Origin of the sequence: Shewanella marina JCM 15074 (assembly GCF_000614975.1) — a bacterium.
Taxonomy (GTDB): domain Bacteria; phylum Pseudomonadota; class Gammaproteobacteria; order Enterobacterales; family Shewanellaceae; genus Shewanella; species Shewanella marina.
Genome location: NZ_BALM01000007.1, coordinates 115343 through 160262 on the forward strand (window position 1 = coordinate 115343; position 44920 = coordinate 160262).

Consider the following 44920-nt stretch of genomic DNA (forward strand, 5'->3'; position numbering starts at 1 on the left):
AATACTCTTTCAAGTTATATGTCTAAATCTTACTTTATCCTCATCGCGTGTTTGCTATTAACAAGTTGTACTCAAACACCTATTTATTCTAATTTTGGTGATAGTCATACCTCATCAAATCAATTACCGCCTGATTACCAAGGATTTGAGAAACTCATTCAACATTTTGCTCATCAAGTGAAGCAAGAGTGGGGCGATGACAATTATCTTGAAGCGGGTAAGCATCGTTACGTCAAGTATATTGACGGTTATCGGACTCGGGCACATATCGATTTTGATCAAGGCAAAATTTATGTCAGCACTGTGGCTAAGTACCAAGTGAAACAAAAATTGACCCAAGCTATTGTTGAAACCTTGTTGATGCCAGCTGATCCGAGTCAAGTCGATCTATTCAGTGATAAAGATATTCCATTAAAGGGCAAACCCTTTTTACTTGGGCAAGTTAAAGATCAGGATGGTCGTACCATAGAATGGCAATGGCGTGCGAACCGTTTTGCCGAATACTTAGTCGATAATAAATTGAAATTACAAAAGCGTGATTACGCCAATGTCCATTATGTTGTAATTAATATGGTGAAAGATCATTTGGCGCAACGTGAATATCAATATGCCCAGTTAATTCGCAACGCAGCTAAGCGTTATGATATTGATGAAGATTTGATTTATGCCATCATTAAAACCGAAAGCAGTTTTAATCCATATGCGGTCAGTCATGCTGGCGCTTATGGTTTAATGCAGGTTATTCCTAAAACGGCCGGTGCAGATGTATTTAAGTTGGTTAAAAATCGTAATGATATTCCAACTAAAAATTATCTGTTTAATCCGGCCAATAATATTGATACGGGCGCGGCGTATTTTCATATCTTAAAAAACCGTTATCTGCGTGAAGTGAAAAGTCCAACCACACTGCATTACAGCATGATTTCTGCTTATAACGGTGGCACGGGTGGGGTATTAGCAACCTTTGATAATGATCGTAAACGGGCAATGCGAGATTTAAATAGCCTTAAGCCCAATCAAGTCTATTGGGCTTTAACCAATAAGCATCCCAAGGCTGAAGCAAGGCGCTATTTACAAAAGGTGCTGCATTTCCAGCAAGAATTTAATAAAGGTAATTTATAATATTAACGTATAACTACTGACAGTAAGCTGTCAGTAGTGCTCCTTTATGCTTAGTACAAAGTAAATGCTGATAGGTCTAGCGGTATTCGTTGACCACATTTACGAGTAGGAGAAATAGTATGTTGGATCATGCACCTTTAGTTTGGGGCGAAATTGCGGTTGTCGATATGGAAAGGGCTATCGCTTTTTATCAGCAGCATTTCGGTGTTTCATTTAAACGTGAAGTCGTCGCAGATATCGAAATGGCCATTATTGAAACTGTCGATAAGCAAGCGGCCAGTATAGCCTTAGTTAAATGTCAAATGATGAAGCCTAGTATGGATGGTAGTGTTGTTTATTTACATGTTACTGATAAATTATCAGAGCTCGTGGCAAAGTTAGTCCAAGCTGGTGTGACTATCTTATTTGAGCCAATAGCAATTCATGATGGTGAATTCGGTTATTGCAGTTTATTTGTTGACTGTGAGGGGAACAAAGTCGGTTTATGGAGTCCGCAGTTATAAATTGGCAGAACTTTTTGCGATTCTAATCTCACTAGCCAAGTCTGAACACTTGGTTAGTTATTTTGGGGGGATTATGCGACGTGCAGATAGATTGTTTCAAATAGTACAAATATTACGGCATCGGCGTTTAACGACTGCTATGCAACTTGCTGAGCGGTTAGAGGTTTCAACTCGTACTATCTACCGAGACATTCAAGATTTATGTTTAAGTGGTATTCCCATTGAAGGAGAAGCTGGGGTCGGCTACTTATTACGACAAGAAGTTAATGTGCCACCTTTAATGTTTACCGAAGCAGAGTTAGAGGCGATTCAAGTGGGGATGCGGATGGTGCAAACTTGGGGAGGCAAAGAACTCTCTAGTGCCGCTAAACAGGCGATGATTAAGGTTGAAGCGGTTCTACCTGCACGTCTACAGCAGTATCAATCTTTGATGTTTGTGCATGATTATTATATTGATAATCGTGACTTTAAATTTCTAGACCTGTTACGCATTGCCGCAAGAGAGCGTGAATATTTGCTAATGCAATATCAAGACGTAAAACAACAACTGAGCCAAAGAAAGGTAAGACCGCTAAGCATCTATTTTTGGACGGGCACGTGGACGCTGCTTGCTTGGTGCGAGTTACGTCATGGCTTTCGAAATTTTAGAGTTGATAGGATTGACGAGTTAAAGCCGTTAGGACAGTTTTTTGAAATAACAGCAGGGCAAGAGATGCAGGATTATTTAGAGATGATAGCAGCTGATGATTGTGCTAATTAACTGGAACTAATCAGGTGACAATAAATGTAAGTTGTCACCCGTATGTCGTTAAGCCTATCCTCATTTGCAGATTAATGTGGCTGTAAAATATCAATCCCTTCATTTAATAGCATTTGCTGTAGCCTTATTAAAGGCAAGCCAATAAGGCTATTTGGGTCTTTACCTTCTAAACGTTCAAATAATGCAATACCTAACCCTTCACTTTTAAAGCTGCCGGCGCAATATAATGGCTGCTCAGTATCAACGTAATACTCTATTTGCGCTAATGTCAGCTGCTTAAAATGTACTGTAAACGGTTCAATATCGACTTGTACTTGCCGTGTTTGACTATTGACTAAGGCTATTCCCGTATAAAAAGTAATGGCCTGACCGCTAGCACTTTGTAGTTGGGCAATCGCATTTTCTCTGGTTAATGGTTTTCCAATAATATGACCATTAATGACAGCAACTTGATCACTGCCAATAATCAGTGCAGTTTCTGATGATTGTTGGGTAAGATAGGCTTGTGCTTTTAAAATCGCCAAACGGCTCACTAATTGTTGTGGTGTTTCATCGGCAAGCGGACTCTCATCTACCTCTGGTGCGAAGCAAGTAAATGGAATTGCGAGCTTTTCGAGAAGTGCTCGGCGAAAAGTTGAGGTGGATGCAAGAACAATATGCTTCATAAGAGAACCGTTAATAAAAAGTAAAGATTGATCATCAATTGCATTATTTTGCCAGAAATGCCAAGTTAGTTTTAGTTTTATAGCTAAACTTAAATGCGATCGCTATTTTTTTGAGCGTATCATGCTTGTACATAAGCTAACGCTTGGGTAAAATTTCGCATCTGTCAATTTCAGCGTTGGAGATGGCTTTGAGCCTAGTCGTAAATTCTTGCGATTATGGTAAATTTCCTTTGACTCTAGCGTTTTCAAACTATAATATGCGCGCCTTATGCAAACAGTAAAGATTCCAGTTTCAATTGATCCTTCTCGTGCAGCTACGAGTGGCCTTTCTTATAAAGGCATTATTCCTGGCCCGCAGCTTAAGCGATTAAGAGAGTTATGTGCTGGCGACTGTTCCGATGTGACTGTGTCATTGGAATGTGGCGTCGATTTACAGGGGATAGTCTACCTGAAAGGGAAGGCTGTGACGGAGCTCACTCTGATATGTCAACGTTGCATGACACAATATAACACTGAGGTTACGGTCGAGTTTTGCTTTAGTCCTTGTAAGACTGAAGCGGAAATCGATGAGCTCCCGGATGCGTATGACCCTATTGAGTGTAATGAAATTGGCGAAGTGCGTCTGCATCAATTGATCGAAGATGAATTGATAGTGGCTACACCAACGATCCCTAAACATGAAAACGTAGTTGAATGTTCTATGGGTTCGCAGGATGTGTCCGTAGGCGAGATTGAAGCCGCTCAAGAGGAGCGTCCAAATCCGTTTGCAGTGTTACAAAAACTGAAGAGCAAGTAATCTAGGAGACAGGCAATGGCTGTACAACAGAATAAAAAATCACGTTCAAAGCGTGGTATGCGCCGTTCACATGATGCATTGAGCACTGCTCAATTATCAGTTGACGCGACAAGTGGTGAACTTCATCTACGTCACAACGTGACTGCTGATGGTTTTTACCGCGGTAAAAGGTAATCAACAAGTAATTTGTTGAATTAGCTTATGAAAAATCTGACGCTTGCGTTAGATGCGATGGGTGGCGATTATGGCACCCACGTCACAGTGCCTGCATCTTTGCAGGCACTTGGGCTTTATCCCCACCTAAATATCACATTAGTCGGTGACCAAGTCAGCATCGAATCGCATTTAAGAAATGCATCCTCTTCAATACGTTCTCGCATTAAGATCATACATACGACTGAAACAGTGAGTATGGCCGAGCGACCTATTCACGCCTTAAGAAATCGTAAAAAAAGTTCAATGCGTCTCGCATTACAACAAGTGCGTGATGGCGAAGCTCAAGCATGTTTAAGCGCTGGCAACACTGGTGCACTAATGGCGATGGCTAAAGTATTATTACGTACTTTGCCGGGTATCGATCGTCCAGCATTAGTTTCTTGTTTGCCTACCATTAATCATCGGCCTGTGTATCTACTCGATTTAGGCGCAAATGTTTCCTGTGATTCAGAAACCCTATTTCAATTTGCGGTGATGGGTTCAGTCTTATGTGAAGTTGTTGGTAAAGTAAATTCACCTGAAGTTGCTTTACTTAATGTTGGAACTGAAGAGATAAAAGGTAACGACCTTGTTCAACAAACAGGTCAACTACTGCAAATGACACCACAAATAAACTATAAAGGGTTTATTGAAGGTGATGAAATTTATAACGGCAAAGTCGATGTCATTGTATGTGATGGCTTTGTTGGTAATATTACCCTAAAAACGTCCGAAGGGATTGCGCGACTGCTGGTTCATCAATTAAAGAAAGGATTGAATCAAGGTTTCTTTGTTCGCTTATTGAGCAAATTGATTGGCCCGAGTATACAAACTGTACTGAGTCAGATGAACCCCGACCACTATAATGGTGCAAGTCTGATAGGATTGCGCGGTGTAGTAGTGAAAAGCCACGGAAATGCTGATGAGTCAGCATACTTACAAGCTATTAGTTTAGCGGTAACCGAGGCTCAACGTCGGCTCCCTGAAATGATTAAAGATCGTTTAGAGTCGATCCTTTTAGACACTAACAACTGATTTCTCCTTATGCATACTAAAATTCTAGGCACTGGAAGTTATCTTCCAGCGCAGGTACTGTCCAACAAAGATCTTGAAGCAATGGTGGAAACCACTGACCAATGGATCGTTGAACGTACTGGTATATCTGAACGCCGCATAGCAAGCGAAACTGAGTCTGTATCAACAATGGGTTATCAAGCTGCGTTAAAAGCACTTGAAATGGCTCAAATTGAGGCTTCTGACCTTGATATGATTATTGTTGGCACTACAAGTGCTAGTAATGCATTCCCTGCTGCAGCATGTGAAATTCAAGGCATGCTACAAGCGGGCAATATCCCTGCGTTTGATCTTTCTGCTGCTTGCTCGGGCTTTATCTATGCATTAAGTGTTGCAGACCAATTTGTAAAAACAGGCGCAGCTAAGAAAGTGCTTGTCATTGGTGCTGATGCATTATCACGTATGTGTCATCCTGAAGATCGCTCAACCATCATTTTATTTGGTGACGGTGCGGGTGCAGTTGTTGTTGGCGCAAGTGAGCAGCCAAGTATTTTATCTACCCATATTTATGCTGATGGCCGTTTTGGTGATCTACTTAAATGTACTAAAGATAAAACCGTAGAGGGTGAAGGCTACATTACTATGAAAGGTAATGATGTATTCAAAGTTGCGGTAACGCAACTATCTCACTTGGTGAATGAAACACTCAAGCTAAATAATATTGATAAGAGTGAACTTGATTGGTTAGTTCCACATCAAGCCAACTTACGTATTATTAATGCAACAGCTAAAAAACTAAGCATGAATTTAGATAAAGTCGTTGTTACCCTTAATAAACAGGGGAACACCTCTGCTGCAACTGTGCCTGTAGCGCTTGATATTGCGGTTCGAGATGGCCGAATTCAACGTGGTCAGTTGTTGTTACTTGAAGCATTTGGTGCTGGATTTACTTGGGGAAGCGCCTTAATTCGCTTCTAAATTATTTAACTTGGTTCAGTTGAAGGGTATAAAAATGGAACAAGTCGCATTTATTTTTCCAGGACAAGGTTCACAAGCTGTTGGCATGTTAGCTGAGTTAGCAGAACATAATGACATTGTTGCGCAAACATTTGCAGAAGCAAGCGAAGTTCTGGGTTATGACTTATGGCAATTAGTTCAACAGGGACCAGCAGAGTCTTTAAATCAGACCGATAAAACACAGCCAGCTTTATTGGCTGCTAGTGTTGCTATTTTCCGCGTTTATCAAGCTTCTGGTAAAGCGATGCCTAAATTAATGGCTGGTCATAGTTTAGGTGAGTACTCAGCACTTGTATGTGCTGGTGTTATTGATTTTAAAGATGCCATCAAATTGGTTGAATTACGTGGACAGCTAATGCAACAGGCCGTTCCAGCGGGCACGGGAGCGATGTTTGCCATTATTGGTTTAGACAACGATGCTATTGCTAAAGCTTGTGAAGACAGTGCTGAAGGTCAAGTTGTGAGCCCTGTTAACTTCAATAGTCCAGGTCAAGTGGTTATTGCTGGTGAAAAAGCTGCTGTAGAACGTGCTGCTGCCGCTTGTAAGGCTGCTGGTGCAAAAATGGCTGTAGCTTTACCAGTAAGCGTTCCGTCTCACTGTGCGTTAATGAAGGGGGCTGCTGAGCAATTAGCTGTTGCTTTGCAACAAATTACCTTTAATGCGCCAAAAGTTGACGTGATTAATAACGTTGATGTGCGTATTGAACATGATCAAGCGGCAATTAAAGACGCACTTGTTCGTCAACTATTTTGCCCAGTACGCTGGACTGAAACCATAGAGTTAATGGCTGAGCAGGGAATGACTCAGTTATACGAAATGGGTCCAGGTAAAGTACTAACTGGTTTAACTAAACGCATTAATAAATCATTAGCAAGTAAAGTGGCTAATGATTCTGCATCACTTGCAGCATTAACTGAATAAGGGATTTTAATGAGTATTAGCATTGATTTAACGGGTAAAGTTGCGCTTGTTACTGGCGCAAGTCGTGGTATTGGTAAAGCGATTGCTGAAACCTTAGTTGCTGCAGGCGCTACAGTAGTGGGTACAGCAACAAGTGCATCAGGTGCTGCGGCCATCCAAACTTATTTAGGTGATAAAGGCTTAGGTCTTGAGTTAAATGTCACTGATAGTCAATCAGTTAGTGATTTATTTAGCAATATTAAAGAAAAAGTGGGTGATGTTGACATCTTAGTTAACAATGCTGGCATCACTCGTGATAATCTATTAATGCGAATGAAAGATGATGAGTGGCAAGATATTATTGACACTAACCTGACTTCATTGTTTAGATTATCTAAGGCGGTAATGCGTCCTATGATGAAAAAACGTCATGGCCGTATTATTAACATTGGCTCAGTTGTTGGTTCAATGGGCAATGCAGGACAAGTTAATTATTCTGCAGCAAAAGCGGGTTTGATCGGTTTCACTAAATCTCTTGCAAAAGAGGTTGCATCTCGTCAAATTACCGTTAATGCAATTGCTCCAGGGTTTATTCAGACAGATATGACGAATGAACTTAACGAAGAGCAACAACGTGCTATTATGTCGCAAGTTCCAATGGAAAGACTTGGGCAGCCGCAAGAAATTGCAAATGCTGTTGTCTTTTTAGCCTCAGATGCTGCTGCTTACATTAGCGGGGAAACCTTGCATGTAAACGGTGGGATGTATATGGTTTAGGTAGATAGCGGGGTCTCGTCGCTATTTAAGGGAATTTAGTTGCGCAATTGTTGTACAAACCGTGGTTTGACCACAAAAACTGTGCTTGCATTGTCAGCTAAATTGAATAAACTACTGTCAATCTTGCGCAAGTGCGTAATTTGAATAGGAAAGAAAACTAATGAGCAACATCGAAGAACGTGTAAAGAAAATCATCGTAGAGCAACTAGGTGTTAAAGAAGACGAAGTTAAGTCTGCTGCTTCTTTTGTTGACGATTTAGGTGCAGATTCTCTGGACACTGTTGAATTGGTAATGGCTCTAGAAGAAGAGTTTGATACCGAGATCCCTGACGAAGAAGCTGAAAAGATCACTACTGTTCAAGCAGCGATCGATTACGTTTCTAAGAATCAGTAATCCAGATTTCTCCGAAACAGGCGGCATTAATGCCGCCTGTTTTTGTTTCTAGCATTAGCAAATTAACGCAATAATTTGCTAATGCTGTTAAATACAAGACAAAGGTGATAATTGTGGCTAAACGTCGTGTTGTTATTACTGGTCTAGGTCTTATTACTCCTGTGGGTAATGATGTAGACACAACTTGGCAAGCACTGCTTGCAGGGCAAAGTGGTATTGAACCTATCACTAAATTTGATACTGAAGGTTTTGGTACTCGTTTTAGTGGCTCGGTCAAAGATTTTGACGTTGAGCAGTATTTGCCTAAAAAAGATGCACGTAAAATGGATCTGTTTATTCAGTATGGTATGGCTGCAGGTATTCAAGCCATGACAGATTCAGGCATCGACATGGAACAAATGGATCCAAGCCGAATCGGTACCGCAATTGGTGCAGGTATGGGTGGCATGTGGTTAATTGAACAAAACCACAGTGCACTACTTAAAGGTGGTCCTCGCAAAATTTCTCCATTTTTTGTCCCAAGTACCATCATTAATATGATTGCCGGTCATCTGTCGATCAAATATGGTATGACTGGTCCTAACTTTGCAGTAACTACCGCTTGTACGACTGGCGTGCATAACATTGGTTTTGCAGCCCGTACAATTGCTTATGGCGATGCAGATGTGATGGTTGCTGGCGGTGCTGAAGATGTAACGTCTCCATTAGGTGTCGGTGGTTTTGGTGCTGCTAAAGCATTATCTACACGTAATGATGAGCGCAAAAGGCAAGTCGCCCTTGGGATAAAGACCGTGATGGTTTTGTTATCGGTGATGGCGCTGGTGCTATGGTACTTGAAGAGTATGAGCACGCAGTAGCACGTGGTGCAACCATTTATGGTGAGTTAGTAGGCTTTGGTATGAGCGGTGACGCCTTCCATATGACTTCGCCACCAAGTGATGGTGCTGGTGCAGCGCTTGCGATGGAAAATGCCATTAAAGATGCAGGTATTGCTAAAACGCAAATTGGTTATATCAATGCTCATGGCACATCAACTCCAGCTGGTGATAAAGCTGAAGCTGCTGCAGTTAAGCAAGTGTTTGACGCTCATGCTTACGATCTATTGGTGAGTTCAACTAAATCAATGACAGGCCATCTATTAGGTGCTGCTGGTGCGGTTGAGTCAGTGTTCACTTTGTTAGCATTACGCGACCAAATTGTACCGCCAACAATCAATCTGGATAATCCAGATGAAGGTTGTGATTTAGATTTCGTGCCACATACTGCACGTAAATTTAACTTTGAATACGCCTTATGTAATTCATTTGGTTTTGGTGGCACTAACGGTTCACTATTATTCAAAAAGATCTAAATACAGTTGATTGAAAAAAGTGCCTTTATGGGCACTTTTTTTTGGCCAAAATCCGCTGACAGTCAAGGTTTCACTATGGATGTTATGTTAGCGATTATGACTTAAATTAAGTTGTGATTAACCTTTGTTAATCTTGCTTGGTAAGCGATGAAACTCGGGTGATAATCACGATAACTCAACAAATGTATCAACGGATGCCCTTATGTTATCACCAATGCTACTTCCTATTATGCCAATCATTGGCGCTGTTACTGCCAATATTAACGAATTGATCCGTGATGAAGCTAAACAATATAATCCAAGCTTAAAAGTGAGTATTGCGACATATTCATTTGCCATTGCCGCTTTTGTTTTAGTGTGGTTTGCGTTATTAACTGCAGGTATTTATATAACGAGTGAAACCAACGTTGCTACTGGCGTTGAGTTTATGCTGTTATTTTTAGGCGGATTAATGGTTTATACTTTTGCCAAGCTTGGCCGCTTTATCGGCAACGGTTTGCAATTGTGGATATACCGTTTATCATTACCTCTAGTTTTAGTCGGTTGTTATGTAATAACCAAGTTAGCTTAATTTTATATTTGAAAAGGAATTCATATGGACAACAGATCAAGACAGACCACATTACGATTTCTTGCTGAGCCCAGTGATGTCAATTTTGGTGGCAAAGTTCACGGCGGTGCGGTAATGAAGTGGATTGACCTTGCAGCTTATGCGTGTGCTGCAGGTTGGAGCGGTAAATACTGTATTACAGCTTATGTTGGTGGTATTCGATTTATTCGTCCTGTGCATGTTGGTAACCTTGTCGAAGTCAGGGCAAAAGTTGTTTATACCGGCAGAACCTCAATGCATTTATCTGTAGATGTATTTGCAGGTGATCCGAAGAATAACGAGCAACATGTTACGAGTCACTGCATGATGGTGATGGTTGCTGTTGACGATACCGGGCAACCTAGCGCTGTTCCAGAGTGGGTGCCAACTGAAGAAGCTGATATCTTATTCCGAAATTCTGCAATAAAATTAGTTGAATTACGAAAACAGATTAGAGAAGAGATGGATACTCATCGAGTATTTTAATCCTATCAATTTTAAAGAGACGCTTAGGCGTCTTTTTTTATGGCCAGAATTTGATTTACCTATTCGATTAATACTCAGTATGTTATACAGATAACATAAATGGAAATTGCGGTATGGAGAATTAATCGTGGCGAATGTGGCATTTTTAGGGTTAGGGGTAATGGGCTATCCAATGGCAGCTCATTTAGTTAAACATGGTCATAATGTGACGGTTTATAATCGTACTCATGAGAAGGCAAAAAGTTGGGCGATGCAACATCATGGTCGAATAGCATCGAGTCCTAAAAATGCGGCCTTAGGGCAAGATGTTGTCTTTATTTGTGTTGGTAATGATGATGATTTACGCCAAGTCGTAACAGGCGAAGAAGGTGTTATTCATGGGCTTTCTCCTAACGCGATAGTGGTTGACCATACCACTGCATCAGCTGATGTTGCACGAGAACTCGCTTGTCTTTTAAAAGCCAATGGTAATGAGTTTATTGATGCGCCAGTATCAGGTGGCCAAGCAGGGGCTGAAAATGGCGTGTTAACTGTGATGGCCGGCGGCAGTAGTACGGCATTTGCCCAAGTTAAACCCATTATCGCGAGCTATGCAAAATGTGCAGAGTTAATGGGCGAGGTTGGGGCTGGACAGCTAACTAAAATGGTCAATCAAATCTGTATTGCAGGCGTGGTACAAGGGTTGGCTGAAGGGCTACATTTTGCTAAATCAGCAGGGCTTGATGGTATTAAAGTGGTTGAAGTAATTAGCCAAGGGGCTGCGCAGTCATGGCAGATGGATAACCGCTACCAAACCATGTGGCAAGGTAAATATGATTTCGGGTTTGCCATAGATTGGATGCGTAAAGATTTAAGTATTGCTTTAGCAGAAGCAAGAGCCAATGGTAGCCAATTACCCTTAACTGCGTTAGTTGATCAATTTTATGCTGAATTACAATTAATGGGTCACCAACGCTCAGACACATCCTCATTGTTAGCCCGATTAGAGAAATTTAGAGCTAGCTAACCTTATCAAATGTAGCGTGACGCTGTTCACGAATAAGTTTCACGCTATGCTTCTCAGATACTGAATTAATCCCATTAATTCAGTAATCAAGCTCTGTCTTACTGGCTTTAGGTTACATAGAATGCCGCTATGGAACTAAAAGGTATTTAAGTAGGATGTTAAAAACACAACAGTTAATTTTTTCGTTTATCGTTTTAGTGCTGACATGCTTTTTATGCATAGGCTCGTACGTGTCTGTCTATGTGCAAACAGAAGAGATGGAAAAGTTTGAACGACAAGCACAAAAGCGATTAAGCTCATTAGCTGATGGTGTGAACCTATTTTTTACTGCAATTGATGATAACGTTAAGTTTTAGCAAAATCACCATTAATACAAGACAGTTCGTTACAGCTACCCATTTATATGGATAAGGCGACACCAACCAAGCTTAATCCGCTAGGTGATACCGAGTTTGAACAACAAGTATTACACTGGTTTAGTGCGATTGGAGAACAACATCAAGGGTATGCTTATATCTATATGGGAACAGAGCAAGGTGGCTATACGCAATGGCCAACCTCTGAGGTAGAAGCACATTACGATCCGCGTCAGCGTTACTGGTATAGCCATGCTTTAGCTGTGGCGACAAAAACACATAAGATTAGTCCTAAATACTACCGTGAAGATGACATTGTAACCTTGGCAACAGCGCACAAGTTCACTAACAGTCTAGGTGAGCGAGGGGTGGTGGCAATTGACGTTTCGCTTAATTTCTTAACTGATCTCATTGCTGATATTCGAATTGGTGAGACGGGTTACTTAATGCTAGTTGACCGCGAGGGTGTGGTGTTGGCCGATCCCTATTTTCCATCAAATAATTTTAAAAATATTGATAGTTTGCAAATGGGTGCAGAGCAATTTAGTGAGTTGAATGATGGGATGCATCAAGTCATTCTCAATAATAGTCAGCGCTATGTATTGATTAATACTTGTAATGACTTTGGTTGGAAATATATTGCAATTATTGATCATGATGAAGTGCATGAATCAGCTAATGCGATTTTAAATCTACTGTTTTTTGTGAGTGCGTTAGCGATTGCATTACTATTAGGACTAATGATGTGGTTTAGTAAAATCCTAATGGTGAATAAACCTAATATAGAGGTTTAAGCGCCTTATTAATAATAAAACAGCCTGCATAGAGCAGGCTGTTTTTGTGAATCAAATTGCTATTACTCCACTGCAATATATTCAAGCATCACGCTTGATACCGCAAGAAGAGCATCCATTGATGCTTCTACAAGTGAAATTTTACCCACAGATTCAACTAAAATAGCACGGTTGATTTCAGTATATTCTTGGTTATTACGCAGTAAATTAGCGAGTGCCATCTGCATTGGTTGCATTGATGGATTGAACGCGGCATTTTCAGCATAACGTCCCACAAATACATCGCCAGACTTAGTTTGTAGTACCACTGCAGCATAGGTATTTGAGTAAGGCGCATAACTCAAATTAGCTTGTTCAACCGCTTCATTCACCAATGGGTCATCACTTAAAATGGTTAAATTTTGCTTTTGTAAGCTAAGTAATGGCGTGGTGATATTGAGATCGCTTGGACCAAAGGCATAAGGTAGATAATGACTTAATGCTTTAGGTGTTTGTTCAGGTAAGTGAATGGTGATTTGCTGACCATTCACTAATTCATTAATAAATTGGCGGCAATGACCGCAAGGACTAAAGTTAACGACGATATCAGTGATTTCAGTTTCGCCTGCAAGCCAAGCGTGACTAATAGCGTGCTGCTCAGCATGAACGCTGTGGAATAAGGCTTGCTGATTGATTTCAATATTAGCGCCCATATAGATATTGCCGCTTTTCGCTTTGGCGATAGCACCAACATAAAACTCACTGATCGGTGGGTTAGCCATTGCACTGGCTATCGGCAATAAGGCCAATAACAGTTCAGGTTCAGTTAACTCAGACTCAACACATAACTGTGCTAATTGTTGCGCGCTGATCATGCCAGAGAATGACTCATTTAATAAAGGCTTAACGGCAGTTGCGACTTGAATTGGTAATTGTTTGATGCTTTCTAAAAAACGATTTTGCATAGCATCAGTTCCTTCTTATGATATTTGTGGTTTATTGTTGCAGTATAAGACAGCGAAAAATGTGGTTTATTCGACATTTTTCGTGTGTTAACACTCTATTCTGCAATTAAAGTGAGCGTAAATAGTTGACCAATGCCGTCAATAATTTCTGTTTATGCTCATCACCCTCAGTTGTGGTTAATAACTGTTCTAATTTTAAAATATAGTCGGGGTCATTAAGACGTGATTGGCAGAACTCACGCCAACGCATGGCTTCACTATCATCAAGTGTACTTGGGTAGTTACGCGCTCGATATCTAAATAGCATGGTTTTAATGCGTGGATCTTCAAATTGCAAATCCAGTGCTGCTAAATGTTGTGGTGCGGTATGGCGAATAATATCCATTTTGGCCTTATCAGCATGGCTAAAGAAGCCGCCTGTATAAAGCATAAGATCAGGATCTTGCGTTTGCGCTTTGTCGTCATAATCATCAGTAAAAACTTGCACTAGTTTTTCACGTAACTCAGGATGCTGACGTAACAGTTTATATTGTTCACGAGCAAACATTTTATCTACATTTAATCTTGCCGCATTTTCATCAGTTAAGGTTTTTGCTGGTGAAATAAACGGGCATTTATTGATGTGGATTTGCTTAAGTGGAATAGGCAATTCATCATCAGCAAGTTCAGCTCTTGGGGTATAAAGACGCGTTTTAATTTGTTCAACATCAAGCTCAATTAATGGGCTAATATCCATCGCCAAATTGATGCAAATTACCGCATTTTTATTACTAAAATGATACGCCACAGGCGCAATAATACTGGTGCAACCATTTAAGGCTGAAAACATTGAACTGATATGCACAAGTGGTTGCATATTAAGTACATCGATATGTTTAGAGACTTCCTGTTTGCGGCGCAGCGAGAAATAGTAACTGAATAGTTTGGGCTGTTTTTCTTTAATTAATTTAGCGACAGCGATAGTGGCATAAACATCAGACATCGCATCATGCGCTTTTTCATGGCTAAGGCCGTTGGCAACGGTTAAATGCTCTAATTTAAAGCTTGGGCTACCATCCTCTTTTAATGGCCAATTAATACCTTCAGGACGCAAAGCATAGCAAGCACGGACTAAATCGATAATGTCCCAACGCGAGTTACCTTGCTGCCATTCACGAGCATAAGGGTCAATAAAGTTACGGTAAAAACCATAACGACTGACTTCATCATCAAAACGCAACGAGTTATAGCCAGCAACACAAGTATTTGGCTGACTAAAAATCTCATTAATCTTACCCATAAACTCGGTTTCAGGAATACCAAATTTATTGGCATGCTGCGGCGTAATACCTGTAATCAGGATAGCTTCTGGCGCGGGTAAGTAGTCAGGTGCGAGTTGACAATAAAAGGTGTCAGGTTCGCCAATAATATTAAGATCTAGGTCAGTTCTAATGCCTGCAAACTGGCTTGGACGATCTTTAGCTGGAACTGCGCCAAATGTTTCATAATCGTGCCAGTAAATAGTGTGCTGTATTGTAGTATTTTTCATCATTTCATTCTGTATGTTTTTCGTGTTTAACACCCTGATTTATAAAGATTATACTGTTGTTTAATGTTTTCTAATATTTTACTGCTATTCTTAGTGTTAAAAAATATTTGTGCATCTAAATGTGCATCAAGTTAATAGCAAGTGTGCCCAAACGAAGATCTCTTTCAACATTAGACACTTATGAACAGTATTCAATCCTGAGCATCAATTATTGATGGTCACAGTAATAAATCAAGGTGCAACTATGTCACTCACGGATAGCAAATTAAGAAACATCAAGTCACCATATTCCGGTCCTTTGGAAGTCTCAGACCGTGATGGGCTAACCGTTAGAATATCTACAAATGCTGTGATTTCTTTCAATTATCGCTTTCGATGGAGAGGTAAGCAACAAAGAATTAAAATCGGCCGATATCCTGAAACAAGCCTTGCCGAAGCGAGGCAAACCGCTGGCGAATATCGAAAGGCGCTGCAAAGTGGATTAGATCCACGTTACTTTGCTATCAATCAAGCTAATGGCCGTGTTCTTGGCGATATTTGTAATGACTTTATCACGTTATATGCAAGCAAAGAGCTTTCTACGAAAACAAATGAGCTATATCGTTCGTTCAGTAATAAATACATTACTCCCAATTACAACATAGACGTAGAGCGATATAGCTATACCGCTTGGATTGCGCTATTTGACAAGATTAGGCAAGAGACCAGTGCTGCTAATGCTGGCAGCATTCTAAAACGTTATAAAACGATTATCCGTTGGTCTAAATCACGAGGTGAAATCAAACACTCTGATTGTTTAGATATTCCTGTTAAAGCAATTGGGACATATCAGGCTCGGCGTGAACGGGTATTGGAATGGCGTGAGATAGTTGGACTGTGGCGAGCCATTGAAGCGAGTAGGGCATCGATTAAAGTTAAGGTGTGTACTCAGCTGCTTATTCTTACTGGGGCGCGTAATAGTGAAATTAGACAAGCACAACGTTCTGAATTCAACCTAGAGGACGCTGTTTGGTTATTGCCAAAGGAACGTTCTAAAACGGGTAAGCCTATAAGACGGCCACTGAGCGAGCAAAGTATAAGACTGATTGAGTCGCTTGATTTCATCTTTGGCGTTAACCGGAAGTACCTTATTGAAGGGCTATCTTCGAATAAATGCATCACGATTCATAGCATTGACCGCTTCATACAACGTTTGAATGAAAAGCTGCTGTATGAGCATTTTGTGCCTCATGACTTTAGGCGCACAATTTCTACCAGATTAAGTGAGAAAGGAATTATGCCCCATGTTACCGAGAAGATGCTTGGCCATGAACTTGGCGGCATCATGGCTATTTATAACAAGCATGATTGGCTTGATGAGCAAAGGGTTGCGTATCAGCTGTATTGGGATGAGATAAAAGGCTGTTAATTAAAATATCATAAATTAGCCTTATGTAATGCGTGGTTAATTATTGGTTATATGCAATTAAATTCGTTAACAATGTGCAGTTTTCACTGCTCTAAATAGGGTGAATATACACGAATAAAATGTTAGCTTTCAATCAAAGTATTATTATATACATAGGATTTAAATGAACACTTGGAAGTTTACAATTAAGCCCGCTAGTGAAAAGGGTTTTAATGCTTTTAAATTTTGTAAAGAAAATTCATATATAGGTTTAGGCTGGTCAAGAGCTTACGCAGAAGAAAAACCTGCTAATTATGATAGTGTAAGAGCTCTTCTTGTGAAAAAATATAAGAAAGTTCCTTACCAAGTTATACATTTTATTGATTCAGTCAAAGAAAATGATCATTTATGGATACATAAAAATGGAAAGTACTATTTGTGTATTGCAGGCAAGGATGTTCTGTATGGCGAAGATATATCGTGTGATTTTTTAAAATATGACTTAGGACACATAAGAAAAGTTACTTGGTTAGAAGTGCCTGAAATATTTGTATCAGGAGCAATTCAAAGAGGTGTAATTGCTCAAAGAATGATCCAAAAAATTAAAATATCGGCGATAGAACAAGAATATTCTAGTTTACTCGTAAAAGAGTTATCTAAGGATATAGAATGGAAACCTGTAATCGATGATGAAAAACTAAAGGAAAATTTAAAGTTAATCGATATTCATCAATTATTCTCTATGATGTCTCCTGATGATTTAGAGGATATTGTCTCCTTTTATCTACAATCAAAAGGTTGGCGGTTAACTAAATCAACATGCTTTCGGAGCAAGCCTTTCTTTGAATTTTCAATGCTGAATATCAAAAATGAAACTTGTTATGTTCAAGTGAAATCAGGGAATAATCCTAATAAATTGCCTCCTTTAGATTATAAAAAACACGTAACTGATGATTCTTTTATATATCTATTCTCAACTAACAGAGATGCTTACTGTGGGGAAACTGTTGAAAGAGTAATTCCAATTTATCATGAACAGTTAGTTCAGTGGCTATTAAATAATATTTGGGCACTTACTTTACCATTAAAAACTCGATTATGGTTGTTAACAAATGAAACCTAATAATAAACAAGGAAAATCACGGCTGATTTTCACTCATTTGTTGCTTAACGAATGGCTAGATTAACTATGCTATTTCATTAACGAGGCGTAGTAGTTCATTCCTGAACTACTACGATAGCTCCAATACTCCATCCTCCCATATCATGCAACTTGTTGCTTCCTATCCATATACGCAATAACGTCAGAATGGCGGTATTGTTTAAGCGTGTTGTGGCCTAACGTTAGCGGTTTAACGATTTCCTGAAAGTCAGGATCTCGAACTATCTTGGTGTAAAACTTAGCACGACTCACTGCGAGTAACTTCATTGTTTCAGTTGCCGTGATGAGTTGTTTGCTTAGTGGTAATTCAGTATAAGTTGTCATAATTCATTCCTTAAGCCTGAGCTCGACTAGCTTGTTGTAGGGTTTTAATATCAAGGTTGAGATACAGCTGCAGGGCATGGCTTGCACTATCTCGTTCGAGTTTGGTTTCAGCTAAATAAATGCGCCTAATACTGCTCACCACATCTTCACTGGGCTGCGTGATGACTTGGTCTAATTTAGCTGAGAAGGGCTGAGTAATTGTTTTCATCATCACTTCCTTATTCGTCCAAAACGGCTTCTAAATCAGCCAGCTTATTTTTATAAGCCTTACGTGCTTTGGCTTGGTCTGCTTTAGGTAATTCGGTCGCTAGAATGACAACCTTTTTGAGTTGTTCTTCATTTTCAGCCCAATTGATTTGGTCGAGTGGTGCAAGCCTGAAATGGGCCTGTTTGGCTTACCTGACGAGCGTGTTGCTTACCTCGAAGCCTGCACTCACGGCCGATTTGCCTCAGAGCATGATTGGTCCCATGAGGCGGTTTACGCTGCAGGACAAGCCACTGGATTTTTTGAGTTATCCAATCGCCCCGAAACTGAGACATATCCGCTGTTCAAGCGAAATTACGACATCGTTTGCCGCCGTGTGATGAACGGCGAAACTCTGGATGTCACCATCCCCAAAGCCTTGCCGACAAGCGCCACCACCCAACCCACAAGCTGCGAGTCAGCCAAGTCAAAAATTGCCGACATACGTGCCAAGTTTGGTTTGAAAAAGAGGTCATGATATGGGCTATCCAGCGTACCACTACGAGAACATCCGCGATAATCGAGTCAGTGACCTAGAAGCCTTGTTCACGCAGCAGCTGAAGGCATTGAAGTTACCAGTTGCAGAGCGTGAATTTCGGTTTCATCCAAGACGCAGATGGCGGTTTGATTTTGCGTGGCCTGAGCTCAAGTTAGCCGTGGAGGTGGAGGGCGGTATCGAGTCTCATGGCAAGCCGAGAACCATCAACGGCAAGCAAGTTCAGCTCAAGAGCCGTCACCTGACCGCCAAAGGGTTTCAGGAGGATTGCGTGAAGTACAACGCTGCTGCCGTGATGGGCTGGAAGGTACTGCGGTTTTCAGGAGCGATGGTTCGTCGTGGCGAGGCCATTGAGCAAATCGAGTCTGCATTGCGAGCGTTGGGGTGAACGATGAAAAGTACCATGCAAAAACTGTCACCGACAGGGGAGTTACTGGTCAACGGCATTGCGATTCATGCTGAGCATATCGCCAAGCAAGATAACTTGAACGTGAACCAGGTACTCAATGAGCTGACCAAGGCGAGTGTGGTGATACTCGAAGGCGGGTGTGTCGATAACGCCGTGAGAGACTCCCTGCTGGCTGCTTGTGGTTATCTGAGGTCAAGAGTCATTCGAGATGAAAAAGTCTCTGAAAATACCGATTAGGAGGGTTTAAGCATGCATCCAATTAGACTGTTGGCTAAATTATCACCTAAAACCATTAATCTGAATGGCACAGGTCATTATCGCAGTGTCGATGCGCTCGATTGGCAAGATGCTGCGCATGCGCTGGTTGGATTGTCTCCTGAAGCTTCAGCGTGGGCATTTTACCGTTTTGCAGGCCAAGATGCGCAGCTGTGCGCAGTGAAAAATGCGCTAATGGCGTATGCGGTATTATTCGTGAAAGTGGGGCGATATCGAATGAAATATTCCACCATTGAGGGCTTAGTTAATGCTTCAATTATTGAGTTTACTCAGCCACTTTGTGGGGCATGTAAAGGGTCTGGTGTTAATGAGTTTAAATCGGTTGAATGTCCCGTGTGTCAAGGGCATGGGCGAATGTTAATGTCGCTCAGGAAGCGCTGCAAAATCATTGGTATTGACCATCGCAGTTTTAGTGCAAGGCATGATGCTGTGTGCAAGGAATTGCTCAGATTAATCGCACAGTGGGAAGCTGAAATTATGGCGAATGTTTATCAGAAAATGGATTGTGCGCAGGAAAACTGCGCATGATGTTGGTTTTGGGCTGCGCATGAGCAGAATATTAAAATTAGACGTTACTAATAAGATATTTCTGAAGATGCTGTAAGAGATGGATTACATATTTCGTGGCAGCCCTTTATTATCGTTGAAATAATAATCTAATTATATTTCAGTTATATTTTATTGGTTTTTTAGATGCCGCATAGATTTATTTATTGATAGGTTTTTATATTCATAAAAATAATAAGGATGAATATGAAAATACCTATTTTATTCTTCTGTGGATTAATACCAATCTTGGCTTTTTATGCTGGTGCAGAAGACATATATGAATCACGACCATCTAAACCGCCATCTTTTAAAGAAGGTGAGTCTTGGCAATATATAAAGCGAAATGGAGCAGCAGGTTATACTGAGACTTTAAACGAATGTATAGAGACTGGATTTTTAATTAGCGAGGAGTTCTGGTTAAAACTTGGAGGGTTTACTATTTCAAATAACTGTAATATTCGTTCTGATTTTCATGAATATTTTCGTCAATGTGATATCCTTAGAAGTGATGGTTCAGTTCGTTACAGAATGGAGATTATCGTTAGCTGTGTAAGGATTCCCTATCCAGCTCCTCTTGTTGCCTATTGTCCTCCCGAAGAATATCCCTTCTATACCGTTCCTCACGATGAAAATAACGACGGCAAAATTGATGCTTGCTACCTTCCTTTTGTTGAAGACCCTATCTGTGATGATTTAGGCGATAGCCTAACTGAAATGGACTCTCAAACCAGAGCTAAACTTGCTAACTTACTTAATGATGTGAGAAATGAAGTCTCTAGTCATAGTGTTGCTTTAAATGGTGGTGGCAATAAGTGTGGTCTTAAAAGCTTAAGAAAGCGACTCGGTTTTAAGTCGATTAAGAATAAGAATTTTAAGAAATTTGTGTCTCAATTGAAGAATAAAGTGAATACGATAGAAGGTAAGTTAAGCGGAAACATTGATGATTTCTCTGGTGCAGAAATTGGTGTACCAAGGATTTTGGCTGCAGACTTATCGAGAAAGGGCGTTGAGGGGAGGCTTTGTACCATTACAGGTGAGAATGCGCCATTTAGCCGTGAAGATTTGGTTTTAGACAAAAATCAAATAAACAAGTATGGTGATTATTTCGTCTCTGATAAAGAGTTAAGGGATACAGCATTGCATGAGTATGGACATTCTGCAGGCGGGGTGCATATCAAGGGAGAAGGTGAAAATATAATGGAAGGTGAAATTTCATCATTCAATGACAAAATGAGAAATTTTAGTAAACTGCCTAATTTTGAAAAAATAGATATTATTGAAACATCTGTTAATAACCCTTATGTTTTTAATTCACTGATTGGAGATTTAGGATGCGATTAATTATTAGGCTATTGATATCAATTGCTCTCATTTCACTATTTAGCTGTCGAGTATCAACCGCTGCCGAAAGTGAGTTAATTATTGACTATAATGAAAAATATCTATCGCTTGATTTGAAGTGGGTTTGTACTAAGCAGGGACAAGTTAAATTTACCTTAACTAATGTTTCTGGTGAAACTTTAACGATCAGTAATAATTATTTAAACGATGATGGATTTGATACAACAGATACTAGTATTAAACTTTATGATCTAAAAACAGGGAAGAGACCTTCATTTATTAAGATGCACGGAAACTCTCATTATAATAGAGATGGACACTTCACTGTGATGCCTGATGAGGTTATTGAGTATTTACCTATAGATTTTAGAAAGATTACTAGAAACTTAGATGTAAAGCGTAAATACCGAATGGGAGTTTCATTTCTTATTCCTGTAATTACCTCTAGTGGAGTTGAAATGCTTGTTAATATAGATTCAATAATTATGGATAGAAAAGGTAGATATATTAAATTTGGCCCTAAATGTTTCAAGTAACATGAGGCTTTGGCCCAGTAGGGACTGCTGGGTCGTTTAGGCTTGCTATTTTACGAAGACGTCATTACGTCAATATTTCACTAAATATGTAAGGGTGTCGAATGAGTATTAAAAGATTTTTTCATTTTATTATTAAGCCTCTTGAATATCATTGTTATTTTTTGGCTGTCGCTATGATTGCTTTGCTTTATCTGCAAATTGTTATCTCTCCTGCTGGAATTTTGTCATTGATAGCCGCTTCTAGTTTTTTCTTTCTTTCATTTGAGATTGCTCGTTATGTTGTTGGACTAGCGTGCCTTGTTGGTTTGATTATTGGTGTTATATGGGCAGAAAAGATACGTAAAACAATAGGCGTGTTGACGTTTCATGCTTATTTGCTTTCCACTCCAGAAATTGATGGTTGGAGGGAGCATGGAGTTCGAGTGGTAAAACGATAATAGGCTGGATATTCCTATTATCAATTAAGGCTCCTTTTGGAGTTGTAACCCTCCCATAAAATCAGAATTTATTGAATAGAGTTTTCCATTTACACTGAAACAAATGGAGAATCACAATGAAAAATACACGTTTTACTGAAAGCCAAATCATCAATATCCTCAAAGAAGGCGAGTCTGCCGTATATACAGTCCCTGAGCTATGTCGTAAACATAATGTCGGTCAAAGTACTTATTACAAATGGAAGTCAAAGTATGGTGGGATGCAAGCCTCTGATTTAATTCGTATGCGTGAATTAGAAGCTGAAAACGCCAAACTGAAAAAGATGTTTGCTGATGTGAGTTTGCAAAACATGGCACTAAAGGACATTGTTGAAAAAAAGATATAAAGCCAGCAGAGCGAAATAAATTAGCGCACTATGCCATTAGTGAATTTGGTTTAGGCGTTGTGTTGGCTTGCCATGCACTAAACATCAGTCGCTGCACTTTCTATTATCAACAAGCGTGCTGATGATAATGTGCTCATTGATGCTGTCTCAGCGATTGCCCAGAAACGCAGAGCTTATGGCTTTAGGAAAATATTCAAACGATTACGCCTTTTAGGCCATAAGTGGAATCATAAGCGAGTTTATCGTATTTATTGTGGCTTGAAGCTTAATTTACGATGTAAAAGGAAAAAACGTTTACCCTCTCGAGAACCCGAGCCGCTATCCGTTCCCGCAACAGTGAACGAATGTTGGTCAATGGATTTTATGAGCGATAATTTATTCTGTGGTAAGTCATTTAGAACATTTAATGTCATTGATGACTATCACCGTGAAGCATTAGCCATCGAAGTTGACTCAAGTTTACCAACTCAGCGAGTGATACGTGTACTTGATAGGATAGCTGCTTATCGCGGTTACCCAAAACGTTTAAGGCAAGATAATGGGCCTGAATTTATTTCACATGCACTTGAAATATGGGCTGAACAACACGGCATCAAATTGGACTTTATTAAGCCTGGTAAACCGACCCAAAATGCTTTTATTGAGCGGTTTAATCGAACTTACCGAAATGAAATCTTAGATAGTTATTTATTCAATAGCTTGACTGAAGTGAGAGAAATCACTGATAGTTGGATTGAAGAATATAATTATGATCGGCCACATGAATCACTGAATGATTTACCGCCTAAATTGTATGAACGATTAAATAGGGAAAACTCTCTTAATAAATGATCGATATAGGGGATGGTTACAGAGTCTTAATTGATCAGGTATGTGGATAGTAGGATGATAGTTTAGATGTTGTTTTCAAGCAATTAGAGTTTTTTGTGGGAATTATTTTATGTAGAACCAAGAAACGACTACAATGCCGATTAAAGTTAACTGCTTGAACTCTCGAAATATCCCACCATTTACATATATATGAGCTTTACGTTTAGAATCGATTTGACTTAATATTTTTAGTTTTTCAGGGGAGATAATTATTTTATATCTTGAATAATATTCATCTATAGCAATTAAAGTTAAACAAAGAAAAATAAGCAGTGAAAACGTTAGGCTTTGGATGACAACGAAATAACTGAAACAGGCCCCCAAAATTGCACCTAATAAAGCAAATTTTTTTATGCGGTTCATCGACGGTTTCAGCTTTTTAACTAATATAGCTCCTTCAGTCATATCTACTCCTCTAGTAGTCTATTAGCGGGAAAGCTTCAATCCAAATAGGCTTAAATAACGCTACATGCTTTTGTAACAACCTAGCAACAACTGAGCTGTGTGGCAAGACCAATAACCAGCTTAACCATAGAATCAGATTAAGCTGGATTGGTGGACAATGTTAAAGATGGCTGGCGAGGTAGGTGAGGCCTCTTGGGGTGACTCTAACTGGATTAGGCCACAGCAGCGTGTGGTCTATTCTTATTCGTTAGGTATACTTTTATACCGAACTTAATTTACTTTTTAACATTTTACCTTTTTTGATAGCTGCTTTAGATAATAAGAAAAGTAAAATTATCATGAAAATACGGCCAATAATAAAGCCCCAACTATAAGCACCTGATGAATTTAGTTCGATAAACTGAGGGATTGAGGTTAATAAACTTAATAGTGAAATAGCACCTAGAATGATACCGATGACAATTAACGTATACCCACCAATTTTTGAAGTTTTCAAATTTACCTCCGTGTATACCCAACAGTATATTAGGCTGAATTCAGAGTAAGAACATTCAGCTTGTTCTTTAGTTATTAACTATAAACTACTTTATTACCAAGTTTAGTGCAAAGTACCGCACGTTCAGACTAGTACAGTCAAGGAAAAAACGAGACTCACAGATTTAGGGGGGGGGAGGTTGGATTGTCTGATTGAAGGCTCCGAGGAGCCTTTTGGACTGGAGGCTCGGCGCCTATGGTTATCTGTATTAGCCCTTACTAGGTGTTAGCCTCCCATGATAGTTTGCATAACAGTATTTAAATCTATTGAACCGACACCTCCAATAATACCACCAAGCCAAGATCCTACCGTTGCGACATTTGCCACCGTAGATAGCTTTTGACCTAAGTTAGATTTTTTAATTAGTTCCTGTCGTTTTTTGGTATCAGGCTCATCAACAATATTTGATAACTCATTAGCATAATTGAAGCGTTCTGTTGTGGTTGCAGTTTTTAACATTTGTAAAAGCTGCTCATCTAAACTGCCTGCAATAATCCCTGTACCATTGTTTACAAATCGTGTGTTATCCATATTAACTTCGACGCCATCTCCAAGTAACATTCCGATCCCATTTCCTTCTAAATGACAATTTGTCATCTTGATTGACGAACCCATCGAAAAATTTTTTTCAGGTTTTGTATCTACAACTTTTTTTCTACGGAATTGAATAACATTTGTCATATATTACTCCTTTTGTAATGGACAAATATTTTGATAATTACATATTTATATTTCAATGGGATAGCTAAAACCTTATAGCACCTATCGCCAGGCTAATGTGCTAAAAATAGAAGGCTAAAATTAGCGAGGAACAAGCAAAAGCCTGCTGTTTTTTGTCCGTTTGAGCAACTTGTTAACTGCCAATTACTCTTCTGTTTGAATATTACTATAAAACTTTGGGTATTTTTTATAGTCAAAATCATCACCTAACAGCTTATCAAATCTATCTTTTAATTTAGGATGATCTGCAACAGCACGGCTTCGATCCCAAACTTGCCTATTCGTTTCTATTTTTTCAAGCATAAAGACTGCTGAGTCTTTTGTGAAATACTTCAAATAAGGCAAGACGATTTGTACAAAAACACGATCTGCGCTATCGAAGTTTCGGCATGTACAATAATAAACAGTAATTAACTTAGAGAAACGTTCCTCCCATTCATCAGAATCAGAAAGCGTTAATAAGTGTTCCCATTGTTGATCAGAGATTGTTGGGTATTCGTCACTAGCAAACCATGTACAGAGAAAGTCAAAATGTTTGTTTAAATCTCCATCTATAAACCAGCCATACAACTTACCCAACACAGTTGATTCTTTTGCATGTTTTATTTTTAACTTTGCATCTTCACTTAAACAAGAATAAACCTCTGGGTTATAAGCCAGATAAAACATCAAGAAGCCCATTGGTTCACCACTAGCAGCAATATTACTATATGCTTCAACGTTTCCTTTTATTTCCTCAATAATTCGTGTGGAATGCCTTTCAGTAATTGCACGAATTACCCAAAGGTTAACTTGCCTATTTTCTTTGCACTTATCGTCCATTAGCTTGAATGCTAATTTCCAAACAGTTTTAAAAATAACTAATTCAACGTCTTGGGATAAACGATCTAAATATCGGCTAGAAATGTATCTTTTTAACTTAGAAAAAGAGTTGGTAGCTATTTTAGCCTCGTCAAGATCTTCAAGAAACTCTGCTATCACTTTTTGTGTATAAAATGGTGGTTTTATTAAAACGCCTTCCAAAGCATTTCGGATAAGTGATCGAACTGTCTCTTTGTTCGGTTTATAAAGCTCTAAATTTTGTCTTAGAACAGGGTGAGCCGATAGGTGTCTTTGTTTTTGAAGATATCTTAAGTTTTCATATTCCGAACTATCAATAAAATCTGTTTCATTGTAAACGTCATCGAGAAGCTTTAGCTCCCAATTAGGAGATTTAGGGTCATTATCTTGAGCTTTTTTAATGTCTGCTAAAATTCGAGACGCTGTAGTGTCACCATATTGATCAACTAAGTTTTGCAGTTTATAGACGAGATCAGAAATGATTACTGACCATAGCATTACAACTGAAGAGCGGTAACATTGGTTTTGATATGAAGTAATTACTTCACCGAAATACTCTTTTGTTTTTCCGAAATGGATTTTTTCTGACAGCGATTCTAGCTCAAAATTTTTCACGATGCTTCCTTACTTCGGTGGCAGTTAAACAGTATATTCGGCTTAATTCCGACCAAGAGTGGCCTAAATAAGAACTGGTTTACTGTCCTTTAATCATTAACTACAAACAACCAAGCACTATCTTCCTAACTTCTAATGATTAAAAAATGTTCAATAGTGGTGGCTCTAAGTCATTGGCCTCATTATATTTTATAGGTATCAAATAGGGCGTTAGTCAAACTATAAAAAAAATATTGATTCAGAAACTAGTGGTTGAGTTACGGTGTGTTAGGGCACAGGTTTAGGTGTTGGGGGTAGAGGGGAGTTGGCTGGAGGCTAGACACCTCCGGCTACCCGATTAGGCGCGAATTGTATTTTGATTTTTGCTCCTTGCTATTTATTAAATATTTTCAATATCAATATCATCAATATTATTAATGGTGATTTTGAATACTCCTTCTCCATTTCCATCATTAATGATGGTGATTACTTTACCTCCACCATGACTGAATTCTTTATATTGGAGTTCAACTTCACGATAGAGCTTAACATTTTTTATTTTATCTCCTAAAAATGTTGTCAAAGACTTTTCAAAACCTTCTTGAAAATCGCCTTCGTTTTTCAATAAGTATTCAGAACTGAATCTTGTGTTTAAAATGTTAGTGATAGTGGAATCTTCTAAAGAGGAAGACATTCCTATGCGTTGATAGGTTTCAACGAATTGTGATGCAAGCTGTTGTGATCTTTTTTCATCGTCTTCACTTACATACCATGAGTTAATGAAGCTGATGCTTATTAAAAAGATTCCTAATACAGATGTGATTACTTTTCCCTTCTGTTCCTTAATGCCAATTGCTGCAAAGATTAGTATTAAGGCTAATAAAATCAGCCAATAATCTTGGATGAAGTAAGCAAAAGAATATCCAAGGTAAACAATGAAGTTTAAGACAAATGAAATTATGGAAATTACTACAATAATTCCTATAAGTAATGGTAATGGTAATGGCATTTAAATACTTCCAGATATGATTAATAATGGTCGATTATTTCTTGTCGAAAAGAACAAGAAGTATTATTAATATCAACCAACTAATTAGATTTTTAGATAGATAAAAGAATTATTATTTACATAACTAGTTGCTCCTTGCTTTTAACACCTAATAGCACTTTAGGCTGAACTCTAAATAAGACCTGTCTTAATAAGAACAGGAGGCATGTCCTTTCAACATTAATAACCAGCACACTACCACCAAGCATTACCTAAAAATAAAGCCATTCTCACAGATTTAACATTTGAAACATGTTCATTTATTTTTAGCAAAACCTTAATAAATAAATCCTCAAAAAATTCATTTTCCTAACTTGCTCACTTTCAAGCACTTTATTGTTCAATCAGTGATGAACATCATCATATTTGATGTTAACTAATTGCTGAAAGTTTGACATAATTTTAACTGCTGTCTATGTTTTAGGTACTAGAAACACAAAGCGGTTACCCGCACCCGAAAGCCTTGCGGTTTTTTTGTGCCTGTAACATAGGCTCCACCGCGCCATTTTTGTGGCCGGGTTGAGAGGCGTTAATACAATACCCGCAAGGGGAATATGCCCGGAGCGTCTTTGTGTGCTCTAGTTGAAACCCGGCCAACCAGCTACTAACTGGTGAGTCGTCGACTACTTAAAACACAAAGGACTCTGTCATGACTAATGATCTCATCACTATTCATAGTCGTACTCTATACGGCACTCAAGCTGAATGCGTTAAAGCTCGCGATCTTCATCGCTTCCTTAAAATTGGACGAGACTTTTCAACTTGGATTAAAGCCCGTATTGATCAATATGGATTTGAATACAATACAGACTACGTTGCAGTAGAGAATTTGAGCTCCCCAAAACGGGGGAGCACAAAATCACGCACTCAAACTAGGACTGAGTATTATATCAGCCTCGACATGGCGAAAGAGCTGGCAATGGTGGAACGTAACGAGAAAGGGCGTGAAGCTCGTCGCTACTTCATCGATTGTGAAAAGCAGCTTAGAGAACAGCAGTCGTTAACCGCTAACACCAATTCACTTACGCAGTTTTTCGACTTTGCTAAAATTGTGCTCACTATTGAGAATGGTCAAGTGACCCATTGTCATCATCTGCCTAATAACGCATTTATGACGACCCGTGAAAACTTGGTCAGGTATATCAACGAGCCCGCTTTTTTGAGTTTGGAGCAGGTGGCTGAGATTGCTGCCCAAGCGAATGATAAGTTAGCCCGATATGCCAAGCGGGTTCAGCAACAGCGGTAGTAGGGGCGGGGATGGAAAGGCTCCGAGGAGCCTTTTTTTGGTTACGCTTAAGTAAAATTGTATTAGTTATATTCAGCTTCTAGATTTAAATATCGTGAAAATAAACGTTGATTCGGCACTGATTAACTTTTAAAAAGATATTGAATCTTGAGGTTAGAATATGTTTAAAAATAAACCTGTAATAATAAGTATTTGTATAACTACTATTTTAGGTCTTTTATCACTCTATTATTATGAGAGATATTACTATTCGACTAAAGAAGAGTGCATACTAAAAATGGTCAGCAGGCATGGTATTAACAATGCGTATGCGTATAGATTGGCAAGTAAATATTGTACTAATGCACTTTTTATAGACCCTTTTACTGAAAGATAAACATCGAACCATCTACTGCCAAGCTCGAATCACTTGGCAGTAGATGGTTCGATGATGGTGGTCTGTGGATCTTCTTTGAGTCGTGGGGAAGGCTCCGGGCTTGTGCAACACTAGGAGATAGGCCACAGCTGCGCGCGGCCTATCCTTATTTGTTATGTTAATTTGTTCCACACACTTCAATTATCTCGTCAATGATAGTCACAAGATCATCACATATTTCATTCGAGTTTATAGAGTTAATGTACTCTTCTCTATTGAACTTAACTCTGAAATAGGAATTTATTCCCGTAAGCACTGGTTTTACATCTTTGACAAATAGACCTTCTGTATTGCTTGCTCTATCTGAAAGCTTAAACGTTTCTGGTATCACTAATCCGTGTTCACCTATTAGATAATCTTTCACTGAATTAACATCTTTAGGAATTTCAGGATTTCTACAATTACTGACTATATACCGACTTATAGCTTCAGGAATTATTAAATAGTTTTCAATCTCTCTGCGCCTTAAGGTTCGATACTTCATAATTACATGTTCGCCAGAATCATCTCTTTGTTCATTTTGACCATTGTCAAATAAATGAATATTAGTAGTACTATAATTATTGTCATCTAAGTCCCTTAGACTATAGGCTATTATAGGGCTACCCGTTTCTTGGAGTATCTTTTGATTGAGTTCAATGATTAGAGTTTTTCGCTCTTTATGTTTTTTATTTGTGACCCACTCAACAAGATTTTCAGGCCAGACTTTTCCTGATTTTTCACATAAACACTTGAGAGTACGCGTGTCACTTGCATTCTCTACCAGTAGAACTTTCTTGTGCTCAACTATTGAATCTAAAAGAGGAAAGTATTTGCTACCAAGTCCCTCCAAAACAAGTACTTTCTCTTCTTTATTTTTTAGATATTCTGCTTTTGAATTCTCAACATGTAAGACCTTTTGGTAATCAATAAGTTTTATTAGATCAGAGCTATGGCTAACCATAAGAACTTGTTTATTATTTTCTTCGCATATCTTTTCCAGCTTTTCTAAAAGCAATGATTGCAATGAAGAATGTAAGTGAGCGTCAGGCTCATCTAAAAGGAGAATGTTATTGTTTTTATCTAGAGCTAGAGCAAAGACACTTAGCCATTGAAGAAAACCGCTACCTTCAACCATAAGATCTCGTTTACTCGAAATATTTCTTTCTTTTTCTTGGGTTACGGGATTTTTAAACAGGTCTAAAACATCAACACTTATGAAGTTATGAAACTGACTATCGAAATCATGGACATATAAATTCACGTGAAATACATCAGATAGTATTTTTTTTAATTGTCGCCATTCTGTATCGATTACTTTGAGTCTATTTTGGTCAGCCTGTGTTAACCGCTGCTTGCCTGGAAAAAGCTCGTTTTTGCGATTTTCAATTTCGTTTTCATGTGCTTTATGTAAATCTAACAATAAGTTTCGAATAACAGAGCCAGCTTGACCTTTTCCAATAAGCTTTCTTCTGTCTGCAATTGAAAGCCAGCTTTCATTTTCATTCATCCACCGAAAGGGGGAAGGTATGCTATCGTTGGAATTACATCTAATTCAGTAAGGTTAGAATCTGATTTCTTGATAGCAAAATTATTTCCGTTAAGTGTATAAGCTATTTCTAAATAAAGATTTCTGTTTTCTGAGCCTTTCCAACCTACTTTTATCTTAAGCTGATATGACCCGTTCGTCTTCTGGTCTTTCCATAAGTATTTCAATGAAGGAATGCTAATTGGAGAAAAAGATTCCGAGGGAATACCTAATCCTTTCTTTTCGACATTATACTCTTCAAAAAGTGATTCTTTACCACGATAATTTACCAGTAGAATCTTAGCATATTCCCACACTGCCAAAGCATGCAGAAGGCTAGTTTTACCAGAGTTGTTAACTCCAGATACTAGAGTTAACCCCTTTTCATTGAGATCAACATTTATATTTTCGAATTTTTTAAAATTCTTTAATTCTATCAGGTTCACGCTGTACTACCTTGTATGAATATATTGGTTAGCCCTAGCTATCTAGACACGTTCTAGTTTCTCAAAATACTGCTTTTTGAACTTCATTGGAGACAGTCCGTTATTACTACCATAACGCTCTGTTAAGAGGCTAAATATAGTTGGCTAAAATGTTGGGGAAGAAAAAGATAGCAGTGTTTTATCCTTGTTAAACAGCTTTTTATGTACAATTAGGCTTCTTGTGTTTCATTTTCAAGGATAGTATTTTCTTTTATTCCAGCATCCTCAACAATCTTTTCAATTACAGGGGGAGATATGAGCTCGGGAAACAATTTAGCCGTAGAGTCTGCAATTTGAAGAGCACCTGCAAAGGTAGATACGACAAGTGCGGTGTGAGTCATAAATTTCCAAAATTTACTCATACTCTCGCAGTTATCTTTTCCTTTTACATATTCATTCGAAAGTACAGCTTTTCCAAATGTAGCTTGAACAATATCAATGACTTCAGCTGATCCTGTTATTTTATATTCCTCAATAGCAATACAAATTTTACGCAATTGTTCCACGAAATATTGTTTTAAGAATTCAGGTGTATCAGTTTTGATAATGTCTGAAATCAATTTAGTCGCATCTGCATGAATTCTTTCTAATTCAGGATATGGCAATATTGGTTGAGGACGATTACTTGACAACATGCCCGAGGTCATGTGCAAATAATCAAGAGTTGTTTCATTAATGTGTGCTATAAAGTTATGCCATGTAGAGTCTAAATTGCAATTAGAAAAGCCGACTTCTAAATTTTTAGTCCAAGACATGTAACGAGTTACATCAACATTATCTATTTTTTTTAATTCAGTAGATATATCATCTACTAAAGAAAATACCTTTCCAATACGACCAATGAGTACGAAAGTATTGTCCTCATTAACATTAAGAATATTTGACCAAATATCCTTACATTTGGCATGATGATTTGCATTTTTTCCTTCAGAGAGAATATTAAGTAATCTCCCTGCCGCATTATTTACATTCATAATTTACCTTTTTTCAAAATTCTCAGTCAAACACATGCTGAAACAATACACTGCCACATAACAGTATGTTAAGCTTAATTCTGAATAATAACATATAGTTAAGTCACAAAATGGCAACGGGTGAACACGTAACCGTCACAATTTAAATACCTTATTGGTGGTTTTACCTCTACAATTTGCAAACCTGCCGCATTTAACCTAGTATTTGCCTTAGTGATAAGAGCCGCTGACGATACCGTTGGCGGTTTTTTTATACCTGTTATTTGCAAAGCCCGATGCTTATTTGAGTGTCGGGTTTTGCTTTTTTAGGGCTAAGCGAGGTGGTGATGTATCGACTAGGACAACGTTCACGGCAGCGATTATCAGGAGTGCATCCAGATTTAGTGCGTGTGGTGGAACGAGCGATTGCGATTACTCAGGTTGATTTTACTGTGCTTGAAGGTGTGCGCAGCGTTAAACGCCAATCAGCCTTATTAACACAAGGGGCAACGACAACAATGAGAAGTCGCCACTTAACCGGTCATGCCGTGGACTTAGGGGCATGGATAGAGGGCGAATTGCGTTGGGACTGGCCGCTTTACTACAAAATTGCCAAAGCGATGAAACAAGCCGCTAATGAATTAAGCATTCCGATGACTTGGGGCGGTGACTGGAAGAAGTTTAAAGATGGCCCTCATTTTCAATTAGCGTGGGGAAGATACCCCGCGAAGCAAGAGGAGGCTGTCTAATGTCTGTTTGGAATTTCTTAACCGGTTTAGTGAAGCCTGTGACTGATTTAGTGGATGAACTGCATACCAGTGATGAAGAACGGTTAACCATTAAAGCCAAGCTGTTTGAAATGCAAAGCCAGTTGTCATTGAAAATTATGGAGTATGAAGCTCGATTGCTGGAAGCCAAAACGAAAGTGATTACTGCTGAAGCGCAAGGGCAAAGCTGGCTTCAGCGTACTTGGCGACCTATCACCATGCTCACGTTTCTTGGGTTAGTGGTGGCCGATACCTTTGGTTTGACTGAATTTAGATTAGCTGAAGAAGCGTGGACCTTACTGCAAATTGGCCTAGGGGGTTATGTGGTAGGACGCAGCGCAGAGAAGATTATCCCGAAAGTCACTGAAGTGATGAGTAAGGATTAATGGAGCGGTTATATGGATAAATCTGTTGTCACCACCAATTACATTGCCTCATTGATGACAATGCTTGCGGGCTTATCCATTCATGAATTTGTGGCGTTGGGTGGCTTTTTAATTGGTCTAGCGACCTTTGGCGTTAATCTCTGGTACAAGCGTGAGATGGTAAAAATCCAGCGTAAGCGGAGTGATGATGAGTAGTGTATGTCTAAACAATGGGACACATTACAAACACAATTTCTTATTGAGCATAAAAAGACCGGTATTTCTGCGAAAGCGTGGTGTCTGGCACAAGGACTAAATTACGTCACTGCGCGGCGCTATATCAAAGTCAATCGGGCGGCTAATCCGTTAAAGCGAAAAGCCTGTTCTACGCCTGATGTGAAGAAAATCCTTGAGGTCAATAAACGCAAAAGTGCTCAGATTGGTAATCAACATGGCATCGTACATGGCGGTTATTCTAAGTATTTTAAAGACCCCGAATTAGGGGGATGATTGAAGCCACCACACTTGAAGATGAGTTGATGCTGTGCCGCTCTCGTATTCATGTGGTGATTAAGGCGATTGAATCCATTCAAACTGAGCTGAATAAACAGCCGAGTGTTGAAGTGGCGGCCAGTTTATATGAGTCCTTATTCAAAGCGGATAAAGCATTAGATGCCAATATCGGCCGAGTTGAATCCATCACTAAAACCTTGTCGAGCATTCAAATCGATCAGGTTAACTACAATAAAATCCTTGCTGATACGGATAAATCAAAGGAGCAAGCACAGCTATATAACTTGAAAGTTGCCGAAATCCGCCAAGCACAAGGCAGTGGTAGCAAGTTAGACAGTTACATTGATGAGCTAACGAATAACCAAGATAAAGTGGTTAAGTGATGAAGCCAGCAACGGCGCTTTACGATACCTCGACGTGGTTAACGCCTGATGAACGGATGGCGCTGAGGGATGATGAAGCAGAGTTATTAAAGCGTTGTGCGCCTTATCTTGATTGTTGGTGGTGGCGGTTAAATAATCTTTACATCATTGCCGATGAATACGGCCAAGAGGTGATGTTTCGCTGTCGTCCTGCACAGGTGATGCTGTTTTGCATGCTGTGGTTTCTCAATATCATTTTGAAAGCAAGGCAGCTAGGCTTCAGTACCGCGATTCAAATCTTCATCTTAGACCACGCGATTTTTAACGATAACCGTAAGTGCGGCGTGATTGCACAAGCGTTTATGGCTTCCTATAATGGACACATTCCATTGGATATACGGATAGCGGCAACGCAAGAGGAATTATATGGACCCGAAAACACCGCCGAGCGCATCGGACGCATCAAAGGTGCATATCACCCCGAAAGAGGATTATTTACCCTTGCCGCCAGTCATCTGTCAGGTCGGGCTGACGCGAGAGAAACCTTACGGCATGAAATACTGGGCACTATGGCTTGGCAACGTTTACAGCAAAAGATAAACAAGCGCTCTTAGATAAAATCATTCACGCTAAAGATGATCCGAAACTCAAACATGAGTGGGATAAGATTACGCATGATAGTCACTATCGAACCCTCTCCCCAAATGAGCAAGCAGAAGAAGTGTTTGCTCATGTCATCGAGCAACATCGTCATGGTTTTCAGCGTTTATATGATGCCATTATTAGTTGGCTGAAACAGGCACTGCGTAAAATTGGATTAGTGAAACAGCCTATTTCTGTGAGTGAGCTGCATCGATTAGCTCAGACTATTGCAACACAAATCAGAAATGGTCAACGTACTCGAGCAAAAAGTCATGATGATCAACAGACCAAATTTAGACGCAGTGATTTAACACGTATTCAGCTCGATGACGAAACCAAGCAAGAAAAGGCAATTAGGAAGATCCAAGATAAATTTACGCGCCTAAAACTACTGCAACGCCAATTACATATCACTGACGATAATAATGCTTATCTTGCAGAGGAAGCCTTTCACGGTAAGGTGGGTGAGGCAATGCATCAACTTGAGATTAAACATATTGATCCCATTACCGAGTTGATGGCTAAACATTCACTGACTCAAAATGAAGTGGACTTATACCTTATCGCTAAACATGCCAAAGAGCGTAATGCTTATATCGATACCATTAATCCTGAACTGAAAGGCAAGGGCTCGGGCATGAGTGATGATGCTGCCCAAGCGATTTTAGATAAAGCCGTGTATGAAAATAAGCGCATAGGCTTAGAAGCGGTGGCTAACCAAACGTATGCCATGCTCAAACAAAGCCGAGACATGATGGTTAAGTATGGCTTAACTCCTCAAGATGCGATTGATACATGGCAGTCACAGTATCAATTTTATGTGCCTTTAAAAGGGTATGCGGCTCAAGATGGCCGTCATAATGAGGATGGTAAAAAGTTTGGTACCGGCAAAGGATTTAATATCAAAGGCCGAGAAACCCTTAAAGCGATGGGAAGACGTTCTTTAGCTGAATCACCACTGCTGCATAGTATTGCTGATACTACTCAAGCGATTATTCGTGCCTATAAGAATCAAGTGGGTAATACCTTCTTGCAAATGGTGAAGGACAATCCAGATCCACAATTTTGGCAAATTTTTACTGCAGATAACCCAGACTATCGCCGTGGTGAAGTGAAAAAGGAAGATAAGACGGTCATTGATAAGGTAAAAATGACGGGTTATGAAATGGCTAGGGACAGTCAGACCTATTTCACGACTAAGGTTGATGGTGTTGAGCATTACATTAAAGTACATGATCCATTGTTACTTAAAGCACTGGGGAATTTAGGTGTTGAGCAGTCCAATATACTCACAAGAACACTGGGACGTATTACACGGACCTTATCGGCGTTAGTGACGACGTGGAGTCCACCGTTTATGGTGACCAACTTTACCCGAGATATTCAGACGGCCATTTATAACATATTGGCTGAAACTGAGGTGTTAGACGGCAAAGCGAGAGGTACCAATAAACTGGCAAGTAAGATGGTGAAATCGATACCCTCTGCCATGAAAGCATTAAAGAAAGGTATTCGCAGTGATAAATATGAAGGGGAATGGGGCAGTTATTTACAAGAGTTTTTAGCATCTGGCGCTAAAACGGGTTGGGTTCATCAAAAAGACATCGATATGCTCGCTAAGGATTTGAAATCATCGTTAGCTCGAGCTGGTGACTCAACACTGGGTACTGCCCGAAAACGTTTTAAACAGATAGCTGACTTTGTGCGTGACTATAATGATGTGGTCGAAAATGCGGCTAGATTTAGCGTGTATTATCATGCAAGAAAGCAGGGCGTCAGTGTTAAACGTGCGAGCAGTCTAGCGAAGAATCTGACGATTAACTTTAATCGTAAAGGAGAGTTGGGCAATAACCTCAATGCGATTTATATGTTCGCTAATGCCAGTATTCAGGGCAATGCCAATATGCTCAGAGCCATTGCTACGCCTAAAGATAGAACCAAATCGATGTGGAACCCACAGTTTTATAATCTGGCACAAAAGCTCGCATTAGGCACGATAGCTTCAACTGTGTTGGCTGCTCATTTAATGCGGCAGATTGGTGGCGACGATGATGACGGTCAGCCCTTTTATGACAAAATCCCTGATTTTATTAAAGCCAATAACTTTGTGATAATGACGGGAGGCCGTGACTACATTACGATCCCAATGCCTTACGGTTATAACTTGTTTGCCAACATCGGCCATGCCATTGATGGTGCCATACAAGGGAAATCTCTGGGGGAATTAGCCAGTAACTTAACCCTAGCGATTGCCGGTACCTTTTCGCCATTGGGTATACAAGAAAGTGATGACGCCCTGAATGGCTTTATCAAAACCATTTCACCGACAGTCACTAAACCGCTAGTAGAATTGGCCTTTAATGAGAATTTTTATGGTGGTGATATTTATCCTGAACATCGAGGCTATGGCCCACAACAAGCTGATGCGCACTTAGGCACGACAAGGACGTGGGAATGGGCAAAGGATTTATCTATTTGGCTTAATGAGCAAACAGATGGGACTCGATTCCATTCTGGTGCCATCGATATTACGCCGCAAACCTTTGAACATACGTTGAAGTTTATGGGTGGTGGTTTACTGCAGTTCAGTTTACGTTGGCAAGATATTGCGTCTAAGACTCTCAATGAACAAGCAATCGATAAGCAAGATGTGCCGTTTGTACGGCGTTTTTACAAGCAGTTGAATCCTAGAGCTGCCATTGCTGAGTTCTACCAAGCGAAAGCCAAACTCGACAAATACAAAGCCGATTTAAAATGGTTAACCGGTAAAGAACGCCAAGCATATCTAAGTCAATACAAAGCGCAGTTATCTCTGCAGTCGTATGCCAACTCAATTGCTAAAAGGCTTAAAGCATTAAATGCGAAGAAGCGTAGAATAGAAGCAAGTAACCTCAGCCCTCAACAGAAGCAAAAGCAGCTTCAGCAAATTGAAGATGCCAAGGTCGAGTTGAGCTTGAGGTTTTCGAGAAAGCAAAATTCCCACCATAATACCCACCAATAGCCCCTATTTATGGGGTGATATTCTCAATCCTGCCAGTTATTTCCTACAAGAGTATTAGAGATTATCCGTGTTATCTAAATGTTAAAGTTAGTACCATTATTAGATTGATTTAATATGCCAGTCTTCTATTTTGATGATGTAGCGACTAAGTGGTTATTTAAAAGTATTTATATCTAGTCGTTAAATTGCACCACATCACAAATATGTGAATTCTGACTTTTACTATCAGAGGATGTTAGTGGAATGGTATTGAAATTTTCAATAAGGCATTGAAAAGAAGGTTTTTATTGTGGATATTTTTAGTGTGAAATTAACTTAGCTGTCTGTTCATATTCAGAATTCATCCTAATATGCCGTTATGTGTCAGCCGAATCTAACCGTCTAAATGGGGAGTTTAAATATGAGTAAATTAGTGCTCTTTGCAGCAGTCACCATCTTTCTAAATGGCTGCGCGAGTGTTGCAGACAGTCAATTATCTGAGCAGACAGGATCAATAGTAGTCCCGCCGAAGGCAAGAGTTTGTCTAGTCACTCCAGCCGATGGTTCCTTTGAGGGGAAGAGCTATAGAGATAGTGGAATGCGTGTTGGGCAGAAAATCGAAAAAGCTATCGCAGAAGAAAGCTATCTAGTCGATGTGCTACCTCGAAATGACGACTTTGTATCGGATTGCAGGATCAGAAACGCCAAATATATGGTTGATCCAGAAATTCTACTATACGAAAACAGAGCAAGCGGTTGGACAGGAATGCCTGATCAAATTAAGGTAAAAGTTTCTCTACAGAGCCTGGATCACCCCGGTGAAGTAAGTAGCTTTGTTTACTCCGCCGATTCAAATATGGCTGCGAGCTTTTTTTTTGAATGGGGAAATGCTGCACCTTATGAATTATTGGACTCCAAGTTTAAGGAGACCGTTCAAGATCTTTTAGCCGGAAAAATAAGTGGCTAGGCGTTTTAGTGTTAAGACACATAACCAGCGCAAGCAGTTAACTCACTTCGTTCGCTGCGGCCACTGTTGCGGGCGTTATAAGGCTTGATTATGTGGAAGCACATCATCGCATCTAGCATTCAATCGGCTTTTGTAGGTGCATTACTTTTAATAATTGTTAGCTTGCCATCGTATGGTGGTGCGGCAACTATTTTTGGCCTTATTGCGTTCCCAGTAGCGTTTGTGATTTGCTTAGTATTGGCATATCCATTAATTCGCTTGTGGCAGTTTTATTCTTGGTCAAACTGGCTAAGCTTTGTCATTTATTTAATAGCTGGCTTTGTTTTAGGTTTTTTTACACCTGTAGCTATTTTTGGTTCTTCAGGCACAGATTTCAGCTTTGAGTCAGTAGCCTTTTTAAGTATTTATGGTGGATTAGGTCTTGTTTGTTCTATCTCTGCATGGAACTATGTGCGTAAAAATGTAGCCTTATAACGAATAAGGATAGGCCGCGCGTAGCCGCGTCCTTATCCCGAGTGTTGAACAAGCCCGTATCACTCATAATTGCGGCGTTAATCTCTAACAGAAGCAAAAGCAGCTTCAGCAAATTGAAGATGCCAAGGTTGAGTTGAGCTTGAGGTTTTCGAGAAAGCAAAGTTCCCATCCAAATACCCGCTAATACCCCTCCATCTATGGGTTGATATTTTCAACCCTGCCAGTTATTTCCTACAAGAGTATTAGAGATTAGCCGTGTTATTCAAATGTTAAAATTAGTACCATTATTAGATTGATTTAATATGCCAGTCTTCTATTTTGATGATGTAGCGACTAAGTGTTTGTTTAAAAGCATTTATATCTAGTCGTTAAATCGCACCACGTCACAAATATGCAAATTCTGACTTTCACTATCAGAGGACGTTAGTGAAATGGTATTGAAATTTTCAATAAGACATTGAAAATAAAGTTTTTATTGTGGATATTTTCAGTGTGGAATTAACTTGGCTGTCTGTTCTTATTCGGAATTCAGCCTAATATACTGCTAGATAACCTACTTACCCACAAAAAGGAATCATCATGGTATATATGAAGTCAGTAGTAATTTTAGTTGTTCTATTTCTTGTAGGATGTGCCACGACCGCTAGCATATCCAATTTGCCAATATCTGCTGATCAAGTAGATTTTAATACTCTGGCTTCTAGAGATTTAGATCCAAATTTGCCCATCTGGAATTTAAAAGGGATGTCTGAATACATTACATACACAAGTAAAATAGAAGAAGAGAAATTATATGATTTTTTAAAACAAGCAAACCAAAAGCAAGGGTTTAAGAATATTTATGAGAATTTCGAAACCCGAAGTATACGTGGTTCGCGTGGCATGAGAATGAATGAGTGGAACTCTGTTTCTGGGATTTACTACCGGGAGCTGGACGACAGATTTCAAATTTATGTAAGAGTAGATATAACCCAAGATATTACTGGTGGATGGAAAGAAAATAGAGCAGAAAAAATTATTAAGTCTCTGTGTAATATAAGTAAAATATGTATTTAGTGTGAAATATCTAACAAGTACAACTTGAGCGACATTTTTGTCGTCGCTTCGCAACAACCAAAATGCGCCAACTGTAGGTGTTAAGTTTCAAAGGATATGAATCCGTTGCCATCTAAATTGTTAGCAATATTTATTACTTTTCTCTTGGGTTATGGCGTAGCTAGTTATCAGTCAGCTAGGGCTGAACTTAAGGAGGAAATCAATGATTATCAAAGAGAAATACTGATAGCTTCTAGGTTGTTGGAAGAGTATAGCGAAAATTGTGCCAAGTTAAAATATCGTAATTTTTCACCTTATGTTGAACATGCAACAAGTCGCTATGAGTTACAGGTCAAAAAATCCGAAGGTTTTCCGTATCTTATGGACGAGTATTTTGTTTTTGATCATGAAGAGTCTGTATTTGAGTTTAAAGAAAAAACAGACGAAATACGTAAGACTGTAAGTTTGTGTAAATAAACTTAACAAGCCTCTGAATTAAGATTCACTAAGGCTGTCACGCCATTTGCTGAGCAAATCGCCCGCCAGCACATGGCTCACTTATTAGAGCTGAGTTATGCTTTAAAAATGGAATGTTGCTATGTTTAAGAAATTTTTAAATGGTTTGGTTTTTGGCTCTGGCTTTGCAATCGCATTCGTAGCAATTTGGGCAATAGGGTTGTCTTATGTAATCCCGATGGTAATTGAAAATACCAGCAATAAAGAACCTGATATGTCAGGTTCAAAAATTGAATCGGTGGTGCCATTGGCAAAGGATACAACTAAAAAAAGGGAATACAAATTACATAAGGGGGCCGAATACGAAAGAAAAATACCCATGAACGGCGGCATGTTATCAATTGCAATATTTGACGAAGACAGCGGAAAAGATCGGCCTAATAGTTTTCAAGCCTGGGTTACTAAAAATGAAGCATTTATAGTAAGCACTGAAGGTGATATACCTACAATTAAAAGAGTGCCATATAAAACAACTATACCTGTCGATTTTGCCAGTAACCTTGTTCATGACAATGTAGGGTTCCACAAGCAAAACTCAACAATGACTATTTCGGAAATAGAAATAAAACGCTTAAAAGACGGAAGACCCTCATCAAGAGAAGGCTATTTGAATGGTGAGTTGCGTATGACAGAAAATGGCGTTGTTTTTCTTATGCCAAATAAGTATGAGCATAACAAGTCACTCCAGCCGACCGCCGAAAACGGCGGCTGAGTTTGGCGTTAGCTAAACAACGGAGGTTATATGAATATATTTGAAATGATGCGCACTGGGGAGCTTAGTCCTATGTTGTTTGCTTTTGGTATCCAAGCAATTGCACTTGGAACTCTATGCTTTCTTCTTGCTAGAAGCAAAAATAGAAATTATAAATTAGCAATTTTAGTTGGTGCTATTCCTATACTTAATTATTTATCTGTTTTGTACTATATTGGTGTTCCAATACTTGAGAGAACATCTCCTGAGTCAGGCAATGATAGCTAACAAAAAATTAACAATGACACGTAACAGTTGGCTGTGTTTCGTTTCTCAACAATTTTAGCCAACAATATTTTGCCCATTATTAGGGCGTTATGACTCACGGTTAATTAATCTCTTCACTCTACTTCTAGCTGATTATCTATTGTTCTATAATGCTCATGTATTGCATAGAGATAAGATATTAATGAGTAATAATAGTGAAATTATCGAGTATCTTCGCGAGCGTATTCCAGTGTTTGAATGTGTTCAGGGGTGTCATGACTGTTGTGGACCTGTAACAACATCTTCGGCAGAAATGTCGCGACTACCGGTAAAATCTGACGCAGAGCATGAAGCTGCATTAGATGAGTACAACTGCGTACATTTAGGTCCTAATGGTTGCGAGGTTTATGAGGAGCGACCATTAATTTGTCGTCTTTTTGGTACAACCCCTCGTATGCCATGTCCAAATAATTGTCGCCCAGTTGAGATGGTTGACTTAAAGGTTGAACGTTTGGTGCATAAGTACATCAGAACAACTCGACAGGTTTTGGTGTAGCAGGCTCAATCTCCAGCAGCGTGCACAAAGTCATGACGAATGCATTAACTGCTCTTTATTACTTGTACGGTATGTTGAACATTTTTTATGAGTTAAACCTGTTCAATATTAGGTACAACTCAATCAAGAGGTAATTATGCGTATAGTTTCTTTTACTGAAGCCAGAAATAGTCTTAAATCTGTTCTTGATGGCGTGGTTAATGACGCAGACTGCACAGTTATCACTCGTCGAGGTTCTGAAGACGCGGTTGTAATGTCTATGGATTATTACAATAGCTTAATGGAAACGATACATTTATCTCGTTCACCTGCGAATGCTGCTCATTTACATAAATCAATCGCTCAATACAATGCAGGACAAGCTACCGAAATAGATTTGCTAGAATGAGTCGAATGCTAGCTTGGACCGATGATACCTTTCTTAATTATATTACTACCCATAATTGTGGCGTCAGTCTCAACAGAAGCAAAAGCAGCTTCTGCAAATTGAAGATGCTAAGGTTGAGTTGAGCTTGAGGTTTTCGAGAAAGCAAAGTTCCCATCCAAATACCCGCTAATAGCCCTCCATCTATGGGGTGATATTTAAAGTGTAGCTAATATCTTATATATCTATTAGATATAGGCTATAGCTTTTACTTTTACCTTAATAATATTATTAAGGTAACTTAGAGTTTTGATGAGCATTTTATCGAGGTGTTATGATACATATCGTCAATGAGAGTATATAGGGTTGATAATGTTTGGAAATTCAAGATTAAGAATTATGATAATTATGCTGTCGTTAAGTCAAATAAATGGTTGTTCAAAATTTGAGTATTTTAGTGAATGTGCACCTATAATGTCGTTTAAATTAGATACACCTGTTAGGATTAACGTTTTTTCATTATATGAATTAGGTGATGGGGCGGTAGAGGTAGCGGAGAAGGAGGGAGCCAATTTTTCATTAGCAATGTATCCGAGTAATATCATTCTTTCATCAGACTTTATTAATAAATATAACTTACATGATATAATGATACATAATTTACGGCTCGTTGGTCCAGTGCTGAAGTATAATACAAAATTAATCAATCCATTTAACCATGGAGATTTTCTTTTTCTCGTTGAGGCTGATGGGATTAAGTATTGGACAAGTAGTATTACCATTAACAAAGTAGCAAAACATGCTGATGAAAATAGTCCTGATCTATACGTTTTATTAAAAAAAATGGGATTTAGTTATAGGGATATTCCTGATGACTGTATTTAATTAATATTTATAACCCTACAAGAAAATAATTATCATCAGCTTATTAGCTTATTGGTTGTCATTTATTATACTTAATTTCGTAAATGAGATAGGCAATGTGAAAATTAATTTATTGCCTATCTAATGTTAGTCAATTTTAGATTATTTTAGCATACAGCGGTGCAGACATAGCCGCCAGAAGGTGTTACAACACATCGTGTCATTATAAAAGACATATTACATCCTCTATTTTCAAAAATAACGCCATAAGAACTACCAAAATTCGCAAATTTGTTTAGTTCATGACTTCCTTCAAATGAAAAGTTACCAATAAAACCTGACTTGTCTGCAGGGATTTGATTATTTGAGCAGTCAAACGCAGAGCCTTTAACAACATTAAATGTATTTATACTTGGAGATACAGTAACTTTTAGTCTGCTACCATCTTGAAAGTTAATGGTTTGAGGAATTGCAAATAAAGTTCCACTTAGGCTCATATTTCTTGAATTAATTGATATATTTTCAGCTAATTGATTCCATTTATTAATAGCATTTTGAATCGCAGGATAGTATGCATTCATTCGATTAAAAACATTATTTCTCATTTGACTTGACTGTATGAAATCATATGCACTTACATGGTCATCGTCAGAGTTACATTGACCTGATGAGAAAATTTCTTTTATTTTATTTTTATTAGATATTGAACTTGGTTTTGGTTCTTGATTTATTACAGAGCTTAAAAAGTTAGGGTTGTTATTGACAATGTTGTTTGCTTGAGTTTTCCAATGCACATAGTCATTGAAATCTGAGTTTACATTACTAGGTAATGGCAATCTACTAAGTTCATAACGTCTAGTCTCCATATCCATTTCCCATCTGTATAGGTATAGTTTATTTTTTATTAAGTCAATTACGTAATAGTTTGCTAATGGAGGTTGAGATCTAACTGTTGATTCTACTTTATACGTAGAGCAGTTATTACACTCTAGTACCTTTTGTAAATACGCATTTGCATTATTTGATATAAAACTCGAAGTGATAATTGTAGATATAAGTAAAATATATTTCATAGTAAATCCTTTTTAATATATACGAGTTTTAAATATAGGGTTTATTATGTTTTTCTATAGCTAATATAATCGTGACGTTTTATTTTAATTAACACATCTAACGTTATTAGTTATTTATTTT

55 protein-coding genes and 2 pseudogenes are annotated in these 44920 nt (G+C 38.9%); 43 read left to right on the forward strand and 14 right to left on the reverse strand.

Annotated elements, in window-relative coordinates:
• The first annotated feature begins 18 nt into the window (after positions 1-18).
• From mltC to JCM15074_RS07555, 3 genes are all read left to right on the forward strand, one after another.
• Positions 19-1122 (forward strand): membrane-bound lytic murein transglycosylase MltC, encoded by a 1104-nt coding sequence (gene mltC / locus JCM15074_RS07545; protein ID WP_025820647.1) that lies wholly within the window; start codon positions 19-21, stop codon positions 1120-1122.
• Positions 1123-1241: 119 nt separating this feature from the next.
• On the forward strand, positions 1242-1625 hold the full coding sequence (locus JCM15074_RS07550) for a VOC family protein (RefSeq protein WP_025820648.1): 384 nt from the start codon (positions 1242-1244) through the stop codon (positions 1623-1625).
• A 73-nt stretch (positions 1626-1698) separates the two neighbouring features.
• Positions 1699-2385: a helix-turn-helix transcriptional regulator gene (locus tag JCM15074_RS07555; RefSeq protein ID WP_025820649.1), complete on the forward strand. Its 687-nt coding sequence runs from the start codon at positions 1699-1701 to the stop codon at positions 2383-2385.
• Between the two features lie 71 nt (positions 2386-2456).
• On the opposite strand, the gene JCM15074_RS07560 is transcribed toward JCM15074_RS07555, so the two are convergent.
• Entirely contained in the window at positions 2457-3050 is a 594-nt protein-coding gene (locus JCM15074_RS07560; RefSeq protein WP_025820650.1) for a Maf family protein, read from the reverse strand.
• 268 nt (positions 3051-3318) lie between these two features.
• On the opposite strand from JCM15074_RS07560, the gene yceD reads away from it, so the two are divergent.
• The 13 genes and pseudogenes from yceD to JCM15074_RS07625 all read left to right on the forward strand — a co-directional run bounded on the left by yceD (position 3319) and on the right by JCM15074_RS07625 (position 12726).
• Positions 3319-3846: a 23S rRNA accumulation protein YceD gene (gene yceD / locus JCM15074_RS07565; protein ID WP_025820651.1), complete on the forward strand. Its 528-nt coding sequence runs from the start codon at positions 3319-3321 to the stop codon at positions 3844-3846.
• Positions 3847-3861: 15 nt separating this feature from the next.
• On the forward strand, positions 3862-4020 hold the full coding sequence (gene rpmF, locus JCM15074_RS07570; RefSeq protein ID WP_025820652.1) for a 50S ribosomal protein L32: 159 nt from the start codon (positions 3862-3864) through the stop codon (positions 4018-4020).
• 27 nt (positions 4021-4047) lie between these two features.
• Positions 4048-5076 (forward strand): phosphate acyltransferase PlsX, encoded by a 1029-nt coding sequence (gene plsX, locus JCM15074_RS07575; RefSeq protein ID WP_025820653.1) that lies wholly within the window; start codon positions 4048-4050, stop codon positions 5074-5076.
• A 9-nt stretch (positions 5077-5085) separates the two neighbouring features.
• A complete protein-coding gene (locus JCM15074_RS07580; protein ID WP_025820654.1) occupies positions 5086-6033 on the forward strand; it encodes a beta-ketoacyl-ACP synthase III in 948 nt (315 codons plus the stop codon).
• A gap of 34 nt (positions 6034-6067) precedes the next feature.
• A complete protein-coding gene (gene fabD / locus JCM15074_RS07585; protein WP_025820655.1) occupies positions 6068-6994 on the forward strand; it encodes an ACP S-malonyltransferase in 927 nt (308 codons plus the stop codon).
• 9 nt (positions 6995-7003) lie between these two features.
• Positions 7004-7750: a 3-oxoacyl-ACP reductase FabG gene (gene fabG / locus JCM15074_RS07590; RefSeq protein ID WP_025820656.1), complete on the forward strand. Its 747-nt coding sequence runs from the start codon at positions 7004-7006 to the stop codon at positions 7748-7750.
• 160 nt (positions 7751-7910) lie between these two features.
• On the forward strand, positions 7911-8144 hold the full coding sequence (acpP, locus tag JCM15074_RS07595) for an acyl carrier protein (RefSeq protein WP_025820657.1): 234 nt from the start codon (positions 7911-7913) through the stop codon (positions 8142-8144).
• Between the two features lie 113 nt (positions 8145-8257).
• Positions 8258-9495: pseudogene (gene fabF, locus JCM15074_RS21455) on the forward strand (beta-ketoacyl-ACP synthase II).
• A gap of 202 nt (positions 9496-9697) precedes the next feature.
• Entirely contained in the window at positions 9698-10066 is a 369-nt protein-coding gene (locus JCM15074_RS07605) for a hypothetical protein (protein ID WP_025820658.1), read from the forward strand.
• A 24-nt stretch (positions 10067-10090) separates the two neighbouring features.
• On the forward strand, positions 10091-10570 hold the full coding sequence (locus JCM15074_RS07610; protein ID WP_025820659.1) for an acyl-CoA thioesterase: 480 nt from the start codon (positions 10091-10093) through the stop codon (positions 10568-10570).
• Between the two features lie 127 nt (positions 10571-10697).
• Positions 10698-11576, forward strand: coding sequence for an NAD(P)-dependent oxidoreductase (locus JCM15074_RS07615; protein WP_025820660.1), 879 nt, complete (start codon positions 10698-10700; stop codon positions 11574-11576).
• A 230-nt stretch (positions 11577-11806) separates the two neighbouring features.
• A complete protein-coding gene (locus JCM15074_RS25240; protein ID WP_267880176.1) occupies positions 11807-11932 on the forward strand; it encodes a hypothetical protein in 126 nt (41 codons plus the stop codon).
• 47 nt (positions 11933-11979) lie between these two features.
• On the forward strand, positions 11980-12726 hold the full coding sequence (locus JCM15074_RS07625; protein ID WP_025820661.1) for a cache domain-containing protein: 747 nt from the start codon (positions 11980-11982) through the stop codon (positions 12724-12726).
• 62 nt (positions 12727-12788) lie between these two features.
• Here the strand turns inward: JCM15074_RS07625 and cdd are convergent, their stop codons facing one another.
• Together cdd and sbcB are read right to left on the reverse strand one after the other, a co-directional pair.
• Complete coding sequence (cdd, locus tag JCM15074_RS07630) at positions 12789-13670, reverse strand: cytidine deaminase (RefSeq protein ID WP_025820662.1); 882 nt, start codon at positions 13668-13670, stop codon at positions 12789-12791.
• Positions 13671-13776: 106 nt separating this feature from the next.
• Positions 13777-15201, reverse strand: a complete 1425-nt coding sequence (sbcB, locus tag JCM15074_RS07635; RefSeq protein ID WP_373278885.1) for an exodeoxyribonuclease I — start codon at positions 15199-15201, stop codon at positions 13777-13779.
• 241 nt (positions 15202-15442) lie between these two features.
• On the opposite strand from sbcB, the gene JCM15074_RS21460 reads away from it, so the two are divergent.
• Together JCM15074_RS21460 and JCM15074_RS07645 are read left to right on the forward strand one after the other, a co-directional pair.
• Positions 15443-16606, forward strand: coding sequence for a tyrosine-type recombinase/integrase (locus JCM15074_RS21460; protein ID WP_037469324.1), 1164 nt, complete (start codon positions 15443-15445; stop codon positions 16604-16606).
• A 163-nt stretch (positions 16607-16769) separates the two neighbouring features.
• The gene (locus JCM15074_RS07645) at positions 16770-17708 is read left to right on the forward strand and encodes a hypothetical protein (protein ID WP_025820664.1); all 939 of its coding nucleotides are present in this window, start codon (positions 16770-16772) and stop codon (positions 17706-17708) included.
• 141 nt (positions 17709-17849) lie between these two features.
• Here the strand turns inward: JCM15074_RS07645 and JCM15074_RS07650 are convergent, their stop codons facing one another.
• Positions 17850-18071: a hypothetical protein gene (locus tag JCM15074_RS07650; RefSeq protein ID WP_025820665.1), complete on the reverse strand. Its 222-nt coding sequence runs from the start codon at positions 18069-18071 to the stop codon at positions 17850-17852.
• Positions 18072-18081: 10 nt separating this feature from the next.
• Entirely contained in the window at positions 18082-18279 is a 198-nt protein-coding gene (locus JCM15074_RS07655) for a hypothetical protein (protein ID WP_025820666.1), read from the reverse strand.
• A gap of 121 nt (positions 18280-18400) precedes the next feature.
• Between JCM15074_RS07655 and JCM15074_RS07660 the strand changes: the two genes are divergently transcribed.
• From JCM15074_RS07660 to JCM15074_RS23975, 8 genes and pseudogenes are all read left to right on the forward strand, one after another.
• Positions 18401-18793 carry a replication protein P gene (locus JCM15074_RS07660; protein ID WP_159105275.1) on the forward strand — a complete coding sequence of 131 codons (393 nt, stop codon included), beginning with the start codon at positions 18401-18403 and terminating at the stop codon, positions 18791-18793.
• 1 nt (position 18794) lies between these two features.
• Positions 18795-19199 carry an endonuclease domain-containing protein gene (locus JCM15074_RS07665; protein ID WP_025820668.1) on the forward strand — a complete coding sequence of 135 codons (405 nt, stop codon included), beginning with the start codon at positions 18795-18797 and terminating at the stop codon, positions 19197-19199.
• 3 nt (positions 19200-19202) lie between these two features.
• Complete coding sequence (locus tag JCM15074_RS07670) at positions 19203-19457, forward strand: hypothetical protein (RefSeq protein WP_025820669.1); 255 nt, start codon at positions 19203-19205, stop codon at positions 19455-19457.
• A gap of 12 nt (positions 19458-19469) precedes the next feature.
• A complete protein-coding gene (locus JCM15074_RS07675) occupies positions 19470-20024 on the forward strand; it encodes a hypothetical protein (protein ID WP_025820670.1) in 555 nt (184 codons plus the stop codon).
• 225 nt (positions 20025-20249) lie between these two features.
• Complete coding sequence (locus JCM15074_RS07680; RefSeq protein ID WP_025820671.1) at positions 20250-21386, forward strand: hypothetical protein; 1137 nt, start codon at positions 20250-20252, stop codon at positions 21384-21386.
• Positions 21377-21922 carry a hypothetical protein gene (locus JCM15074_RS07685; RefSeq protein WP_025820672.1) on the forward strand — a complete coding sequence of 182 codons (546 nt, stop codon included), beginning with the start codon at positions 21377-21379 and terminating at the stop codon, positions 21920-21922. The genes JCM15074_RS07680 and JCM15074_RS07685 overlap by 10 nt, the downstream gene beginning before the upstream one ends.
• Positions 21923-22023: 101 nt before the next feature.
• Positions 22024-22359: a hypothetical protein gene (locus JCM15074_RS07690; protein WP_025820673.1), complete on the forward strand. Its 336-nt coding sequence runs from the start codon at positions 22024-22026 to the stop codon at positions 22357-22359.
• 116 nt (positions 22360-22475) lie between these two features.
• Positions 22476-23576, forward strand: a pseudogene (locus JCM15074_RS23975) (IS3 family transposase).
• A gap of 102 nt (positions 23577-23678) precedes the next feature.
• On the opposite strand, the gene JCM15074_RS07705 reads toward JCM15074_RS23975, so the two are convergent.
• From JCM15074_RS07705 to JCM15074_RS07725, 5 genes are all read right to left on the reverse strand, one after another.
• The gene (locus JCM15074_RS07705) at positions 23679-24020 is read right to left on the reverse strand and encodes a hypothetical protein (protein WP_025820675.1); all 342 of its coding nucleotides are present in this window, start codon (positions 24018-24020) and stop codon (positions 23679-23681) included.
• Between the two features lie 259 nt (positions 24021-24279).
• Positions 24280-24516: a hypothetical protein gene (locus JCM15074_RS07710; protein WP_025820676.1), complete on the reverse strand. Its 237-nt coding sequence runs from the start codon at positions 24514-24516 to the stop codon at positions 24280-24282.
• A 264-nt stretch (positions 24517-24780) separates the two neighbouring features.
• The gene (locus JCM15074_RS07715) at positions 24781-25236 is read right to left on the reverse strand and encodes a hypothetical protein (protein ID WP_025820677.1); all 456 of its coding nucleotides are present in this window, start codon (positions 25234-25236) and stop codon (positions 24781-24783) included.
• A gap of 183 nt (positions 25237-25419) precedes the next feature.
• On the reverse strand, positions 25420-26730 hold the full coding sequence (locus tag JCM15074_RS07720) for a hypothetical protein (protein WP_025820678.1): 1311 nt from the start codon (positions 26728-26730) through the stop codon (positions 25420-25422).
• A gap of 379 nt (positions 26731-27109) precedes the next feature.
• Positions 27110-27718 (reverse strand): hypothetical protein, encoded by a 609-nt coding sequence (locus JCM15074_RS07725; RefSeq protein WP_025820679.1) that lies wholly within the window; start codon positions 27716-27718, stop codon positions 27110-27112.
• 688 nt (positions 27719-28406) lie between these two features.
• Here JCM15074_RS07725 and JCM15074_RS23540 point away from each other — a divergent pair.
• A complete protein-coding gene (locus tag JCM15074_RS23540; protein WP_025820680.1) occupies positions 28407-29003 on the forward strand; it encodes an antA/AntB antirepressor family protein in 597 nt (198 codons plus the stop codon).
• A 533-nt stretch (positions 29004-29536) separates the two neighbouring features.
• On the opposite strand, the gene JCM15074_RS07735 is transcribed toward JCM15074_RS23540, so the two are convergent.
• The 3 genes from JCM15074_RS07735 to JCM15074_RS07745 all read right to left on the reverse strand — a co-directional run bounded on the left by JCM15074_RS07735 (position 29537) and on the right by JCM15074_RS07745 (position 32384).
• On the reverse strand, positions 29537-30907 hold the full coding sequence (locus JCM15074_RS07735) for an AAA family ATPase (protein ID WP_025820681.1): 1371 nt from the start codon (positions 30905-30907) through the stop codon (positions 29537-29539).
• Positions 30904-31371, reverse strand: coding sequence for an AAA family ATPase (locus JCM15074_RS07740; protein ID WP_025820682.1), 468 nt, complete (start codon positions 31369-31371; stop codon positions 30904-30906). The genes JCM15074_RS07735 and JCM15074_RS07740 overlap by 4 nt, the downstream gene beginning before the upstream one ends.
• A gap of 209 nt (positions 31372-31580) precedes the next feature.
• A complete protein-coding gene (locus JCM15074_RS07745) occupies positions 31581-32384 on the reverse strand; it encodes a hypothetical protein (RefSeq protein ID WP_025820683.1) in 804 nt (267 codons plus the stop codon).
• Positions 32385-32671: 287 nt separating this feature from the next.
• Between JCM15074_RS07745 and JCM15074_RS07750 the strand changes: the two genes are divergently transcribed.
• From JCM15074_RS07750 to JCM15074_RS07825, 16 genes are all read left to right on the forward strand, one after another.
• Positions 32672-33112, forward strand: coding sequence for a M15 family metallopeptidase (locus JCM15074_RS07750; protein WP_234400188.1), 441 nt, complete (start codon positions 32672-32674; stop codon positions 33110-33112).
• Positions 33112-33516, forward strand: coding sequence for a 3TM-type holin (locus JCM15074_RS07755; protein ID WP_025820685.1), 405 nt, complete (start codon positions 33112-33114; stop codon positions 33514-33516). The genes JCM15074_RS07750 and JCM15074_RS07755 overlap by 1 nt, the downstream gene beginning before the upstream one ends.
• A 12-nt stretch (positions 33517-33528) precedes the next feature.
• The gene (locus tag JCM15074_RS07760; protein ID WP_025820686.1) at positions 33529-33711 is read left to right on the forward strand and encodes a phage holin; all 183 of its coding nucleotides are present in this window, start codon (positions 33529-33531) and stop codon (positions 33709-33711) included.
• A 3-nt stretch (positions 33712-33714) separates the two neighbouring features.
• Positions 33715-34005: a hypothetical protein gene (locus JCM15074_RS07765; RefSeq protein ID WP_025820687.1), complete on the forward strand. Its 291-nt coding sequence runs from the start codon at positions 33715-33717 to the stop codon at positions 34003-34005.
• Positions 34002-34391: a hypothetical protein gene (locus JCM15074_RS07770; protein WP_025820688.1), complete on the forward strand. Its 390-nt coding sequence runs from the start codon at positions 34002-34004 to the stop codon at positions 34389-34391. Before JCM15074_RS07765 ends, JCM15074_RS07770 begins: the two co-directional genes overlap by 4 nt.
• Positions 34391-34984, forward strand: coding sequence for a hypothetical protein (locus JCM15074_RS07775; protein ID WP_025820689.1), 594 nt, complete (start codon positions 34391-34393; stop codon positions 34982-34984). Before JCM15074_RS07770 ends, JCM15074_RS07775 begins: the two co-directional genes overlap by 1 nt.
• Positions 34945-38013, forward strand: a complete 3069-nt coding sequence (locus JCM15074_RS07780) for an LPD38 domain-containing protein (RefSeq protein ID WP_148300750.1) — start codon at positions 34945-34947, stop codon at positions 38011-38013. The genes JCM15074_RS07775 and JCM15074_RS07780 overlap by 40 nt, the downstream gene beginning before the upstream one ends.
• Positions 38014-38413: 400 nt before the next feature.
• The gene (locus JCM15074_RS07785) at positions 38414-38959 is read left to right on the forward strand and encodes a DUF4823 domain-containing protein (RefSeq protein ID WP_025820691.1); all 546 of its coding nucleotides are present in this window, start codon (positions 38414-38416) and stop codon (positions 38957-38959) included.
• Positions 38960-39043: 84 nt separating this feature from the next.
• The gene (locus JCM15074_RS07790) at positions 39044-39433 is read left to right on the forward strand and encodes a hypothetical protein (protein WP_148300752.1); all 390 of its coding nucleotides are present in this window, start codon (positions 39044-39046) and stop codon (positions 39431-39433) included.
• A gap of 588 nt (positions 39434-40021) precedes the next feature.
• Entirely contained in the window at positions 40022-40489 is a 468-nt protein-coding gene (locus tag JCM15074_RS07795; protein ID WP_148300753.1) for a hypothetical protein, read from the forward strand.
• A 105-nt stretch (positions 40490-40594) separates the two neighbouring features.
• Positions 40595-40945 carry a hypothetical protein gene (locus JCM15074_RS07800; RefSeq protein WP_148300754.1) on the forward strand — a complete coding sequence of 117 codons (351 nt, stop codon included), beginning with the start codon at positions 40595-40597 and terminating at the stop codon, positions 40943-40945.
• A 121-nt stretch (positions 40946-41066) separates the two neighbouring features.
• Entirely contained in the window at positions 41067-41696 is a 630-nt protein-coding gene (locus JCM15074_RS07805) for a hypothetical protein (RefSeq protein ID WP_025820695.1), read from the forward strand.
• Between the two features lie 30 nt (positions 41697-41726).
• Positions 41727-41963, forward strand: a complete 237-nt coding sequence (locus JCM15074_RS07810; protein WP_025820696.1) for a hypothetical protein — start codon at positions 41727-41729, stop codon at positions 41961-41963.
• 181 nt (positions 41964-42144) lie between these two features.
• A complete protein-coding gene (locus JCM15074_RS07815; protein ID WP_025820697.1) occupies positions 42145-42498 on the forward strand; it encodes a YkgJ family cysteine cluster protein in 354 nt (117 codons plus the stop codon).
• 136 nt (positions 42499-42634) lie between these two features.
• Positions 42635-42886, forward strand: a complete 252-nt coding sequence (locus tag JCM15074_RS07820; RefSeq protein ID WP_025820698.1) for a type II toxin-antitoxin system Phd/YefM family antitoxin — start codon at positions 42635-42637, stop codon at positions 42884-42886.
• A 348-nt stretch (positions 42887-43234) separates the two neighbouring features.
• Positions 43235-43747, forward strand: a complete 513-nt coding sequence (locus tag JCM15074_RS07825; RefSeq protein WP_025820699.1) for a hypothetical protein — start codon at positions 43235-43237, stop codon at positions 43745-43747.
• Positions 43748-43893: 146 nt separating this feature from the next.
• Here JCM15074_RS07825 and JCM15074_RS07830 read toward each other — a convergent pair whose 3' ends face one another.
• Positions 43894-44799, reverse strand: coding sequence for a hypothetical protein (locus JCM15074_RS07830; protein ID WP_025820700.1), 906 nt, complete (start codon positions 44797-44799; stop codon positions 43894-43896).
• Positions 44800-44920 lie beyond the last annotated feature (121 nt).

Excerpts from the sequence above, each read along its gene's own strand:
- mltC (WP_025820647.1), top strand. The coding sequence starts at position 19 with ATGTCTAAATCTTACTTTATCCTCATCGCGTGTTTGCTATTAACAAGT.
- JCM15074_RS07550 (WP_025820648.1), top strand. The coding sequence starts at position 1,242 with ATGTTGGATCATGCACCTTTAGTTTGGGGCGAAATTGCGGTTGTCGAT.
- JCM15074_RS07555 (WP_025820649.1), top strand. The coding sequence starts at position 1,699 with ATGCGACGTGCAGATAGATTGTTTCAAATAGTACAAATATTACGGCAT.
- JCM15074_RS07560 (WP_025820650.1), bottom strand. The coding sequence starts at position 3,050 with ATGAAGCATATTGTTCTTGCATCCACCTCAACTTTTCGCCGAGCACTT.
- yceD (WP_025820651.1), top strand. The coding sequence starts at position 3,319 with ATGCAAACAGTAAAGATTCCAGTTTCAATTGATCCTTCTCGTGCAGCT.
- rpmF (WP_025820652.1), top strand. The coding sequence starts at position 3,862 with ATGGCTGTACAACAGAATAAAAAATCACGTTCAAAGCGTGGTATGCGC.
- plsX (WP_025820653.1), top strand. The coding sequence starts at position 4,048 with ATGAAAAATCTGACGCTTGCGTTAGATGCGATGGGTGGCGATTATGGC.
- JCM15074_RS07580 (WP_025820654.1), top strand. The coding sequence starts at position 5,086 with ATGCATACTAAAATTCTAGGCACTGGAAGTTATCTTCCAGCGCAGGTA.
- fabD (WP_025820655.1), top strand. The coding sequence starts at position 6,068 with ATGGAACAAGTCGCATTTATTTTTCCAGGACAAGGTTCACAAGCTGTT.
- fabG (WP_025820656.1), top strand. The coding sequence starts at position 7,004 with ATGAGTATTAGCATTGATTTAACGGGTAAAGTTGCGCTTGTTACTGGC.
- acpP (WP_025820657.1), top strand. The coding sequence starts at position 7,911 with ATGAGCAACATCGAAGAACGTGTAAAGAAAATCATCGTAGAGCAACTA.
- JCM15074_RS07605 (WP_025820658.1), top strand. The coding sequence starts at position 9,698 with ATGTTATCACCAATGCTACTTCCTATTATGCCAATCATTGGCGCTGTT.
- JCM15074_RS07610 (WP_025820659.1), top strand. The coding sequence starts at position 10,091 with ATGGACAACAGATCAAGACAGACCACATTACGATTTCTTGCTGAGCCC.
- JCM15074_RS07625 (WP_025820661.1), top strand. The coding sequence starts at position 11,980 with ATGGATAAGGCGACACCAACCAAGCTTAATCCGCTAGGTGATACCGAG.
- cdd (WP_025820662.1), bottom strand. The coding sequence starts at position 13,670 with ATGCAAAATCGTTTTTTAGAAAGCATCAAACAATTACCAATTCAAGTC.
- sbcB (WP_373278885.1), bottom strand. The coding sequence starts at position 15,201 with ATGATGAAAAATACTACAATACAGCACACTATTTACTGGCACGATTAT.
- JCM15074_RS21460 (WP_037469324.1), top strand. The coding sequence starts at position 15,443 with ATGTCACTCACGGATAGCAAATTAAGAAACATCAAGTCACCATATTCC.
- JCM15074_RS07645 (WP_025820664.1), top strand. The coding sequence starts at position 16,770 with ATGAACACTTGGAAGTTTACAATTAAGCCCGCTAGTGAAAAGGGTTTT.
- JCM15074_RS07650 (WP_025820665.1), bottom strand. The coding sequence starts at position 18,071 with ATGACAACTTATACTGAATTACCACTAAGCAAACAACTCATCACGGCA.
- JCM15074_RS07655 (WP_025820666.1), bottom strand. The coding sequence starts at position 18,279 with ATGAAAACAATTACTCAGCCCTTCTCAGCTAAATTAGACCAAGTCATC.
- JCM15074_RS07665 (WP_025820668.1), top strand. The coding sequence starts at position 18,795 with ATGGGCTATCCAGCGTACCACTACGAGAACATCCGCGATAATCGAGTC.
- JCM15074_RS07670 (WP_025820669.1), top strand. The coding sequence starts at position 19,203 with ATGAAAAGTACCATGCAAAAACTGTCACCGACAGGGGAGTTACTGGTC.
- JCM15074_RS07675 (WP_025820670.1), top strand. The coding sequence starts at position 19,470 with ATGCATCCAATTAGACTGTTGGCTAAATTATCACCTAAAACCATTAAT.
- JCM15074_RS07680 (WP_025820671.1), top strand. The coding sequence starts at position 20,250 with ATGAAAATACCTATTTTATTCTTCTGTGGATTAATACCAATCTTGGCT.
- JCM15074_RS07685 (WP_025820672.1), top strand. The coding sequence starts at position 21,377 with ATGCGATTAATTATTAGGCTATTGATATCAATTGCTCTCATTTCACTA.
- JCM15074_RS07690 (WP_025820673.1), top strand. The coding sequence starts at position 22,024 with ATGAGTATTAAAAGATTTTTTCATTTTATTATTAAGCCTCTTGAATAT.
- JCM15074_RS07705 (WP_025820675.1), bottom strand. The coding sequence starts at position 24,020 with ATGACTGAAGGAGCTATATTAGTTAAAAAGCTGAAACCGTCGATGAAC.
- JCM15074_RS07715 (WP_025820677.1), bottom strand. The coding sequence starts at position 25,236 with ATGACAAATGTTATTCAATTCCGTAGAAAAAAAGTTGTAGATACAAAA.
- JCM15074_RS07725 (WP_025820679.1), bottom strand. The coding sequence starts at position 27,718 with ATGCCATTACCATTACCATTACTTATAGGAATTATTGTAGTAATTTCC.
- JCM15074_RS23540 (WP_025820680.1), top strand. The coding sequence starts at position 28,407 with ATGACTAATGATCTCATCACTATTCATAGTCGTACTCTATACGGCACT.
- JCM15074_RS07735 (WP_025820681.1), bottom strand. The coding sequence starts at position 30,907 with ATGAATGAAAATGAAAGCTGGCTTTCAATTGCAGACAGAAGAAAGCTT.
- JCM15074_RS07745 (WP_025820683.1), bottom strand. The coding sequence starts at position 32,384 with ATGAATGTAAATAATGCGGCAGGGAGATTACTTAATATTCTCTCTGAA.
- JCM15074_RS07755 (WP_025820685.1), top strand. The coding sequence starts at position 33,112 with ATGTCTGTTTGGAATTTCTTAACCGGTTTAGTGAAGCCTGTGACTGAT.
- JCM15074_RS07760 (WP_025820686.1), top strand. The coding sequence starts at position 33,529 with ATGGATAAATCTGTTGTCACCACCAATTACATTGCCTCATTGATGACA.
- JCM15074_RS07765 (WP_025820687.1), top strand. The coding sequence starts at position 33,715 with ATGTCTAAACAATGGGACACATTACAAACACAATTTCTTATTGAGCAT.
- JCM15074_RS07770 (WP_025820688.1), top strand. The coding sequence starts at position 34,002 with ATGATTGAAGCCACCACACTTGAAGATGAGTTGATGCTGTGCCGCTCT.
- JCM15074_RS07775 (WP_025820689.1), top strand. The coding sequence starts at position 34,391 with ATGAAGCCAGCAACGGCGCTTTACGATACCTCGACGTGGTTAACGCCT.
- JCM15074_RS07785 (WP_025820691.1), top strand. The coding sequence starts at position 38,414 with ATGAGTAAATTAGTGCTCTTTGCAGCAGTCACCATCTTTCTAAATGGC.
- JCM15074_RS07795 (WP_148300753.1), top strand. The coding sequence starts at position 40,022 with ATGAAGTCAGTAGTAATTTTAGTTGTTCTATTTCTTGTAGGATGTGCC.
- JCM15074_RS07805 (WP_025820695.1), top strand. The coding sequence starts at position 41,067 with ATGTTTAAGAAATTTTTAAATGGTTTGGTTTTTGGCTCTGGCTTTGCA.
- JCM15074_RS07810 (WP_025820696.1), top strand. The coding sequence starts at position 41,727 with ATGAATATATTTGAAATGATGCGCACTGGGGAGCTTAGTCCTATGTTG.
- JCM15074_RS07815 (WP_025820697.1), top strand. The coding sequence starts at position 42,145 with ATGAGTAATAATAGTGAAATTATCGAGTATCTTCGCGAGCGTATTCCA.
- JCM15074_RS07820 (WP_025820698.1), top strand. The coding sequence starts at position 42,635 with ATGCGTATAGTTTCTTTTACTGAAGCCAGAAATAGTCTTAAATCTGTT.
- JCM15074_RS07825 (WP_025820699.1), top strand. The coding sequence starts at position 43,235 with ATGTTTGGAAATTCAAGATTAAGAATTATGATAATTATGCTGTCGTTA.
- JCM15074_RS07830 (WP_025820700.1), bottom strand. The coding sequence starts at position 44,799 with ATGAAATATATTTTACTTATATCTACAATTATCACTTCGAGTTTTATA.